Here is a 55181-nt window from a genome sequence, read left to right on the forward strand (position 1 = left end):
GGCGCTGCTGCGCGTTTCCGCGCAGCAGCACCCGCAGTCCGGACACGCTGCGCTCGACAGCACGTTCTTCGACCGGCGACGTGCCTCCTCGTACTTTCGCCAGCGGGCAGGACGGACGATACAGACGCTGAAAGTGACGACATTGACTGATGTGGAATCACTAGCTGTTCTCGACGTTCACATCACAGCGCGGTGGAAGCATGACACGAAGACGGGACCGCAGGTCGTCCGCCGAAACGCGGACGACCTGCAGTCCGTCGCCGCCGACAACGGCTTCCAAGACTGGCACACCGAGTACGAAATCGCCGCACACGACATCGATTACCTCGTTCATTATCGCGGCTCGTCAGCGAACGCAGCCGCGAAAAACGCTCTGAACCGGGCAAAGGGCTACTCTCAGCGGTGGATGGCCGAAACATCCTACTCGACAACCAAGCGCTCGCTCGGCGATGCCGTGCGAGCGCTTGGCTGGTATCGGCAGTTCCGTGAAATCGTCTTGATGTTCGCCATTACCAACATAGAACCACTGTGTGAGCCGCTGTAACCGTGACTCAGCATCTATTCAACACAGCACTGTATCTACCTCTGCTATATCGGAAACATCAAACCCATCAACTTTGCGTATCGTTCTGTCGTCATTGAGATATTCGTAGAGTTGGAAGGTATGGCCGTTCGTCAGAATTCCGTAATCTGCGCTCCCTACACCAACTAAATATCCCTCTAATTGGTCTCGATCGGCGAGTTCAAGCTCGTGAGACGGTCGTTTCGTCTCACAAACGATGACAGGGAACGGTGGTTCACTATCATCAAAGCAGAGTAAATCCTTCTGGTCATCTTCGAAATTGACGTGACCCTCTCCTACGGTTCTAGACCACCCAAGGGCGTCCGTGAAGAGATGGTCTACGAGACTATACCGAAAATCAAACTCACTTCCTTCCTGCCGGATTTCTTCGTATACTTTGATGAAGGCTTGGTGGAGGTCTCCAACTGAGGCTGGCATTAATCCACTGTTGATATCCAACTGGTTATAATTTGTTTGACTCCTATGAGGCTAGGGGTGCTTATTATCCGACTTCACGGACACAGAGGCACGGGGTTAGTATTAGACCACATTCAGACGATATCATGTGGTACTAATCATGAATTGCTGCGACGGGTACGGTGGAATTCGAACCAAAATCAGACGCACTCGCTCGCTTCGCTCCTCGCTGTACGGGCACAGTGGGATTCGAACCCACGACCGTCGGATTAGAAGTCCGACGCTCTATCCGGGCTGAGCTATGTGCCCTCATCAACTCCTGATCCCCCGAGTCTAAAAAACGCCCGCGGTTCGCGCCGCCCGCGGGCCAACAGCAGACCTAAGTCCGCGAGCGGAGTATCCGCCGGTAATGAACGTTATCGGAACCGTCGGCCTCCCCGGCAGCGGGAAGGGGGAGGCGGCGAACGTGGCCGAGGCGGCGGACATCCCCGTCGTCGTCATGGGCGACGTGATCCGCGCCGAGTGCCGCCGCCGCGACCTCGACCCCGCCGAGCATCACGGCCGGATCGCGCAGGCGCTCCGCGAGGAGGAGGGCGACGACGCCATCGCCGCCCGGACGCTCCCCCGGATTCGGGAGGCCGCGACCGAGAGCGACCGCGGCGACACCGTCCTCGTGGACGGCCTCCGCTCGACCGTCGAACTCGACCGCTTCCGCGAGGCGTTCGGCGACGACTTCACGCTCGTCGCGATCCGGGCGCCGTTCGAGCTCCGGGCCGAGCGACTGGGCGAGCGCGGCCGCGACGACTCCGACTCCGACCTGGAGGCGCTCCGCGAGCGCGACGAGCGCGAGATCGACCTCGGCCTCGGCGAGACCTTAGAGCGGGCCGACGTCGAGATCGACAACACCGACAGCCTCGCGGCGTTCCGCGAGCGCGTCCGCCAGGTGCTGGGCGTCGACGACGAGGGGGCGGAGCCGGACCGCTCCGACGACGAGGCCGCCGAGACGCCTGCCGCCGACGCCGAGGCGCCCGAGGCCGGAGGTGACGGCGCGTGATATACAGCGTCGACGTCCGGATCGAGACGCCGGTTCACGACACCGAGGTGACCGACCGAGTCACCGACGCGGTGGCGAACGTCTTCCCCGACGCCGAGCCGGTCCACGAGGACGGGCGACTCGTCTCCGAGACCCACAGCCTCGACGCCTTCTCCGACGTGCTCCACGAACAGGAGATACTCGACACCGCCCGGCGCGTCTTCCTGCAGAACCGCACCGACGAGGGGTTCGCCTTCTCGCTGAAGAAGCAGGCGGCGCTCGAGGGCGTCGTCAACTTCGCGGTCGGCGAGCCCGACGAGCTGGGCGAGATCGACGTCGAGGTGCGCGTCCGAGAGCCGGACGTCGAGTCGTTCATCGACTACGTCGCGCCCGAGACGGACGAGGGCCAGCCGGTCGACCCCGTTCGCGAGTACGGCGACCGGTTCGACCCCGAGGACGAGGCGCACTGAGGCGTCGAACGGCGCGCGAACGCGTCCGGTTTTCCGATTCAGTCACCCAACAGCGACGAGCCCGCACCGCCTATCGCGCCGAAGGCGGCCGGGTAGACGGCGCCGGCGAGGAGGACGGCGGTGACGACGTCGGGGGCCACGCTCCCGTCGCCGACCGCGTACCGGAACAGGAACGCGCCGACGAGCGCGAGCGGGAGGTAGCCGGCGGCGACGAGCGCGCCCGAGCGGACGCCGTCGAGCGGGGCGTCCGCGCCGGCGACCCGCCCCGCGACGAGGCCGGCGACGAGCAGCAGGAGCGGCGGGACTACGAGCAGGAACCCCGCGCCCTCGGCCTCCATGAGGATGTTCCGCGAGGACGTGCCCCCGAACAGCGCGGGGAACACGGTCTCGACGAAGTGAGCGTTGTAGAACATCCAGCCGGACACCTGCCACGCCGAGATGGGGTCGCCGCCGAACAGCTCGGCGAGGAAGTTGAGCCCGGACAGCCCCTCCTCGATCCGGCCGCTCTGCGTGACGTAGACGGACAGGTAGCCGAGGAGGTAGGCGGCGGCGCCGGCGACCGCGCCGCCGAGCGCCTCTCGCGCGATGTTCCGATTCGAACCCGTCGTCGCGGTCGTTCCACCTGTCGGTGACGAGGACATGCGCCCGGGATCGTTTCGGACGCGGTAAGTGTTTGTTGGGTCGCAGTCACGCCGGTAATTCAACTGAAACGGCCGGTGAAACCTCCGCAGACGGCGAAAATCCCGCGCCGATCACGCGGTCGCCGCTCGCCACTCGTCCTGCGAGATCGTGTACCGGACCTCGTCGTGGACGCTCCCGTCGGCGAAGGTCAACTGATTCCGGAGCCGCCCCTCGCGCCGGCCGCCGAACCGGTCGACGTACTTCTCGATCGCGCGCCGCGACTGCTCGTTGTCGGGGTGGTGGCTCACCGCGACGACGTCTAAGTCGAGGTCGTCGAACGCGACCTCGACGAGCGCGGCGGCGCGCTCGCCGGAGTAGCCGCGCCCCCAGAACCGCTTCCGGAGCCACGTGCCGAGGACCGCCGTGCGCCGCTCCCAGTCGACCTCGAAGCCGCCGAAACCGGCGATCTCTCCCGCGCCGTCTTCCCCCCCGCGGGGCCGGATCACGTAGCTCGCCGCCTCGCCGTCCTCGAAGCGCTCGCGGCCGCGTTCGAGGAACTCCAGCGTCTCCTGCTTCGTCTCGTGGGGGTCCCACGTGACGTACTCGGTCACCGCCTCGATCCCGGGGTCCGACGAGCAGATCCGGTAGCACGTGTCGAGGTCGACGTTCTCGGGTCCCCGCGCCTCCAGCCGGAGCCGGTCGGTCTCGATCGTCTCGGGGAACACACCGGTGCCGACGGCGGCGGACGGATAAACTCTACCGGCGGTCTGGGATCCGTTTCCACGGTCCGACCGGCGCGTTCAGCCGTCGAGCGCGTCGGCGAGGTCGGCGCCCACGTCCGCGATCGCGTCGCGGGCGCGGTCGACCTCTCGCATCGTCATGAACCCGTGGACCATCGCGGGGTAGTTCTCGTAGCGCGTCGCGACGCCGTCCGCGACCAGCCGCTCCGCGTATGCCGTCCCGCCGTCCCTGAGCGGATCGAAGCCGGCGGTGACGACCGTCGCGGGCGCGACGCCGGAGAGGTCGCCGGCGTTGATCGGGTCGGCGTACGGGTTCCGGCGGTGGATATCGTTCCGGTAGTAGCAGTCGGAGAACCACTCGATGTCCTCGCGCGAGAGGACGACCCCGGCGTGTTCGCGCACCGACTCCTGCTCGGGGTCGACGCCGATTCCCGGGTAGAGAAGCGCCTGGTGGGCGACGTCGGGGCCGTCGCGCTCGGCGGCCATGAGCGCCGCCACGGCGGCGAGGTTGCCGCCGGCGGAGTCGCCCGCGACCGCGACCTCCCCGGTGCCGCGGAGCCGCTCCGTCGACGCCGCCGCCCACTCGACGGCGGCGTACGCGTCCTCGACCGCGGCGGGGAACGGGTGCTCCGGCGCGAGGCGGTACTCGACGGAGAGCACCGCACAGCCGCTCTCGCGCGTCAGGTGCCGGCAGAGCCAGTCGTGCGTCTCGACGCTCCCGAGGACGAACCCGCCGCCGTGGAAGAAGACGACGGTCGGATAGGGCGGGTCGCCGTCCGGGAGGTACAGGCGCGCGTCCAACTCGCCCGCGGGCCCCGGAACCGTCACCGACTCGATCGCCCCGATGCTCGGCGGATTCCGGTTCTGAAGCCGCGACAGGGGACCGGTCAGGAGCCGGAGCAGTTTCAGCTTGTAGCGGCCGTGCGGCAGCGGGATCCGCGACTGGCGGGCGGCTGCGCGCTTCGCCTGCGGATCGATCTGGTCGGCGCTCACGTCGTGGGAGTCGTCGGGCCGCCGACAAGACGGTTGCGGCGGGACGCCGGCGGGCGGCGATCGGTCGCAGCCGCGACGCTCACCGCACCAGCTCGGCCGCTCGCAGTTCTTCCCGGATCGCGTCGCGTTTCACCAGGGCGAAGCCGACGCAGATGATCAGGAAGCCGGCGACCGTCGTGGGGGTGATCCCCTCATCGAGGACGAGCCAGCCGACGACGGCCGCGAACACCGGCGCGACGTAGGAGACGAGGTTGATCTCTATCGGGCCGAGCCGGTCGAGCAGGTCGAAGTAGATGAGGAACCCGATCCCGCTCGCGACGATCGAGAGGTAGCCCAAGGCGAGCAGCGACTCGGCGTTCCAGGCCGCGTCGGCGACCGACTCGCCGAGCGCGAGCGAGATCAGGTGCGTGAGTCCGGCGCCGAGCAGCATCGCCCACGCCTCCATCGTCTCGATGGCGATATCGGCCTCGGAGGCCCGAGAGAGCACGGACCCGAGCGCGAACGACGCCGCCGCGAGCAACACGAGGAGCTTCGAGACGGTGCCGCCGCCGGCGAGGTTCGCGGGGTCCGGGTTCGCGAGGACGACCGCGCCGACGAGTCCGATACCGAGACCGAGCGCGCCGACGGCGGTCAGGCGCTCCGCGGGGAGGAAGGCCCGCGCGAAGACGGTGGTCAAAAGCGGCGAGAGGCTGACGATGACGGCCGCGACCGCGCTGGTCACCGCGGGGTCGGTCTCACCGATGAACAGGAACGAGTGGTAGGCGGCGATGATGAACACGGCCCCGGAAGCGACCTCCAGCCACTGGTCGCGCCCGCGGGGGATCGGGTCGTCGACGGCGTACGCCGCGTACGCGAGCATTACCAGACCGGCCACGTCGTACCGGAACGCCGCGAACAGCACCGGCGGGAAGTACGCCAGCCCCGCCTTGATCGCGACGAACGCGGAGCCCCACGCGGCGGCGAGGACGAGAAACAGCGAGAGGTTTCTGAGACGGCTCACGTCCGCCCTCGTCCGGCGCCGAGCCAAAAGCTTCCGGAAACGGCCGCGGTCGCTGGATCGGCTCGGCGCCGGGCGCGCAGTGCGACGGACGCCCGGGGAGCGTGACAGTCCGGGGAGCGTGACAGCCCGGGCAGCGTGACAGCCCGGGCAGCGTGACGGGCCGTTAGCGGACCTGATACCCGTCGGCGTCGCGGGCGACGACGCCCACGTCGGAGAGCCGACGGAGCGCGCCCTCGACCGTCGACTCCCGTGCGCCGACCTCGTCGGCGACCGCGGCGGGCGTGCCGTCGGTCTCGACCACCGCGGCGATGACGGCCGCGAAAAAGCGGCTGTCTGCCTGCCCGCCGAGTCGATCGTCGATCTCGGCGAGGGTGTCCTCGACGCGACCCTGAACCCACCGCTGGGCGAGCGAGAGCTCGCGGTCGAGGTCCTGGAGGCGCGTGAACTCCTCCGCGAGTTCCGCGAGGCCGCCGGTCGCGCCCGATCCGTCCGGTGCCTCGATCGAGAGGTGGGGACACCGTCCGGACATGTCGAGGCTGTTCTTCGCCGGGTACGCGCTCTTCGCGCCGAAGCCGTACGGCGAGACGCTGACCTCCAGCCGGAGGCTGCGCGCGATCCGGAAGTACTTCCGCCGCTGGTCGTCCGTCGTCGACTCGACGAGACCGGCCTCCTCCAGCTTCCGCAGGTGGTCGATCACCGCCTTCGGGCTCACGTCGAGGTACTCCGAGATCTCCGTGACGTAGCACGGCTTGGTAGCGAGAAGCCGGAGGATGCGTCGCCGGTTCTCGTTGCCGAGGAGATCGAGCAGTACCGCGGAGTCCATTAACGTGTGGTTAGCGTTCAGCGGATAAAAGGTTGGCTTCCGGCGACGACGGTCGGCCGAGCGAGTGGGGCCGCCGGGAGAGCGGCGAGACGGCACCCACCGAAGGGTAGTTACCCCCCGGGCGGCACGCTGGGGTATGGAGACGGCACTCGTGATCCTCGACGGCTGGGGGCTCGGCGACCACGACCGGCGGGACGCCGTGAAGGCGGCCGACACGCCGACGTTCGACGCGGCGACGGAGCGCGGCGCCGACGGGCGCCTCGTCGTCCACGGGCGGCGCGTGGGGCTCCCCGAGGGACAGATGGGCAACTCCGAGGTCGGCCACCTCAACATCGGCGCGGGACGGGTGGTGAAGCAGGCGTACACGCGGATCACGGACGCGCTCGCGGAGGGGTCGCTCTCGGACAACGACGCTATCGCAGACGCGCTCGACCACGCGAGATCGACCGGCGGCCGGGTCCACTTCACCGGCCTCGTCTCCGACGGCGGCGTCCACTCGGACGTGGAACACCTGCTCGCGCTGATCGACGCCGCGGCCGACGCTGGCGTGCCCGCGACGAGCCACGCGTTCACCGACGGGCGGGACACGGCCCCCGAGATCGCCGACGAGTTCCTCGCGGACGTGACCGCCAAAGCCGACGAGCGCGGGACGGGCCACGTCGCGACCGTTACCGGGCGGTACCACGCGATGGACCGCGACGAGAACTGGGAGCGCACGCGGAAGGCGTACGACGCGATCGTCGCCCGCGAGGCCCCGCACGAGGCCGAGAGCGCGGTCGCGGCCGCCCGCGAGGCGCACGCCCGCGGCGAGACCGACGAGTTCGTCGAACCGACGCTCGTCGCCGGCGAGCCCGCCCTCGACGACGGGGACGCGGTGATATTCTTCAACTTCCGCGCGGACCGCGCCCGGCAGCTGGTCCGGATGCTCACCGACACCCGGCCCGAGTGGGGCTTCGACCTCGACCAGCCCGAGATCCGCCTGACGACGATGACCGAGTACGACGAGACGTTCGAGTTCCCGGTCGCGTTCCCGCCGGAGATCCCCGCGAACACGATCGGCGAGGTCGTCGCGGACGCAGACGGTACCCAGCTCCGGATCGCGGAGTCGGAGAAGTACCCCCACGTCACCTACTTCCTCAACGGCGGCCGCGAGGTCGAGTTCCCCGGCGAGATCCGCACCATCGTCGAGAGCCCGGACGTCCCCACCTACGACCTCCAGCCCGAGATGTCCGCGTCCGAGGTGACCGACGAGGCCGTCGAGACGATCGCCTCGGACGACCCCGACCTGCTCGTGTTGAACTACGCGAACCCCGACATGGTGGGCCACACCGGCGACTTCGACGCCGCCGTCGAGGCCGTCGAGGCCGTCGACGGACAGCTCGACCGGCTGCTCGACGCGATCGCCGACGCCGGCGCCCACGCCGTCGTCACCGCCGACCACGGCAACGCCGACGACATGGGCACCCCCGACGACCCCCACACCGCTCACACGTACAACCCGGTGCCGTTCGTCTACCTGACGCCCGACGGCGACGACGGCGGGCACGCGGTCCGCGAGGGGGGCTCGCTGTGCGACATCGCTCCGACCCTGCTCGACCTGATGGAGCGCGACCGGCCCGCGGAGATGACGGGCGAGAGCTTGCTCACGGAGTGACCCGGCGGCGCCCGCGACCGCAGCCGAATAAACGATAAACTCGGGATAGATTCCCGCCCGTTCCACGGCGTTTTAATACGCGGTCCCGTCTGTGATCGTTCATGACAGACGAGACCACGCCGGTGATCGCGGCCGCCTACCGAACGCCGCAGGGGAAAGACGGCGGCGTCTACGCGGACGTTCGCAGCGAGGACCTCTCGACGACGCTCATCGACCACGCGCTCGACGAGACGGGGCTGTCGAGCGACGACGTCGACGACCTGATGTGGGGCGTCGCGCAGCAGCGCACCGAGCAGGACAACAACGTCGCGCGCGTTATCGCCCTCCTGTCGGAGCTGGGCGAGTCGGTGCCCGCCACCACGATCAACCGCTGGTGCGCCTCCTCGATGCAGGCGGTCATCTCGGCGTCGGACGCGATCGCCGCGGGGAACCGCGACTGTATCATCGCGGGCGGCGTCGAGAACATGAGCCGCGTCCCGATGGACGGCGACTCCTACCAGCACCTCCACCCCGAGCTCTCGGAGACGTACAACGTCTTCCAGCTGCAGATGGGGATGACCGCCGAGAAGGTGGCCGAGGAGTACGACGTGAGCCGCGAGGCGCAAGACGAGTACGCCGCCCGGAGCCACCGGCGCGCGGCCGAGGCGACCGAGTCGGGCCGGTTCGACGACGAGATCGTCCCCGTCGAGACCGACGACGGCCTGGTCGAGGAAGACGAGGGGATCCGCCCGGACACGACCGCCGAGAAGCTCGCCGGCCTCTCGCCCGCGTTCACCGGCGACGGCACTGTCACCGCCGGGAACTCCTCGCAGATCTCCGACGGCGCGTCGCTGACGGTCGTGACGAGCAAGGCGTTCGCCGACGAACACGGGCTCGACGTGCTCGCGGAGGTCGGCACGAACGCGGTCGCCGGCGTCGACCCCACGGTGATGGGGATCGGCCCGGTGCCCGCCACCCGCGGCCTCCTCGACCGCGCCGGCACCGAGATCGACGACTACGACCTCGTCGAGCTGAACGAGGCGTTCGCCTCCCAGTGCGAGTACGCGCGGCGCGAACTCGGCGTCGACGAGGAGATCTACAACGTCAACGGCGGCGCCATCGCGCTCGGTCACCCGCTCGGCGCCTCCGGCGCGCGCCTCCCCGTCACGCTCCTCCACGAGATGCAGAAGCGCGACGCCGAGCGCGGCCTCGCGACGCTCTGCGTCGGCTTCGGCCAGGGCGCCGCGATCGAGTTCCTGCGATAGACAGCCGCGAGACGGATTTTCGCCGCGGCGCGCCTGCGAGCGGCCGCCCCCGGCGGCCGCGAGCCAGCCCGCGAGGGAGTCAGTCGCCGGAGCGAAGCGACGGCGACTGACGAGGCTGGGGAGGCGTGAGGTGCGTGGCTGTGCGGGGCGGGGCGGGACTCGAAGGGGCGGCCGGGAGGCGGGCGCAGGCGACGCAAGGACCGCAAGGAACGAGCGGAGCGAGTGACTGAGGACCGCAGCGAGCGTGCGCCCGCCTCCCGGCCGGGGCTTCGGCGGTGTTCGTGTCCATCGCGTTGCCGTCGTCGATCGCTTACTCGTCGCCGTGCGTGAAGCCGCGGTCGGGGAGCGGGTCGCCGTCGGCGACGACGCGCGACGACTCCTCCTCGGGCGCTTCGGTTACCGTCCCGATCTGGGTCAAGCCGGCCGGACACGCCGCTTCGACCTCATCAACCTCGTCTTCCGGCACCGCACAGACCAACTCGAAGTCCTCGCCGAAGTGCGCCGCGAGCTCGAACCGCTCCGCCGACCCCTCCGCGACCTCCTCGACTGCGGGATGGGCCGGAACCGCGTCCCGCTCCAGCTCGATCCCGACCGCGCTCGCCTCGGCGAGCTGGTGACACGACCGCGCCAGCCCGTCCGAGGAGTCCATCATTGCGGTCGCCGTCCCCGCCAGCGCCAGCCCGTCGGCCACGCGCGGCGTGAACCGGAACAGCTCGTTGGCGCGCTCGACCGCCTCGTCGTCGCCGCGCTCGAACAGCCGCAGCGCCGCCGCCGACCGCCCCCACTCGCCGGTCACGCAGAGCGCGTCGCCCGGCCGCGCCCCGTCGCGGGTGACGCTCCCGGCCTCAGTCACGTCCCCGACGGCGGTGGTCGCGGTCGTGAACTCCACGTGTTCGTCGAGGTCGCCGCCGACGTACTCGGCGCCGACCGCCTCGCAGACGTCGACCGCGCCCGCGACGAACGCGTCGAGCTCGTCCGGGTCGAACGCCTCGTCGGCGTAGACGGCGACCGCCGCGCGCGCCGTCGCACCCATGGCGGCCACGTCCGACAGCGAGGCGCCGACCGCGCGCCAGCCGGCGGTGTACCGCGTCGTCCCGGGCGGGAAGTCGGTCCGCTCGTGGAGCATGTCCGTCGTGATGACCGTCCCGTCGACGACGGCGGCGTCGTCGCCCGCGTGCGGGAGGTCGGCCGCGATGGCCCGGAGCGCGTCGCGTTCGTTCACTACCCCACGCTCCGCGCGGCGAGGCCAATAAGCGATCGGTCCGGGCGGGCGAGGCCGGGTCGCCTCGGAGTTAGCGGGGTCACCTCGGAGTTGCGCCCGGGTCGCGTCCTCCGATTCGTCCGTTCCGTGTCGCGTGTTGTCATGGAACATTTAAACGGGTAAAACAACATAACGAATATTATCATTATCAATCATTATGTTTATTACTACCCGCCGAATCGTCCCAGTCGCAATGGCAGTATCCGTACACGGACACGCAGCGACCCGACGCACGGACTCGATCACCAGACGACCGCCGCAACCGCCCACACGACCCGATGACGACACCTAACGACACGAGCGAAGACACGACCCGACGCACCGACAGCACGACCGACCGACGCACGGAGTCGGACACGACGACTTCTCCCGAACGGATCCCCGGCCGCATCCCGCCCACCGAGGAGGCGGGCGCGCCGCTGGTTCCGCCGATCGCCACCCGCCGAGCCGCGGGGACGCGGTCGCCCGGCTCGTCACCGCGGACCGAGACCCGCTCCCGAACGCGCCCGCCGACGGACGGCGAGCGCGACGCGCCGCTCGTCCCCGACATGCGTCCCGCCTCGCGGACGCGGACGGACGGGGGGTCGCGATGAGTTCGTTCCGCCGCGCCGTCCCGCTGGCGCCGGCCGGCGACGGCCCGCGACCGGACGCCACGGCGTTCGCGCCGACGAGGCGCACCACCGCGTCGAACCGGACCGCGCCGGAACAGACTGCGCCGAACCGGACCGCGCCCAACCAGACCGCAGACGACGCCGCCACGCAGTAACCCGATGAATCCCAACGAACTCGACGACGACGTCTTCGACAGAGACATCGACAACCCGGCCGGCCGGCGGCTCCGCGAGCTGTTCGACGAGCAGGAGTACACGTTCGCGCCGGGGATCTACCACGCGCTCGACGCCCGCCTCGCGGAGATGGCCGGCCTCGACGCGGCCTACATGAGCGGCTACTCGACCGTCCTCGGCCAGTTCGGCTTCCCCGACCTGGAGATGGTGACGATGAGCGAGATGGTCGAGAACGCGAAGCGCATGGTCGAGGCGACGAACCTCCCCGTCATCGCGGACTGCGACACCGGCTACGGCGGCGTCCACAACGTCCGCCGCGCGGTCCGCGAGTACGAGAAGGCCGGCGTCGCCGCCGTCCACATCGAGGACCAGACCTCGCCGAAGCGCTGCGGCCACATCGCGGGCAAACAGATCGTCTCCCGCGAGCAGGCGCGGTCGCGCTTCGAGGCCGCGGTCGACGCCAAGCAGAGCGAGGACACGGTGATCATCGCCCGCACCGACGCGTACGGCTCCGCCAACGGCGACTGGGAGGAGCACCTCGAACGCGGCCGGATCTACGCCGACGCCGGGGTCGACCTCGTCTGGCCGGAGATGCCCGACCCGTCTCGCGAGGACGCGGTCGAGTACGCCGAGACGATCCACGAGACGCACCCCGACCTCGACTTAGCCTTCAACTACTCCTCCTCGTTCGAGTGGGGCGCCCAGGAGGACCCGCTCACCTTCGAGGAGCTGGGCGACCTGGGCTACCAGTACATCTTCATCACGCTGTACGGGCTCCACTCGGGCGCGCACGCCGTCTACGAGGACCTCTCGAACATCGCCGAGAACGACGAACAGGCGCAGTTCGACCTCGAGGAGCGGTACATCGGCCACGAGACCGAGAGCCACCACGAGCTCTCCTTCGTCCCGCGCTACCAGGAGGTCGAGGCAGAGTTCGACCCCGAGGCGCGCAAGCGGCAGGAGGAGTCGGCCGGCTTCACCGAGGAGGAGAACGACCCGATCACGGCCTCGGAGGGCGACGACTGATGGGCGGACCGGACGACGTCACGCTCCGACGGAGCCAGCTCGCGACGCCGGGATCCGACCCGGAGATGATCGAACGAGCGCCCGACTCCGGGGCCGACGAGGCGTTCCTCGACCTGGAGGACTCCGTCGCGCCCGCGGCGAAGGTCGACGCCCGCGAGAACGTCATCGAGGGGCTGATCGAGTACGACTGGTCCGACACCCGGCCGTGCTACCGGATGAACGGCGTCGACACCCGGTGGTTCTACGACGACGTGATCGAGGTCGTCGGGCGCGCCGGCGAGCACCTCGACACGATCATGGTGCCGATGGCGAACAATCCGGAGACGGTCGCGACCGTCGACAACCTCCTGACGCAGGTCGAGGCGAACAACGACCTCCCGATCGGAGGCATCGGCCTCCAGGCGCAGATCGAGTCGCCCGAGGCGATGACGAAGGTCGCCGACATCGCCCGCGCGAGCGACCGCCTGGAGTCGCTCGTGTTCGGTCCCGGCGACTACACCGCGAACGTCGGCGCCGCGGGGCTCACCATCGGCTCCGGCGGCGGCTACCCCGGCCACTACTGGCACTACCAGCTCGCGCGCATCGCGCACGCGGCGAAGGCGCAGGGGCTACAGGTGATCGACGGCCCGTACGCCGAGATCGAGGACGCGGCGGGGTTCCGCGACTCCTGTCGGTGGGCGAGCCAGCTGGGCTGTGACGGCAAGTGGGCGATCCACCCGAGCCAGATCGAGCCCGCCAACGAGACGTTCGCGCCCTCGCCCGAGGAGGCCGAGAAGGCCCGTCGGATCGTCGACGCCTACGCGGAGGCGAAAGAGCAGGGCAAGGGCGCCGTCTCGGTCGACGGCGAGATGGTCGACGAGGCGACAGACAAGATGGCCCGCGGCATCGTCGCGCGCGCCGAGCAGGCGGGGATCCTGTAAGGTCACCTCGCGCCGCCCCGCGCTCGATTCCCTGTGGGCATCTCCTTTTATTTCGTGCCCGGTTCTACTCCGAGATCGCGCCGCGTTCACGGAGTTCGTCGATGTCGTCGTCGCCGTAGCCGTACTCGCGGAGGACCGACTCCGTGTGTTCGCCGAGCGCGGGCGGGTGACGGCGGACCGTCGTCGGCGTCCGCGAGAGGTGCATCGGGGAGCCGGGGAACCGTACCGTGCCGGCGGTCGGGTGCTCGGCCGCTTCGAGCATCCCGCGCGCCTCGATCTGGGGGTCGGCGAACACCTCGCTCACGTCGCGGACGCGGCTCGCGGGGACGTCATGGTCCGCCAGCCGCTCGACCGCCTCGTCGGTCGTCATCGCGGCGAAGGTCTCCTCGAGCTCGCGGTCCAGCTCCTCCCGGTTCCGGACGCGCCCCTCGTTCTCCTCGAACCGTTCGTCCGCGAGCAGGTCCGGACGGTCGAGCGCCTCGCACAGCGGGGGCCAGAACCGGTCGGACGAGCAGGCGACGACGACGTAGTCGTCCGCCGTCTCGAACGCGCGGTAGGGGACGATGTTCGGGTGCTTGCTCCCCATCCGCCCCGGCGGCTCGCCGCTGGCGAAGTAGTTCGTCGCCATGTAGCTGGTCCAGGCGGCCTGGCCGTCGAGCAGGCTCACGTCGACCTTCTGGCCGCGGCCGTCGCCGAGCTCGCGTTCGAGCAGCGCCGCGAGGATCGCCTGCGTCGCGTACATCCCGGCGCCGATGTCGGCGAGCGCGACGCCGATCCGGACCGGCGGGCCGCCTTCGACCCCCGTGAACGACATGAACCCGCCCCGGGCCTGCATCGTGATGTCGTAGGCCGGCTCGTCGCGGTCGGGTCCCCACTCGCCGTAGCCGGAGATGGCGCAGTAAACGAGCCCCGGGTTCTCGTCCGCGAGGTCGCCGTAGCCGAGGCCCCACTCCTCCGTCTTGCCGACCCGGAAGTTCTCGACGAGCACGTCGGCCTCGCGGGCGAGGTCGCGGGCGACCGCGCGGCCCGCCTCGGTCGTCAGGTCCAGCTGGATCGAGCGCTTGTTGCGGTTGACGCTCACGTAGTAGGCGCTCTCCGCGCCGTCGTCGCTCTCCGCGCCCTCGTCGTCGCTCCCGCCGCCCTCGCCGCCGTCACCCCTGCTGAACGCCGGCGGGACCCACGTCCGGGTCTGGTCGCCCGGACCGGGCCGTTCGACCTTGATCACCGCCGCGCCGAGGTCGCCCAGCTGCATCGTACAGAACGGCCCGACGAGCACCCGAGAGAGGTCCAGCACCGTGAGCCCGTCCAGCGGCCCCACGTCGCCCTCGGGATCGCGCGCTTCACCGACCACGCGAGATCGCCTCCGCGGACCGTCGCCGTGTCCGGTTCATGCGATCCGGCTCAGCCGCCGGGCTACTGAGTGTTGCGGCGCCGTGGCCGCCGAGAGAGAAGGAGCGTCGGCTCAGGCCGAGAGGGTGTCGATACCGTTGATTTCGACGTAGCCGTAGCCGCAGTCGGGGCAGCGCCACTTCGTCTTCTCGCCGAGGTGGAGGGTCATCGCCGCGGTCCGGTAGAACGAGCGGGTCTCGCCGCACGCGGGACAGTCCACGTCCTTTTCGAGCGCCATGTGCCCCGGTCGGTCCGGGGCGGTGTTGAACCTACTGATTCGGGTACGGGAAACTCACCACACCGGTGCGAGCAGCAGCGCGACCGTCGCGGAGATGAAGGCGAGCTTCAGCGCGGTGTTGACGACGATCACCTTCGTGCCGAACGACGCGCCCCAGATCCCGTACTGGAAGGGGATCGAGCGCCGGAACGTCGAGACGGCGAACGAGAGGATGCTCCCGATGAGCAGCGACGCGACCGCGGTGCGGGCGGTGAAGGTGCCGGCTTCGGTCCCGGCCAGCGTCGCCGCGCCCGCGGTCGTGTCGAGCGTGAACACCGCGATGACGGGTACCGCTTCGCCGGGGAGCCCGAGCACGCTCGTGATCGGCTCCGCGACGTCCGTCAGCGCCGCCACGTCGTAGGTCGTGACGAGCCAGATGACGAGCGTGTACACGACCGCGAGCCGCGGGACGATCCGGCGGAGCGTCCCCCACGACTTCTCGGCTGCGTCGCGGACGCGCTCCCGGTCGGTGCGGTCGTCGTCTTCGGGCCCGGTCGCGTCGACGTCGTCGAGCGCGGACCGGTCGACGTTCGACTCGGAGAGGAGCAGTCCGCCGGCGACGACGCCCGTGACCGTGATCAGCAGCGCGATGCCGGCGCGCGCGCCGACGTAGACGGCGCCGGTGGTGACCCCGAGGATCGGGATCAACACCGGGACGTAGTAGGTGAACACGTGCTGGACGAAGCCGAAGAACGTGTTCATCACCACCGCGACGAGCGTCGCGCGGTCGTCGAGCAGCCCGGCCTCGCGGTACTCCGCGAGCGTCGCGTAGCCCGCGGTCGTCGACGCCGCGGTCGTGAGGATCGCCGTGCCGACCTCGTCCGGGAGGTTCGCCGGCCGCGTGAGCCATCCCGCGACTCCGGCGACGTACCGGACCAATCCGAACGCGACGGCGACGTTGGCGACGAAGACGCCGCCCGCGATGAACGCCGTGATCCGAGCCAGCCGGGGGACCACGTCCGCGAGCAGCGCCGCGAGGTCGGCGGCGACCGATTGCACGAACCGACGTACGCGAGGGGCGCTCAAATGGCCGTCGGAACGCGCGCCCGTTCCAGGCGCCCGGGGCTTATGTCGCCCCGCGGAGAACGCCCGCTCGATGGCTCCCGCCGAGGACGACATCTCGATAGACGAAAAGCGCGTGTACGCGGGCAGCGCCGGCCGCACCGACGCCTACGTCGCGACGGGGGCCGGAGTCGTCCGCGTCTCGCTGTCGGCCGACAAGGTCGGCGCGTTCGACATGGTCGCCCGCGACCCCGCCCGCGACGTCGCGGTCCTCTCGCGCGGCGACGGGGCCGCCGACCTCGTCGCCGCGGCCACGCCCGACGGACTCGCCGTCGCCGCGGTCGGGGACGACCCGGAGTTCGCGCTCGTCGACGACTGTCCGGCGGTCGCGGTGGGCGCGACGGGGACGCGTGACGGGTCGCTCCTCGTCGCCCGCGAAGACGGCGCGGTCGGGCGCGTCGAGTTACAGGGGGGCGAGGAGGGCGGCCCGTCGGCAGCGCCGTCGACGACGCGCCTCGGATCCGTCGCGGAGCCCCGCGCGGTCGACGGCGCGCTCGTCGCGGGCGCGGAGGGGGTGTACCGGGTGGGCGAGGACGGACTCACGGACGTCGGCCTCGACGACGCGCGCGACGCGGCCGGGTCCGGGACGCCCCTCGCGGCGACCGGTGCGGGGCTCTACTGGCTCGGCAACGGCTGGATGACGGCTCGCGAGGGCGCCGCGGACGCGGTCGCGGCCGACGGCGACGGTCACGCGATGGCGGTCGTCGACGGCGATCTGTTGGTTCACTCGGGTGCGGGCGAGTGGGACGACGAGACGTGGGCGGTCGCGGACCTGCCCGTGGACGAGACGGTCGTCGCGCTCGGGTACGGCCCCGGCGTGTCCGTGGTGGTTACGGGGGTCGGGACGCTCTGCGTGGATGCGGGAGACGGCTGGCGCCACCAGGTGGTCGGCGTCCGCGAGGTGGCAGGCGTGGCGCTCGCGGACGTGGAAGAAGACGAGTGAGACGCGGGATCGCTCGGCGTCTCTCCGTTGCTGCCGGCGCGGCGAACACCGCCGAAGCCCCGGCCGCGAGGCGGGCGCACGCTCGCTGCGGTCCTCGGTCGCTCGCACTGCTCGCTCCCTGCGGTCCTTACGTCGCCTGCGCCCGCCTCGCGGCCGCCCCTTCGAGTCCCACCCCGCACCGCTCCGCACAGCTCCTCACGCCTCCCCACCCTCGTCGCTCGCTTCGCTCGCGACTCCCTCGCGCGTGCTGACTCGCGGCCTCCGCTTCGCTCCGGCCGCTCGCCGGCACGCGCCACCGCCTCGTTCATTTGTAAATAAAAAGGTCGATATCCGCTCTAGCCGTTCCTACGCGCTCGGTAGGTCGACCGGCTCGCCGTCGGCGTAGACGGTCGGGTTCCGGACGATGCCGTCGAGGTGGAGCGGCGCGTCGGTCTCGCCGCCGATCCCGGCGTTGTCGCCGATCGCGATGTGAACGGTGCCGCCGGCCTTCTCGTCTAAGAGGACCGAGCCGACCAGTTCCTCGACGCCGCCGTTGGTGCCGATGCCGAGCTCCGCGAGGTTGTAGGCGGCGTCGCCGACCGCCTCGGCGGCGGCCTCCACGTCGGCGCGGATCTCCTCGTCGCCGATCTCGGTCACGAACCCGTCCTCGACCTCGAACGCGAGCGTCTGCCCCTCGTCGAGCAGGCCGTGAGGCATCATCGTCCCGTCGACGACGAACGTCCCGGTCGCGGTCTCGGGCGCGACGAACACCTCGCCCGCGGGGAGGTTCGAGAAGTCGCCCGGCTCCCGGACCATCCCCGTGTCGGCGAGCCACTCGCGGTCGCCGATCCCGAACGTGATGTCGGTGCCGGCGGGCGCGGTGACCCGGACCTCCTCCGCCTCCCCGACCTGCGCGAGCACGCCGTCGCAGGCGGCGTCGATGGCGGCGTAGTCGGCGTCGAGCCCGGTCGTGAACACGTCCTCGGTGATCCCCGGGAGGGTCGCGCCGCGCGCGCCGGCGTCGCAGGCGGCGCCGCGAGCGCGGGTGTGACTCAGGCTCTTCGTCGTCGGCGCGAGGAAGACGTCGGCCTCTCGCATCGCGGCCGCGACCGGCTCCGGGGGTTCCGTCCCGTGCTGGTCCGCCGGCGGATATCGCAGGACCGTCGCGTCGTCGGTGACGTCACTCGCGGCCGCGTAGAGCGCCTCGCCGATCGGCTCGCGCTCGTCGTCGGTAACCACGACGACCGACTCGTCGGGCGCGACGTTCAGACACTGTTCGACCGCGGTCGACGCGGCGTCGGAGAGGTCGGTTGCCATACCCGCGTCTCCGTCCGGCCGGGCGTTAGGCCTTGCCATCGACGACTTCACTCTATTCCGTAACCGAATTATTTACGTCCGGTGCCGATCGCCGTCGAATTAACCGACCGCTTACTCGTGGGGTAGTTAATTTCATTTTGCTGTTCTCGAAAACATTATGTCGGTCCCCGAGCGACGGACAGGCATGATACGCGTGGGCGTCAACGGGTACGGCACGATCGGGAAGCGGGTCGCGGACGCCGTCGCGGCTCAGCCCGACATGGAGCTCGCCGGCGTGACGAAGGCGTCGCCCGACTACGGGGTCGAGGCCGCTGCTCGCCGCGACTACGCCCTGTACGCGGCCGTCGAGGACCGCGCCGACGAGTTCGCGGCCGCCGGCGTCGACCTGGCCGGAACCCTCGGCGACCTGCTCGACGCCGTCGATGTCGTCGTCGACTGCGCGCCCTCCGGCGTCGGGGAGCGCAACGCGCCCGTCTACGAGGCCCACGACACCCCGGCGATCTTTCAGGGCGGCGAGGACGTCGCCGTCGCAGACGCCTCGTTCAACGCCCGCGGCCGGTTCGAGGCGGCGCGGGGCGCCGACTCCGTCCGGGTCGTCTCCTGTAACACCACCGCGCTCTCGCGGCTGCTCGCGCCCCTCGACGAGACGTACGGCGTCGAGAAGGCGCGCGTCACCCTCGTGCGCCGCGGCGGCGACCCGAGCGAGACCGACCGCGGTCCGATAAACGACATCGTCCCCGACCCGGCGACGGTCCCCTCTCACCACGGCCCGGACGTGAACGAGATACTTCCCGACCTCGCGGTCGACACCGCGGCGCTGCGGGCGCCGGTCACGGCGATGCACACACACAGCGTCAACGTCACCCTCGAGACCGACCCCGACTCGCAGGCCGTCCGCGACCTGCTCGCCGGCGAGAGCCGCATCTTCCTCGTCCCCGAGGCGGCCGACGTCGACGGCGCCGGCGCCCTGAAGGAGTACGCGGCCGACGCGGGCCGCCCCCGCGGTGACCTCTGGGAGAACTGCGTCTGGGAGGAGTCGATAAGCGTCGCGGGACGGGACCTCTACCTCTTCCAGAACGTCCACCAGGAGGCGGACGTCGTCCCGGAGAACGTCGACGCGATCCGCGCGATGGCGACCGACGTCGACGCGGCCGAGTCGATCGCGCGCACGAACGAGACGCTCGGCGTGGGCCTCGACAGCCGACTCGGGGGCGGCGACGCGGCGCACACGGAGCTGACGGCCGACGACTGACGGCCGCTACCAGTTCTCTCCCCTCGTCGCTGCCCGGCGGCAGCGGTCACTCGCTCGGTCGCGTGACGAGGAACGTCCGCCCGCCGCGGCGTTCGAGGTGGACCTCGCTGCCGTCGACGCGGTTCGCCCGGACCCGTTCCGGGAGGCGGTCGGTTCGACACTCGGTGACGTCCACGCGCGTCGGCGTCGCGTACCGCGGTCGGTCGGCGGTGACTGCGCTCATACGTCTCGGTCGAGCCGGAACGCACCTATAACCGAGCCGTCCGCGGAGTGAAAGTGAAAGTGGAGGGTTCCGGCTCGCCGGCGGCCGGCTCGAGACCTCGACCGGGCGGAGACTCCCGCTTCGGTTCCCGCTTAACGACGGAGGTCGGTCGCCTCGTCGTCCTCGACGAACCGCACCGTGAAGTAGTCGTAGCCGCCGTAGGCGGCGTCGAGCGCGCCCATCCACCAGTTCCACCGTTCGACCAGCGAGGAGCCGTCCGGCGCGTCCTCCAGGTGGCCGATCACTCCCGCCACGGTCAGTCCGTGGCCGCGGTCCTCGGAGGGTCGTTCGGAGTCGACGAGGTCGCGGGCCGCCCGCGAGACGGCGCGCCGTTCGGCCTCGCTCCCGCCGAACTCGTCTTCGAGCGCACTCTCCAGGCGCTGTCTGTCCATACCCGTGTTTAGGGGTTGCGGGTATATGAGTCGCGTGGTAGGGGGTGGCACGTCCGGTGTGCCGGCGGGCCGGGGTCCGACCGCGTCCCCGGCTCACAGCCGTGCCGCGAGCGCGAGAAACAGCAGCGAGAACGGCGCCGTGAGCAGCGCCAGCGCCAGTCCGCCCGCCCCCTCGCCGGCCGCGACGGCCATGAGGAGGCCGACGACGAGCGAGAACGACCCCAACACGGCGAGCGTGAGCCGTTCCGGGACGCTCGCGCGGTCCGGGCCGTCGCTCGCGGAGAGCACCGCGTCGAGCGCCGACTCGACCGCGTCGGCGCGGTCGGTCGGAACGAACAGCCACGGCGTCGACCGGAACCACGCGTTCCCGCGGTACGCGAGCAGGAACAGCGTCGTCCACCGGAGGTCGATCCGCCGCGTCCGCACGACCGACCCGAGGTCGTCGCTCCGGGTTCGGTCGTAGCTCGGGTCGGTCCGCTCGACCGTCGCTTCGGCCGGATCGAGCCGGACGACCTTCCCCGACGACTGGGCGACGGCCGGCACGAACCAGACGAGCCAGAACAGCGGCCAGAAGGCGGGGAGAAAATCCGTCGGGAGCGCCATCGCCGCGGCGACGACCGCGCCGAGCCCGGCGAGCGTCCACCCGGGACTGAGCGCGCCCGCGGCCTCGCGCAGCCGGGAGACCGTCAGCTCGCTGACGGGGGTCTCGCGGTACCAGACGTACAGCGAGGGGAGGGTGGCGACCGCGAGCGCGAACAGGAACCCGACGGCGACGGCGGCCTCGGCGAGGCCGACGGCCGGCGGCTCGAACCCGCCGGCCCCACTGAGCGCGGCGACGGCGACGGCGCCGATTCCGACGAGGACCGCGCCGACGATCCCGCCCGTCGCGCCGGCGGCGAGCGAGCGGAGCCGGTCGTGGCGGACCGGTCCCCACTCGATCGCCCCGGGTCCGGGACCGCGACCCCCGTCGACGCCGGCGGCGGTCCCCGAGTCGTCGCGCTCGCTCGGCTCCTCGCGCTCGGCGTCCTCGACCGATTCGGGGGGGTCGACGGCGTCGACCGCGTCGGCCGCGGCCGCGGGTCCGCGCTCGGAGGGCATACGCGCGAATTACCGCGGGCCAGATAAAAATCGTGAGGGCGGTTCCGCCGGCTTCCGCCGAAAGACGGCGCGCTCCGCTACGCGCCGGACTCGTCGGGGTCCGCGTCCGCCGCCGGCGGCTCGGCGGGCTCGACGTTGCCGAGGCGGAGCGCGTTGCCGGTGACGCCGAGGCTCATCCCCATGTCGCCGACGACGACGGCCATCGCGACGCTCACGTAGCCGAGCGGTGCGCCCGCGGCGAGCAGCGCCTTGACGGCGAGCGAGGCCCCGATGTTCGTCCGGATCGTCGAACTCGCGCGCGAGGAGAGGTCGATCACGTACGGGAGCCGCGTCAGGTCGTCGGCCATCAGCGCCACGTCCGCGGTCTCGATGGCGGTGTCGGTGCCGGCGGCGCCCATCGCGATACCCACGTCTGCGGCCGCCAGCGCGGGCGCGTCGTTGATCCCGTCCCCGATCATCGCGACGCCGCCGTCGGTCTCGGCCGCGAGTTCCCGCACGGCCGCGACCTTCTCGTCCGGGAGCAGCTCCGCGCGCACCTCGTCGACGCCGACGCGCTCGCCGATCGCCCGGGCGGTCCGCTCGTTGTCGCCGGTGAGCATCGCGACGCGGTCGACCCCGAGGCCGTGGAGCCGGTCGACGACCCACGCCGCCTCCGGGCGGACGGTGTCCGCGACCGCGATGACGCCCTCCAGCTCCGCCTCGGTCCCCACGAGGACGACCGTCTTCCCCTCGGCCTGGAGCCGGGGGATCGTCTCGCTCGCCAGGTCGAGGTACCGGCCGTGGTCGCAGGGCTCGGGTTCGGTGACGCTTGCGCTCGCGTCGTCGTGGGCGTCGCCGTCCGCGTCGCGCTCCCGAATCACGCCGCCGTCCGAGCGGACGTGCGCGTGGCTCAGGTCGAAGCCCAGCTCCTCGAACAGCGAGGGCTTGCCGGCGTAGTGGGTCTCGCCGTCGAGGTCGGCGCGGACGCCCTCGCCGGTCAGCGCCTCGAAGTCGGTGACGTCGGTCTCGGCCGTCGATCCGTCGACGGCGGCCGCCTCGCCACCCGTCTCGGCGCCGTGCGCGACGATCGCCGCCGCGACCGGGTGCTCGCTCCGACGCTCGATGGCGGTCGCGCACGCGAGGACGTCGTCGGCGTCGCGGTCGCCCAGCGGGACGATGTCGGTCACCGACAGTTCGCCGCGCGTGAGCGTCCCGGTCTTGTCGAGCGCGACGGCGTCGACGTCGCCGGCGGCCTCCAGGTGCTCGCCGCCCTTGATGAGGACTCCGTTGCGAGCGGCCGCCGTGACGCCGGAGACGACGCTGACGGGGGTCGAGATGACGAACGCGCACGGACACGCGACCACGAGCAGCGTGAGCCCGCGGACGAACCACGTCTCCGCGCCGCCGCCGACGAGGACCGGGCCGAGCGTCGCGGTGGCGATCGCGCCGACCACGACGATCGGGGTGTAGACGCTCGCGAACCGGTCGACGAACCGCTCGGCGCGGGTCTCCTCGCCGTTGGCGGCCTCGACGAGCTCGACGACCTTCGCGATCGTCGACTCCTCCGCGGGCGCGGTCGCCTCGATCTCGAGGTAGCCGGCCTCGTTGATCGAGCCGGCGTACACCTCGTCTCCGAGCGCCTTCTCCGCGGGGACCGACTCGCCGGTGATCGGCGACTCGTCGACGGCGCCGGAGCCCTCGCGGACGACCCCGTCGAGGGGGACGCGCTCGCCGGGGCGCACCGCCAGCCGCTCGCCCGTGGCGACGCTCTCGGCGGGCACCGTCACCTCCTCGCCGTCGCGGATCACGACCGCCTCGTCGGGCGACAGCTCCATCAGCTCGCGGAGGGAGGTGCGCGCCCGGTCGATCGAGTAGCGTTCGAGCAGCTCGGCGACCGAGAACAGCACCGCGAGCGTCGCCGCCTCGAACGGGAGGTCCACGAGCAGCGCGGCGACGACGCCCACGCTCATCAGGAGGTCGATGTCGAGGCTCAGGCCGCGAAGCGAGTAGAAGCCGTTCCGGAAGATCGGCGGGCCGGCGACGGCGACGGCCAGCAGGTACGCGACCGACGCGCCGGTGACGGCCCACGGTCCGAGGAAGCCGACGCCGCCGATAGTGGCGAACGTCGGGTCGAGGCCCGGGAGCAGCCACTCCAGGACGAGCCCGACCGCGAGGAAGGCGCCGCCGACCGCGGTCGCGACCGCACGGGGGCTCGTGAACAGGTCGTCGGCGACGCCGTCGGACTCGGCGTCCGCGACCGCGTAGCCGGCGCGCTCGACGGCGGCCGTCAGCGCCTCGGCGTCGGTCCGGTCGGGGTCGTACGCGAGGACGACGACGCCCGTCGTCGGGCGGGTGTCGACCGAGAGGACGCCCTCGCGGTCCAGCGCCCCCTCGACTTTCCCGGCGCACGACGCGCAGTCCATGTCTGGCACCGCGAGCCGGAGTTGCGCCCCGTCGGGGCGATCGGTCGCCTCGCCGGGCCGTCGATCGGTCGACCCCGCGTCGGGGCCGTTCGATTCGCGTGTGTCACTCATTGGGTCCCCCTATCCGCCGCAGCGTTATTAATTCGGCTGCCATTCCTGCGGGTTATTTTATGAAATATTATTAAAATAGTACTTAGAGATAGTAAAACGTCCGCGAGTGTTTATCGGTCTATGGGCTACTCGCGGGGTCGGTGAGTGGGATCGTCGTCACCTTCGCGCTCGCCGCGTTCGGGAGCCTCGTCGGGCTGGTCGGCGGGCCGCTCGGGAGCCTGCTCGCCGTCGCCGGCGTCCTCGCGGTCGGGCTGTTCCTCACGTTCCTGTTCGCGGTCGACTCGGCGCTCGCGGGCGCCATCGGCGGCGGCGTCGGAGAATAGCCGCTGTTTTCGCGAGAGTACCATTTTTAAGCGAGTCAGAAGGGGCAGCCTTCCACACTGGCGCGCGCCTCCGAGCGGGCCTGTGGCCCGCGAGGAGCGCGTGCGAGGGAGTCGGTCGCCGAGCGAAGCGACGGCGACCGACGAGGATGGGGAGGCGTGAGGTGCGGTTGCTGTGCGGGGCGGGACTCAAAGGGGCAGCCGTGAGGCGGGCGCAGGCGACGTAAGCACCGTAGGAACGAGCGAAGCGAGTGACGAGGAGCGCAACGAGCGTGCGCCCGCCTCACGGCTGGGGCTTTGGAGGTTTTCACCGCGGATCCGCCAGCATCCATTTATAAATGATCGGCTGGGGCTCCGGAAGGATTCGCCACTACGGGCACCGCGATACCTTATAAAAAGATGATCGGAACAGCAACGGAACCGACTACTCCACGATCAGCTACTTATTACGCGCTCTCGACGGCGTCGAGGACCGCGTCGTAGTCGGGTTCGTTCGTCGGGTCGTCGGCGACCCAGTCGTAGACGACCTGGCCGTCGTCGTCGATCACGAACACGGCGCGGTTCGCGATCCCGTGGAGCCCGAGCTCGGCGATGTCGATCTCGAGGTCGTACGCCCTGATCGCGTCGCCGGCCATGTCGCTCACGAGGTCGAACTCGATGCCGTGTTCCTCGCGGAACGCGCCCTGCGAGAACGGCGAGTCGGCGCTGATCCCGAGCAGGGTGGCGCCGGCCCCCTCGAACGCGTCGGCGCGTTCCTGGAACGCGATCATCTCGTTCGTACACGGCGGCGTGAACGCGCCGGGGAAGAACGCGAGCACGACCGGCCCGTCGCCGACGTGGTCGTCGAGGTCGAACGGCTCGTGGTCGCTCGTCCCGATCGTCGCGGTGAACGTGGGTGCGGCGTCGCCTGTGGATACCATCGTCACGTCGTACGGTCGATTCACGCAAAAGGCTTGTCGCGACCCCGTTCGGTGCCGGTATCGGCGCGGGAGGGGTCGGACCGCGTCGGGGCTACTCGCGGTCGAGGTACTCCTGCTGGACCGCGACGATCTCCGACGAGTCCTCGCAGTCGGCGTACCGCCGGAGCGGCTCCGCGTTGAGTTCGAGGAACGTCTCGCCCCACGTGAACTTCGCGAGGACGCGCTCCGCGTGGTCGCGCTCGCCGAGGATTATCAGCGCGGCCGCGAACGCCTCGACGGTGGTGAGCCGCATCGGCCGCCCGAAGTTCACGGGGTTCGCGGCGACGAGGTACGGCAGCGCGCGGTGTTCGCCCGGGAGCGTGAACTGCTTCTCGCCGGCCGACTCCCACGAGCAGTCGAGCGCGACGAGCGCGTTCTCGCGAGCCATCTCGGCGTCCGCGGGCGAGAGCGCCCGCTCCGCGTGGGGGTTAAGGACGACTCCGTACGGCGTGGCCCGGTCCGAGCGGTGAAGCTCCGCGAGGTCGAAGCGCGAGAGCTTCCGGGCCGTACACTTCTCGGGGTCGTCGTCGCCCTCGTACCGGACGTGGAGGTCCACACCTCGGGTTCGGCGGAGCGGATTATAAGCCGTGCGGACCGGGGAAGCGCAAAAATAGGCGGAGCCGTCGCCCGCCGCCGGTCACGGGGCGCGGGTCGTCGTCGCGATCGGGTCGTCGTCGTTCTCTGGCGGGACGCGCGTCCGCGTCCCGACGGGCGCCGATTCGTTTTCCGTTGCTGGTTCGCACATCGCGGGCGACGGTCGCCCGTCGTCGCACAAAACTATTCGGCTGAATGACTCGTTATCTCTGCTATCTCCTAATACGCGTTTAATCGACACCGCTATTCGACACATATCACGCATATGAATCGAGTGTCGGTCGACGATCGCAGACGGTGGCCGGTGGCCCTCGTCCCACGCAACGCCCGGGATACCGTCAAACCGGCCCGGTACCGGCGGGGTTTTTCCTCGTCGCCGCGCAGGTACATGTATGGAGCTGTTCGCGGTCCCGGACCTCCCGGAGATCCGGGCGGGAGACGACCTCGCGGCCATGATCGACGAGCGCGTCGACCTCCGCGAGGACGACGTCGTCGTCGTCGCCAGCACGGTCGTCTCGAAGGCCGAGGGGCGCGTCTTCGACCTCGCTGACTTCCCGGCGAGCCCGCGAGCGGAGGCGGTCGCCGACCGCCTCGCCGAAATCGCGGGCGAGGAGAAGGACCCGCGCTTCGCGCAGGCCGTCATCGAGGAGTCGACGGAGCTGATCACCGAAGCGCCGTTCCTCCTCACCGCGACCCGCTTCGGGCATATCGGCGTCAACGCGGGCATCGACCGCTCGAACGTCCCCGACGGCGACCTGCTGCTGCTCCCGGAACGGCCCTCCGAGAGCGCCGAGCGGATCCGCGAGGGGATCGCGGCCGACCGCGTCGTCGTCAGCGACACCTGCGGCCGCCCCTTCAGACACGGCCAGCGCGGGGTCGCGATCGGGTGGGCGGGAATGCCCGCGAGCCGCGACTGGCGCGGCGAACGCGACCGCGACGGCCGCGAGATGGGCGTTACCGTCCAGAACGTGGTCGACGAGCTCGCCGCCGCCGCCAACCTCGTCGCCGGCGAGGGCGACGGGGGCACCCCGGTCGTCGTCGTCCGCGACTGGGCGTTCGGCGACCACGACGGCTCGGACGAACACTTCCGCGAGGTCGAGGGCGACTTCGTCCGGCAGGCGCTGCGCGACTGGAGCTACGAGGAGTAACTATGCTCGGCATCGAACTCACCCCCGAACACGAGTTGTCCCGCCTCGTCGACCTCGGCGTCCGCGCCGAGGACGCCGGCTACGACGCCGTCTACTCGACGTGTCACTACAACAACCGCGACCCGTGGGCGTTCCTCTCGCGGCTCGCGGCCGCCACCGACTCGGTCCGGCTCGGCCCGGGCGTCGCGAACCCCTCCGAGACCCACCCCGTGACGCTCGCCTCGAAGGTCGCCACCCTCGACGAGCTGTCGGAGGGGCGCGCCGTCCTCGGTATCGGCCCCGGCGACCCCTCGACGCTCAAAAACCTCGGACTCGAAGACGAGCGCGGACTCCGTCCCGTGCTGGAGGCGTTCAAGACCGCACAGAAGCTGTGGGCCGGCGAGCGCGTCGACCACGAGGGGACCTTCGACGCCGCGGACGCGGGGCTCAACTACGAGCCTCCGCAGGGCGCCGACGTCCCGGTTCACGTCGGCGGCGAGGGGCCGCACATGTGCCGGATGGCAGCGAAACACGCCGACGGACTGCTGTACAACGGCTCGCATCCGAAGGACCTCGCGTGGGCCCGCGAGCAGGTCGACGACGGCCTCGCGGATCGCCCCGACCGCCGGGGCGAGTTCGACCTGATCGCCTACGCCGCGGTGTCGGTCGCCGAGAGCGAGGCCGCCGCCCGCGAGGCCGCCCGCCCGCCGGTCGCGTTCATCGCCGCGGGTGCGGCCCCCCCCGTCCTGAAGCGCCACGGGATCGACTCGGACGCGGCGAGCGAGATCGGCGAGCGCGTCTCCGCCGGCGAGTTCTCGGCCGCGTTCGAGCGCGTGACGCCCGCGATGGTCGACGCGTTCTGCATGGCCGGCACCCCCGAGACCGTCCGCGAGCGCGCCGCCGCCGTCGCCGAACACGCCGACGGGCTCGTGGTCGGGTCGCCGCTCGGACCCGACTTGGAGAGCGCCGTCGATCTCGCGGCCGAGGCGGTCGACGGACTGTTCTGAGGCGCCGCGACGCCGTGACCGCCCGCCGCCCGTTCCCGGTCGCCCCCTCACGGGCGGCGGATTCTCACCCCCTGACAATCGGGAATCGGTCGTGATAACCTCGGCGGGAGGTTCATAACCCGCTCTCGTCGAGGTCCGAACATGTCCACGACACGACGGCGCCGCCCCGGGATACGCGGGCGGTACGAGGCCCTCCTGTGGCGGACGATGGACGCGCTCGGCGTCTCCGAGTCGATAGAGCGCAAGGTCGCCACGGCGGTCGGCATCCAGTTCCTCGTCACCGTCGGCATCTTCCTCACGCAGTTCGTCGTCTCCGGGACCGCCGCGTACGTCGCCTCCGGGGCGCTGTTCCTCGGGGCCGTCGTCGCAATCTACAACACGCTGCTCATCGTCCGGCGCGACTTCGCCGCCCCGATCCGCGCGCTCGAACGCGAGGCGGAGGCGATCGCCGCGGGGGAGCTCGACGGGAGAGACGGAGGGACCGCCGAGGCCCTCGATCCGACCCAGCCCGACGAGATCGGGAACCTCGTCGGCGCGTTCGACGAGGTCCACCGATACCTCACGACCGTCTCCGCGCAGGCGGAGGCGCTCGCGGCCCAGGAGTTCGACGACCCGGCGCTCGACGAGGCGGTCCCCGGCTCCTTCGGCGCGTCGCTCGACGAGATGGCCGGGAACCTCGCCGCGTACACCACCGAGATGGAGGCGCTCGTCGACGCCTTCGGCGACGCCGCGGAGCGCGCGCAGGACGGCGACCTGACGGCGACGATCGACGACGAGGCGCTGGCGACCGACGAGGACCGCTACGCCGAACTCGTCGACAACTACAACCGGCTCGTCGCGACGCTGGGCGAGACGCTCGGCGACGTCGGCGCGTTCACGGCGGACGTGGCCGGCACCGCGGACGAGGTGCGCGCGAGCATGGACGAGGTCGACGACGCGAGCGGCGAGGTGGCCGGCTCGGTCCAGGAGATCTCAGACGGCGCGGCCGAACAGACCGACGAGCTGGAGGCGATCGCCGCCGAGATGAACACGCTGTCAGCGACCGTCGAGGAGATCGCGGCGAGCGCGGACGACGCCGCAGAGACCGCCCGCGACGCGGCCGAGCGGGGTCGGTCCGGCCGCGAGGAGGCCGCCGAGGCGATCGCGGAGCTGGAGGCGCTCGAATCCCGGATCGGCGAGACGGCGGCCGCGGTCACCGACCTCGCAGATCGGGTCGGCGAGATCGACGAGATCGCGGCCGTGATCGACGAGATCGCGGAGGAGACCAACCTGCTCGCGCTGAACGCCTCCATCGAGGCGGCGCGCGCCGACGGCTCCGGCGACGGGTTCGCGGTCGTCGCGGACGAGGTAAAGTCGCTCGCGGAGGAGACGCGCGAGTCCGCGGCGGAGATATCCGGGCGCATCGAGGCGGTTCAGGAGGCGTCGGCGGAGACCGCGGCCGACGCCGAGGCGATGGAGGCGCAGGTCGCGGACGGCGTCGAGACGATCGAGTCGACGCTGCGGGAGTTCGAGGGGGTCGTCGAGGAGGTGACGACCGTCGACGAGACCGTCCAGGAGATCAGCGACGCGACCGACGACCAGGCGCGCACGACCCAGGAGGTCGTCGACATGGTCGACGGGGTCGCCTCCGTGAGCGGACAGACCGCGACCGAGGCGGAGACCGTCGCGGCCGCGGCCGAGCAGCAGACCGCGACCGTCTCCGAGGTGACCGAGCGTGTCCACGCCCTCTCGGACCAGTCCGACCGGCTGCTGGCGCGGCTGAACGAGTTCGAGGTCCCGGACGGAACGGGCGGAGCCGCGGGTTCGATCGGCGGTCCGGAGCGCCGCGTCGGGACCCCGCGGGCCGCCGGCGTCGACGACGACTGAGGAGACGGACGGGGGCCCGGACCGCGATCCCGGGGCGCTACTCCGAGCGCCCGCGCCCGCCGAGCGAGGGGAGGTCCACGCCGATTTCGCCGAGCAGCGCGCCGACCGCCGCGTACCCGAGCACGCCGACGGACGCGACGAGCAGGACCTGTCCGACGACGACGAGCAGCGCCGAGAGCGGGTCGCCCGCGCCGAGGATCAGGTCGTTGAGGAAGATGTCGACGAACCGCCCGATGTCGCCGACCAGCCGGGAGACGAAGTCGATGAGCGCCATCATGGGCCACGGTTGGAACGGGGGGTACTTGGGTGTTGAGTTCGCGGCCGCGCCGCGGGCGTCAGCCTCACGCCTCCGCCGCCGTCGACTCCGCCTCGTCGGCGCGCGCGTACCGCAGCGCCCAGCCGATCAGGACCGCCTGGAACGGGAGGCGGACCCACGCCGCGAGCCGCGCCGGGCCGGCGAGCCGGTCCGGGACGAGGTCCTCGATGACGTCGCCGCGAGCGAGGTGGACGTTGGCCGGGAACACCGCGACGAGGAGGGCGACGATCCCCCACGCCGACGGGCGCCGCGTCCGAGGCCACGCGACCCCGATCCCGAGGAGGATCTCGGCGATCCCGGAGAGGTACACCAGCCCGACCGGCCGCGGGAACGACGGCGGAACCGCCTCCGCGAAGCGCTCGGGGATCAGAAAGTGCGCGACCCCGGCAGTGACGTACGTCGCGCCCATCAGCGGCGCGAACGACCGCTCGGGGCCGTCGGGGTCGCCGGAATCGTCCGCGGGCTCCTCCGTACGGGTTCGGTCCGCGTCGGTCATACGTCGCCACACGAGCGGGAGGCGTATCAGTCCTCGCCGCCCGCGACGGCGACCCGCCGGGATTCCGGGAACCGAACGTCTTAGGGACGGCCGAACCTAACCCGCTCGTAATGAACACGCTGTTCTGGGTGCTGACGGGGATCCTCGCGTACTCCGCGGTCGCGATGTGGCTGCGGAACCGGGGGGTCCTCCCGGACGCGTTCAGGGTCTCCGGCCCCGTGTTGACCCTCCGGACGCTCCGCGGGCGCGCCTTCCTCGGCCGACTCGCGGCCCCGAAGCGGTTCTGGCGCGCGGTCGCCAACCTCGGGCTCGGGGGGGCCTTGGTGGCGATGGTGGCGTCGTTCGCGCTCATCCTCTCGTCGGCGCGGTCGGCGTTCACGAACGCGCAGCCCGCCGCGATCCAGCAGCCGCAGAACTTCCTCATCATCCCCGGCGTCAACGACTTCCTCCCGCTGTCGGTCGCCCCCGAGATCGTCGCCGGGCTCGCCGGCGCGATGGTGATCCACGAGGGGGCCCACGGCCTCCTCTGCCGGGTCGAGGACATCGACATCGACTCGATGGGACTCGTCTTCTTCGCGCTGCTCCCGGTGGGCGCGTTCGTCGAACCCGACGAGGAGGCGACCCAGGAGGCCTCCCGCGGCGCCCGCGCCCGGATGTTCGCGGCCGGCGTCACCGCGAACACGGTGCTGACGATCGTCGTCTTCGCGCTCCTCTTCGGCCCCGTCGTCGGCGCCATCTCGCCCGCGGCGGGCTACGCGGTCGGGGAGGTGAACCCCGGCTCCCCGGCGGCCGCTGCGGACCTCTCGCAGGGCGACCGGATCGTCGAGGTCGCGGGAACCCCGATCGAGACGAGCGCCGAGTTCGAGGCCGCGATCGCCGACGCCGGGGAGTCGGTCGCGCTCACCGTCGACGGCGGCGAGACCCGCGAGACGGTGACGGTCGACCGCGAGCTACAGGTTGTCGGCTCCGCCGGCGGCAACCCCCTCGGGGTCATGATCGCGGAATCGCCCGTGACCATCGCGGCCGTGAACGGCGAGCCCGTCGCCACCGAGTCGGCGTTCTTCGCCGCGGTCGGCGACGCCGAGCGCGTGTCGCTGACGGTGACCGGGAACTCGACCATCCTCGAACAGGTCCGCGACGCGCCCGGCGCCGAGAACGCGTCGGGGGTCGAAACGGCTGACGGCGAGGCCGCGGTCACCGTCTCTGACGTGCCGATCGGCGCGTACGTCCTCGGCGTTCAGGAGGGGGGCCCGATCCACGACGAGGGCGCTCCACTCGGCGAGCCGCTGACGATCGTCTCGGTCGACGGCGAGCGCGTCGTCGACAACGAGGCGCTCTCGGCCGTTCTCGTCGACCGCGATCCGGGCGAGACCGTCCCCGTCACGGTGTACGACGCCGACGGCGAGCGCGAGACGTACGACGTGGAACTCGCCGCGCACCCGAACCGCGGCGGCGGGTTCATCGGGGTCAGCGTCTTCCCCGGGACGAGCGGGCTCGCGCTCGACGACGTGGGCGTCTCCGAGTACCCCGCGGGCGCGTACCTCGAACTCCTCGGCGGCGACGGCGGCGCGGAGGCCGCGGACGGGATCCCGCTCGGCGGGGTCACCGAGTCGCCGCTCGGCCTCGTGTTCGTCGCGCTCATCCTCCCGCTCGGCAGCCTGTTCGGGCTCCCGTTCAACTTCGCGGGGTTCACGGGCGAGGTGACCAACTTCTTCGTGGTCGAGGGGCCGCTCGCGGCGCTCGGCGGCGGGACCTTCCTGCTCGCGAACCTCCTCTTCTGGTCGGGGTGGATCAACATCCAGCTGGCGCTTTTCAACTGCCTGCCGGCGTTCCCCCTCGACGGCGGCCGCATCCTCCGGATGGTCGCCGAGGCGGTGATCAGCCGGGTGCCGATCAGCGACCGACACGCCGCGGTACGGACGATCACGGTCTCGTCCGGGCTCGTGATGCTGGCCGGGCTGATCGCGATGATCTTCGGCAACCAGATCCTCACCGCGCTGGGGCTGATCTGAGGCGGCCGGCCGACTACCGCCGCGGTCGCCGGCGGCGGTCCCCTCTCGGCCGAGGGAAACCGGTTTCCCGGGCGGGCGCGACGCCTCCGTATGACCCACTCGCGGACCGTCGAACTCGAGGGCCACATCATCGACAGCGGCACGATGCAGCGCTGCTTCGGCGCGGTGATGGACCTCGGCGGCTCGTTCGACGTCGAGCGGTTCGACGTCGGGAAACACGAGACCGAGGAGTCGTACTGCCGGCTGACCGTCTCCGCGGACGACCCCGAGACGCTGCGGGACATCCTCCACGAGCTCCACCAGAACGGCGCGGTGCTCGAGGACCCCTCCGAGGTGGACCTCGTCGCGGCGCCCGCGGACAGGGTGGTCCCGCCGGACTTCTACTCGACGACGAACCACCCGACCGAGGTGCTGTACGACGGCGAGTGGATCGCGGTCGAGCGGATCGAGATGGACTGCGCGCTGGTGGTGGACCCCGACCCGGCAGCGGACGCCGGCGAGGGGAACCGAGCGGACGCCTCGCGAGGCGAGGACGGCTCTCCGCGAGCCTACACGAAGACCCTCAACGCGGTCGAGGAGGGCGACCTCGTCGCCACCGACCAGTCGGGGATCCGGGTGAACCCCCCCGAGCGCCCGCGGAGCGGCGGCGGCGCGTTCGGCTTCATGCAGGGCGGCGTCTCCGCCGAGCGCCCCTCGGAGTCGACTATCCGCGAGGTCGCCGAGGAGCTGCGCGCGGTGAAAGACGAGGGCGGCAACGTGATGGTCGTCGCCGGCCCCGCGGTGATCCACTCGGGGGCCGGCGACGCGCTCGCGGACCTGGTCGCCGCGGGCTACGTCGACGCGCTCTCCGCGGGCAACGGGTTCGCCACCCACGACCTGGAGCGCTCCATCTACGGCACGTCGCTCGGGATGAACGTCGAGACGCTCGAACACCCGCGGAAGGGTCACAAACACCACATCTGGACCATCTCGGAGATCATCCGCGCGGGCGGGATCGAGGCCGCCGTCGAGGACGGCGTCGTCACCGAGGGGGTGATGTACGAGTGCGTGCGAAACGACGTCGACACCGTGCTGGCGGGGTCGATCCGCGACGACGGCCCGCTGCCGGACACGATCACCGACGCGGTGGAGGCGCAGGACGCGATCCGCGAGCAGGCCCACGAGGCCGACATCGTGATCATGCTCGCGACGCTGCTCCACTCGGTCGCGGTCGGGAACTGCCTCCCGTCGACGACGAAGACCGTCTGCGTCGACATCAACCCCGCCACCGTCACCCAGCTGCTCGACCGCGGCTCGGCGCAGGCGATCGGGATGGTCACGGACATCGGGACCTTCGTGCCGACGCTCGCGGAGTTCGTGCTGGGTGACGACGCGTGAGCCCCGAAATCCGCCCCTACGACCGCGAGCGCGACGCGGACGGCCTCTACGAGCTGAAGCGCGCCTTCGAGCGCGGCCTCGGCGCGACCACCGGCGGCGACGAGAAGGCGGCCGCCTACGAGGGGAAGCTCACCGACGCGTACCGCGACCGCTGGCTCGACTGGGTCGACCGCTGCGTCGATGACGACGATCCGCGATGCGTGACCGTCGCGGTGGAGGAGACCGAGGACTCCGGGAGCGAGGTCGTCGGCTACGTCTTCGTCCTCCCCCAGCGCATGTCGATGATCTGGGACGCGGCGGTGCTGAACGAGATATTCGTCGCCTCCGAGTATCGGGAGACCGGCGTCGCCGACGACCTGATGGACGCCGCGCTCGCGCTCGCGGCCGATCAGGACCTCCCGCTCGACCGTATGGTTCTCGACGTCGACCCCGCGAACGAGCGCGCGAAGGGGTTCTACGACCGCCACGGCTTCGAGCCGTGGGGCGAGATGGTCGCGCGGCCGCTCGACGAGTCCTGAGGGGCGACCCAGTCCGCGACCGGTCCCGCGACGGTTCCGACTCCCGAAGCTACAAGCGCGCTCGCCCGTTCTCGACGGCCGTGATACAGATCGGGATCGTCGGCTGCGGCGTCATCGGGAACCGCCTCGCCGCCGCGATAGACGACCACGACCGGTACGAACTGGCCGCCGCCTGCGACCTCGACGCGGACCGCGCGGCGTCGCTCGCGACCGACCACGGCACCGACCGCACCGCGACGACGACCGACCACGCCTCGCTCGTCGAGCGCGACGGCCTCGACGCGGTGTACGTCGGCGTGCCGCCGCTCGCCCACCGCGAGGTGGTGGCCGACGCGCTCGCGGCCGACAAGCACGTCATCTGCGAGAAGCCGATCGCGGCGGACGCGGAGACGGGACGGGAACTCGTCGCGCTCGCGGAGGAGACCGACCGGATCACGGCCGTGAACCTCCCGTTCCGCTACACGCCGGGGTTCGTCCGCCTCCGCGAGGCGGTCGCCGCGGGCGAGATCGGCGCTCCGCGCCGGGTCGAGCTCCGGTTCCGGTTCCCGGAGTGGCCCCGCGAGTGGCAGGACGTGGCGTGGCTGGAGTCGCGCGAGCAGGGCGGCCCGCTCCGCGAGGTCGGGACGCACTTCCTGTTCGGCGTTCAGGAGCTGTTCGGGCCGATCGAGGCCGTTTCGGCGGACGTCGGCTACTCGGGACCGGACGCCTACGAGGCCGACGTGGTCGGGACGTTCCGGGCCGACGGGGTCCGGGGAACGATCGACCTGCTGTGCGACCACGCGGGCGAGGAGGAGAACTCGATCACGGTCGTCGGCGACGAGGCGTCGCTGTCGCTGACGGCGTGGTACCGGCTCGTCCGGAACCGCGGGCGCGACGACGAGGAACCACTCGTCGACGAGCGCGGCGACACCGTGAGCGCGCTCCTGACCGAGTTCGCGGCCGCCGTCGACGACGACGGCGGCGACCTCGTCTCCTTCGCGGAGGCGACGCGCGTTCAGGCGGTGCTCGACGCGATCCACGCCTCCGAGGGCGACCGCGTTCGTCCCGGGATCGACGCCGGCGGAGAGTGAATCGGCCGCGAACTCGCCGGCCGGGAACGCCCGACAGGAATTATGTGTCTCTCGGACCCATCTCCGCGTATGAGTTACCTCGTTGCGACCGACGGATCGGCGGAGAGCGACGAAGCCGTTCGGTACGCGGCGCGACAGGCGGTCGCGTTCTACGAGACGCTCGAGATCGCCCACGTGTTGACGCCTGACTCGGAGCTGGTCGACGGGACGATCGTCCTCCCGGGCGAGGAGGCCGCCGTCGAGGCCGGAGAGGGCGTCTTGGAGGGGGCTCGCAGCATCGCAGAGGCGGCGGTCGACGAGCCGATCACCGTGGAGACCCAACTGCTCACCGGACGTCCGGCCGACGCGATCGCCGAGTACGCGGCCGAGGAGGGCGTCGATGCCATCTACGTCGGCCACCGGGGGCTCTCGGAGGAGCGCGAGCAGGTCGTCGGCAGCGTCGCGAAGAGCGTCGTCGACAAGGCCGACGTCCCGGTGACGGTGATCCGCTAGGCGATGGCGGACGCCCGGAGAGGGGTCGGCGGACCCCGCGGCGAGGCCGGTCGCGAGCCGCGGCGGCGTCAGAGACGCTGGCAAGGACCTCCGTTATCCGGTCTTCAAAAGTAGTTGGGCACGTAAGATGAAGTGATGTCTGAAGACGTACTCGTCACGGCGGACTGGGTCGAAGAGCGACTCGACACGTTCCAAGACGACGACTCCGATCATCGGCTCGTCGAGATCAACAACCCGACCGTCACCGACGAGTCGGAGTACACGCCCTACGAGGAGGGCCACATCCCCGGCGCGCTGAACTTCGAGTGGGACGCCGTGTTCACCGACGAGACGGAGCGCGACATCGTCTCGAAGGAGGACTTCGCGGCCCGGAACGGCGAGGGCGGCATCGACGCCGACACGACGGTCGTCGTCTACGGCGGCGGGCGCGTCCCGAACTGGTTCGCGCTGTTCGGCTACTGGATCTACAAGTACTACGGTCACGACGACATCCGCGTGATCGACGGCGGGAAGGGGTACTGGGTCGAGAACGACTACCCGCTCTCGACCGAGGAGCCCGAGTTCACGCCCCGCGACTACGAGGCCCGCGGTCCCTTCGAGAGCGTCCGCGCGTACAAGGACGACATCGACAAGGCGATCGAGGAGGGGATTCCGATGGTCGACGTCCGCTCGCCCGAGGAGTTCTCCGGCGAGGTCATCGCGCCCGAGGGGCTCAACGAGACCGCCCAGCGCGGCGGTCACATCCCCGGCGCGAGCAACGTACCCATCGGCACCACGCTGAACGAGGACGGGACGTTCAAGAGCGCCGACGAGCTCCGCGAGCTGTACGGCGACGCCGGCGTCGACGGCGACGAGTCGACGATCACCTACTGCCGCGTCGGCGAGCGCTCGTCGATCGAGTGGTTCCTGCTCCACGAGCTGCTCGGCTACGACGACGTCCGTAACTACGACGGCTCGTGGACCGAGTGGGGGAACCTCGTCGGCGCGCCGATCGAGACGGGCGAGTAAGCGCCGCTCCGCCGCACCGTTCCGACCAGCAACGCAGCCGGTTTACAACTTCTTTCGCATCTCGACGACCCGTCCGGTCACGCCCGTCCCTTCTTGACTAGAGAACTCGTGGTCGCGTTCGGCGACCCGGTCGTACCCGTGCGCCTCGTAGAACGGAACCGCCGGCAGGGACGCCGTCAGGCCCACGGCCTCGACGCCGTGCTCGCGGGCGCGGCGCTCCAGCTCCTCGTAGAGGCGCGACCCGACGCCCTCGCGGGCGACCGCCGGAAGCACGTAGACGGCGGTCACCTCCGCGTCGGGGTCGGCCTCGTAGCCGTCGGGAGGGTCGGCGGTCAGCGTCCCGAACCCCACGACGACGCCGTCGCGCTCGGCGACGACGCACTCCGCGTCCTCGGCGTCGATCCCGTCGGCGTAGTCCGCGTCGCCGCACCCGGCGGCCCACGCTCGGACCTGCCGCTCGTCGTATCCCTCCGGGCCGAGCCCGACGATCGACGCGTAGTGGACGGTCCGGGCGGCCTCGGCGTCCCTCGGCGTCGCGTCGCGTACCTCCATTCCGAGTCGGGAGTCCCGCCGCGCGATCAGTCGTCCAGCGACGCGACCGCGGTCCGCTCCGCGCCGATCCGGCGGTCGAGGAAGTCGTCGAGCAGCTCCAGCGAGCGGATCTTCTGGTCGATGTCGCCGGAGCCGTGGCCCTCCTCGCCGAGCTCCTCGTACTCGTACTCGTCGCCCGCCTCGAAGCCGGCGTCGTCGAGCGCGTCGCGGAGGATCCGCGCCTGCGAGACGGGCACCCGCGGGTCGTTGACGCCGTGGACGATCAGGAGCGGCGCGTCGACGTTCTCGACGTAGTTCACGGGGCTGCGCTCGCGGTAGATCGCCTCGTTCTCCTCCGGCTCGCCGAGGTTCTTCACCATGAGCTCCGTCCGGAAGTGCGGCATGGTGTTCTCGTACATGTCGAACAGGTCGCTCACGCCGACCCACGTGATCCCGGCGGCGTACAGGTCCGGGTACTGGACCATCTGCCAGTTCGCGGAGTAGCCGCCGTAGGAGCCGCCGTACACGACGACGCGGTCCTCGTCCAGCCAGTCGTGCTCGTCGAGGACGTGCTCGGCGCCGGTCGCCACGTCGCCCTGCTCGGCGCCGCCCCAGTCGTCGTACAGCTCCTGGACGAACTCCCGGCCGCGTCCCGTGGAGCCGCGGTAGTTCACCTGGAGGACGGAGTACCCGCGCGAGAGCAGGAACTGGACGCGGTAGCTGAACCGTCGGGCGTCGTGGTGCCGCGGGCCGCCGTGGGGGTTGACGATCAGCGGCGAGGGCCGTCGCCCGGAGTCGAACAGCAGCCCCTCGATCTCGAACGCCTCGTAGGGGTCGTGGTCGACCGCCCGCGCCGGCGTCTCGGGGACGCCGTCGGAGACGAACGAGACCGTCTCGGGCTCGACGAAGTCGTCCGGATCGAACGGGCCGTACTCGGCCTCGAACACCGTCTCGGCCGCGTCGGCGTCGAGGTCGTACGCGACCAGCTCCGGCCGCCGGCTCGACGTGGTCCGGTACGCGAGCAGGCGGTCGTCGGCCAGCCGCCCCTCCGTCACGTTGGCGACGCCGGCCGGGAAGTCGAGCTCGCGACCCTCGCCGGTGTCTGCGTCGTAGACGACCGGGACCGTCACGGCGCCGCGCGTCCGGCTCGCGACGAACCGGTCGCCGCCGTCCAGGAAGTGGCTCGGCGACTCCTCGAACTCGTCGCCGCCGAACCAGGTCACGTCGACGTCGCCCTCCCCGCCGACCCCGCCCGAGAGGTCGACGATCCCGCTCCGACCGAGGTCGGTCGTGTTGTCGACGACGAGCAGGCGGTCGCCGTCGGGGCTCCAGTCGATCGGCGCGGCCTCCGCGCCCACGTCACCGATCTCGAGGTTCCGCGCGTTCGAGCCGTCCGCGTCTGCGACGTAGACGTCGCTGTTCTCGTAGGCGTCCGTCTCGTTGGTCGCGTACGCGATCCGGTCGCCGTCGGGCGACAGCTCGCCGGCGGCGACCGCTCGCTCGTAGTCGGTGAGCTTCGTCGTCTCGCCGCTCGGTACGTCGTGGCGGTAGAGGTTCATCTGCCCGTCGCGGCTGGAGCCGAGCAGGAGCGTCCCGCCGTCCTCGCCCACGTCGTGGAGGCGGGTCTGGCCGTCCATCTCGACGACGGGTTCGCTCTCGCCGTCGAGCGACATCGCCCACACGTCGTGCTGCTCGTTCCCGCCCTCGTCGCGGTGGTAGAAGAGGCGGTCGCCGCTCGGGTCCCACTCGAAGCCCGCCCGCACGGAGCGCGGGACGTCGCCGTCGCTCAGTCGGGTCAGCGACCCGTCGGACGGGTCGAGGAGGTGGAGTTCGTTGCGGCCGGTCACGTCGTAGTAGAGCGCGACCGTCTCGCCGTCGGGCGACACTCGGGGACTGGAAAACGTCGGGAGCTCCGCGAGTTCGCGGAGTACGTCGGATTCCTCGGTCTCAGACATCCGATTGTAACGGGCGTCGGAACCGCCTTGAACGTTTCCCGGGGACCCGGCCGAGCACGACTCGACGACCCCGACAGACCCTTGTCCGGACGCGCCGAACCTCACGACGAGATGGGTTCGTCCGACGACGCCCCGCTTCCGACCGCGCCGGAGCCCGCGAGGGTTCGGGCCGCGGTCGAATCGGAGCCGCCGGGCACCGTCGTCTGGCACCGCGCAGACCTGCGAATCTCGGACCATCCGGCGCTCGCGGCGGCCGCGGCGGAGTCGGAGCGGATCCTCCCGCTGTTCGTCTTCGACCCGGCCTTCTACGACGAGCGCGGCGCGGCCTGCGACGCCCGGATCGAGTTCCTCCACGACTGCCTTCGCGACCTCGACCGGCAGTACCGCGACGTCGACGGTGCGGGGCTGACGTACGCCCACGGCGATCCGCTGGACGTCCTCGGGCGGTTCGACGACGCCGGCTGGGACGTCGTCGCGGCCGCGACCCCGACGGGTCGGTACGGGCGACGCCGGGACGAGCGGGCCCGGGAGCGGCTCGGCGTCCGGTTCGTCGAGGGCGACGGCTTGGTCCGGGACGCGGACCGTCCCCGCGACGGCTGGAGCGATCACGTCGAATCGTGGCTCGCGGCCGACCCGTTCGACTGGGACCCCCGGTCGGTCGGGGTCGAAGGCGTCGAGACGGGCGTCGACCCGGACCGCGCGAGCGACGCCTACGGCGTCGATCCGACGAAGACGCGCGTTCCGACCGGCGGGCGGGGACCGGCGCGCGATCGGCTCCGCGCGTTCACGGAGCGGATTGCGGAGTACCCCGGCTCTATCTCCTCACCGGTCGACGCCCGCGACGGGACGAGCGGGCTCTCCCCGTACCTCCGATTCGGCTGTCTCTCCGTCCGCGAGGTCCACCGGCACGTCGACGAGCGCGCGCCGGACGGGCGCGGGAAGTCGATGTTCGTCTCCCGGCTCTTCTGGAACCGTCACTACGCCCAGAAGCTGCTCGACTGGCCCGGGTGGCTCGACCGGGCGGTGAACCCGGTGTACGAGGGGTTCAATCGCGACCGTCACGACCCCGACCTCGTCGCGGCGTGGAAGCGCGGCGAGACGGGGTTCCCCATGGTCGACGCGAGCATGCGCTGCCTGCGCGAGACCGGCTGGCTCAACTTCCGGATGCGGGCGCTGTGCGCCTCCGTCTACTTCCACGTCCTCCAGCAGCCGTGGCGGATCGGCGCCGACCACTTCCACGAACACCTGATCGACGGCGACCCCGCGATCAACTACACCCAGTGGCAGTCGCAGTGCGGGCTGGTCGGCCGCCCCGGGCTGCGATTGTACGATCCACGCAAGCAGGTTCGCGACCAGGATCCGGGCGGTGAGTTCGTCACGCGGTGGGTTCCCGAGCTCGCACCGCTGCCCGCCGCGCACCTCGACGCCCCCGAGAAGACGCCGCTCGCGGTCCAGCGCGACGTAGGCGTCGAAATCGGTGCGGACTACCCGTACCCCGTCGTCGACTACGAGGCGGCCCGCAGCGAGTTCCGCGAGCGCTACGGGGCCGTCCACGGTGCGGCGGCGGCGCGCCTCGGCGACGAGGCGATCGCCCGCCGCGCGTCGCTGTCGGGCGGGATAGCGGGCGCGCGGTCGATCGCGGCCGACCACGGCGAGCCGACGGGAACGGGAGCGGGCGACGGGCCCGCACAGACCGGTCTCGACGACTTCGGATGACCGAAGCGACCCGCTCGCGTGAGCGGGAGTGCGACCCGCCGCGGTAGAAAGCTTCATACGGTTGTGGTTAGTATTGTATTTTATGGACCAAAACGTCGGTGCGACGGACAAGCGCGTCAGGACCGCGGTCGGCGCCGTCGCCGGCCTCGCCTCGATAGCGACCCTCGCGAACGCCGCGCCGCTCCCGGCCCTCGCGGCACCGGTCTTGGGCGTCGTCGCGCTCGCGATGCTCGCGACCGCCGCGACCGGTACCTGCGGCCTGTACGCTCTGTTCGGCGTCGACACCTGTCCCGCGGACGCCGGTGGGTCGCGCTGAAAATCGCTCCGAAAGCGTCGAATTATAGCGTCAAGACGGGTTTAAACCATATTTTCGCTTCGGACCGACGGTGCCCTCAAGTGGCCCGAGTGCGTACCGATCACATGTTCGACTGCGACCCGAATCGACGGGGTATCGGGACGGACGGCGGCGCCGGCTCGCCCGGGGTGAGCGCCGCGTGAGCGACGACCCGACCGTCCTCGTGATCGGCGGCGGCGCGACGGGCACCGGGATCGCTCGGGACCTCGCCGCCCGCGGGGTCGACGCGACGCTCGTCGACCGCGGCGGGCTCGGGAGCGGGACCTCCGGCCGCTCCCACGGCCTCCTCCACAGCGGGGCCCGGTACGCGGAGGCCGACGCCGAGGGCGCCCGCGAGTGTATCGCGGAGAACCGGACGCTCAGGTCGATCGCCGGGGCCTGCGTGCGCGACACCGGCGGACTCTTCGTCCGCCTCGCCGGCGACGACCCGGAGTACCTCGAGGAGAAGGTCGCCGCCTGCGAGGCGATCGGCATCGAGACGGAGCGGCTCGACGCAGACGCCGCCCGGGAGGCGGTGCCGGGGCTCGCGGACGACGTGGCGGCGGCGTTTCGGGTCCCGGACGGCGTCATCTACCCGTCGCGGCTGGTCGCCGCAAACGCCGCTGACGCCGAGCGCCGCGGGGCGACCGTCCGCCCGCACGCGCCCGTCGAGGACGTGACCGTCCGCGACGGCGCGGTCGAGTCGGTCCGGGTGGGCGGCGACGTCGACGGGACGCTCTCGCCCGAGGTCGTCGTCAACGCCACCGGCGCGTGGGCGGACTCGATCGCCGAGATGGCGGGCGTCGAAGTCGGGATGGCGCCGAGCCGGGGCGTGATGGTCTCGGTGGAGTACGACGGGCTCGGCCCGGTGTTGAACCGGTGTCGCGACCCGGACGACGGCGACATCGTCGTCCCCCACGACGGCGAGGTCGTGCTCGGCACGACGAGCGTCCCGGTCTCCGACCCCGACGACTACGAGACGGCCGACTGGGAGGTCGAGCGCTCCGTCGAGGAGTGCGCCGCGATGCTCCCCGCGGTCGCCGACGCGCCGACGGTCCGGACGTGGTGGGGCGTCCGGCCCCTCTACGAGCCCGACGAGGCGGGGCAGGACCGCCGGGGCATCTCCCGCGGGTTCACGCTGCTCGACCACGAGCGCGACGGCGCCGCCGGCCTCTACAGCGTCGTGGGCGGGAAGCTGACTACCTACCGCCAGATGGCCGAGACGACCGTCGACCGCGTCTGCGACCGGCTGGGGGTCGACGCCGCCTGCGAGACCGCGGCCGAACCGCTCGCACACGCCGACGAGCCCGATCGGCTGGACGAACTCGTCGTCGAGTACGGCGGGGCGAACCCCACGGACGCCGACGTGGTCGGCGCGCGAGCGGGCGACTGACCCGGCCGGTCGGCGACTCCGCGGCGGGGAGCCCGCGCCGGCACGCACACTCAAATCCCTTCCGGGCGACGGCGTCGTATGGACACCGCGAACTTCCTCTTCGTCTCGGCCGACGCGGCGCTCATCACGGACCTGGCGTGGCAGGTCCGCCGCGAGGGCCACGACGTGAAGTACTACATCGAGGCCGAAAGCGATCAGGAGATCGGCGACGGGTTCGTCCCGAAGACGGACGACTGGCGCGCCGAGGTCGACTGGGCCGACGTGATAATCTTCGACGACATCTGGGTCACGGGACCCGACCAGCGGGAGGGTCCCGGAACGAACGAGCGGGGTGACACCCCGCGAGTCGGATCGGATGTCGGCACCGGTGAACTCGCACGGGAACTCCGCGAGGACGGGCACGCGGTCGTCGGCGGGACGCCGAACACCGACCGGCTCGAGGAGGACCGCGGCTACGCGATGGAGGTCCTCGAAGCGCACGGCGTCAACACGGTCGAACACCACGTCTTCCACGAGTTCGACGCCGGCATCCGGCACGTCCAGGAGAACCCCGCGCCGTACGTGATCAAGCCGCTCGGGGAGGTCCAGAACGTCAAGCGCCTGCTGTACGTCGGCAACGAGGACGACGGCAGCGACGTGGTCGACGTGCTTCGGGCGTACGAGAAGGCGTGGGGGCACCGGATGAAGGGCTTCCAGCTCCAGCGGAAAGTCGAGGGCGTCGAGGTCGCGGTCTGCGGCTTCTTCGACGGGAACGAGTTCGTCGATCGGGTGAACTTCAACTTCGAGCATAAGAAGCTGTTCCCGGGGAACATCGGCCCGTCGACCGGAGAGATGGGGACCTCGATGTTCTGGGCGGGAAAGAACAGGCTGTTCCAGGAGACGTTCGGCAAGATCGAGGGGTGGCTCGCCGACGAGGGGTACGTCGGGAGCATCGACATCAACTGTATCGTCAACGAGACCGGCATCTACCCGCTGGAGTTCACGCCGCGGTTCGGCTACCCGACCATCGCCCTCCAGGAGGAGTCGATCGAGTCGTCGACGGCCGAGTTCTTCTACGACCTCGCGCATGGGGACAAGCCCGAGCCGGACCTCCACGGCGGCTACCAGATCGCCGTGCGGGTCGTCCTGCCGCCGTTCCCGTTCGACGACGAGAAGACGTACGACGAGAACTCGCGGAACGCGGCGGTCGTCTTCCAGACCGACGACCGCGAGGGAATCCACCTGGAGGACACGAAGCAGGTCGACGGGCAGTGGCGCGTCGCCGGCGAGAGCGGGATGCCGATCGTCGTCACCGGGAAGGGGGAGACGATGGGCGCGGCGCGCGAGCAGGCGTACGACCGGATCGACGACGTGGTCATGCCGAACCTGTACTACCGCGACGACATCGGCGAGCGCTGGGTCGACGGCGACGGCGACCGCCTCCAGGCGTGGGGGTACCTCGGACCGTGACCGCCGGCCCGAGCGACGACTCCCGACCCGCGTCGCCGGCCCGTCGGTGACGGACCTCGCCCTCCACGACTTTTTAACGACCCGGCCCCACTACTCGTGGTATGCCGAAGTACTCGACGGGCGGCGGCGGCGGCGGCGACGACGGCGACGCGTGCGAGCTCTGTGGCCGCGAGACCACGGACCTCCGGAAGGCGACGGTCGCCGGCGCGAAGCTGCTCGTGTGTTCGAACTGCCGCCCCCACGACGACGCCGGCAACGCGCCGAGCGGCGGCGGCGGGTCGCGCGGCGGGAGCTCCGGTGGCAGCCCCGGCGGTGCCGGCGGCTCCGGCTCGGAGGCGACAGAGAGCCGGAACAAGGAGCTCGCCCGCAAGCAGGCGAAGATGTACGACTCCGCGACGGGGGACTCGAAGCGCTGGGAGGAGGAGGGAACGAGCTACGAGGCCGACCGGCTCCCGTACCTCGTCTCCGGCTACGGCGACGTCGTCACCGAGGCGCGACGGGACGCCGGGCTGACTATCGAGGAGGTCGCCGCCGAGCTGGAGGTCGACGAGGACGACCTGCTCGCGGTCGAGGACGGGCGCGCCGCGACCGCCAACGTGGGCGGGTCGGTCGTGCGAGCGCTCGAAGAGCGGTTCGGGATCGACGTCGTCGACGAGTGACCCGCGCCGTTTCCCCCGTCGCCGCGTCCAGTCCGCGGACCGAGCGGGACCTCCGGTGCCGGCGATGAAGGCGATCAAGGACAGCGTCCACGGCCACGTCCGGCTCGGCGACGTCGCCGCCGAGCTGGTCGACACGCCGGCGTTCCAGCGGCTGCGACACATCAAGCAGCTGTCGACGGTCCGGCTCGTCTACCCCTCCGCGAACCACACGCGGTTCGAGCACAGCCTCGGCGTCTACCACCTCGCGGGCCGCGCGGTCGAGGGCCTCGGCGTCGACGACGACACCGCGGCGCACGTGCGCGCCGCGGCGATGCTCCACGACGTCGGCCACGGCCCGTACGGCCACCAGACCGAGGGGATCATCCGGCGCGCGACCGGGCGCGACCACGACGACGTGGGGTGGCTCCTCACCGACGCGGACCGCGAGGCCTGTCAGGTCCTCGAACGCAACGGCCTCGACCCCGAGCGCGTCGCCGGCCTCATCGACGGCGAGGGCGCGTTCGGCCCCCTCGTCTCGGGCGAGCTCGACGTCGACCGCATGGACTACCTCGTGCGCGACGCCCACCACACCGGCGTCCCGTACGGCACGGTCGACACCGGCCGGCTCGTCACCGAACTCCGACTGGTCGGCGGCGACGAGACGGGAGCCCCCGCCGATCTCGTCTTAGACGAGGGGAACGTCGCCACCGCGGAGAGCCTGCTCGTCGCGCGGTCGCTGATGAACGCCGTCGTCTACCGTCACCACGTCTCCCGGGTCGCGGGCGCGATGCTGGAGCGTGCCTGCGAGCGGTACCTCGACCGCACGGAGACCGACGTGGCGACGTTCCGCCGGATGGCGGACCACGACCTCCTCGTCGAGCTCCGGGACCGCGTCCCGGCGCTCGGCGAGCGCATCGAGCGGCGCGACCTCTACAAGCGCGCCGTCTGGGCCGGGATCGACGAGGTGCCGGCCGGCACGGTCGACGCCGGACGCCCGGAGGAGCGGGCCGCCGAACGCGAGATCGCGGACGCGGCGGGGATCGACCGCGACGCGGTCCTCGTGGACATCCCCTCGCGTCCGGCGCTCAAGGAGTCCGGCTCCGCCGTCGTCGTCGACGGCGTCCCCCAGCGCCTGGAGGACGCCTCGGAGCTCGTGACCGGGCTCCGGGCCGCCGAGCGACGCCGCTGGACGCTCGGGGTCTACTGCCCGGCCGAACACGTCGACGCCGTCGCGGGCGCGGCGCGGGAGGTCTTGGGGCTGCGCGCGACGGGGCGACTCTCTGTCTGAGCACCGCGGTCGGTTTTTCACCAACCGTCGCACGTTGCGGTCGGCTTTTCACCGAGCGTCGCGCGTCGCCGCCTTACTCTCCGTCCGGCCCCGGAACCGCCAACACCGGGCGGTCCGCGTTCAACACGACCGTCTGCGTGGTGCTGCCGAAGACGGCCTTCCCCGCCGGGCTCCGCTTGCGACCCGAGACGCAGATGAGGTCGGCGTCGACCTCGTCCGCGGCCGCGATCAGCTCCTCGCCCGGATCGCCGCTGGCCTCGTAGTGAACGCAGTTCACGCCGGCCTCCTCCAGAATCTCGCGGGCGCGTCGGACGGTCCCGAGCTGGTGGACCGACGCCCCCTCCGGATTGTCCTGGAAGACGTGACAGAGGTGCGCAGTCACCTCGTTCGGCGCGTCCGGGAGGTCGGCGACGACCTCGGCCTGTGCGACCGCCCGCTTCTCGTCGTCGAGCCCGATACCGAGTAACACGTCGTACATACCCGGCGCTTCGGCGAGCCGGAACATAAATCACCCCGCGAATTCACGGTCGGCGGAACCGGGTCGCGGCGGAGTCGACCTGCCGCGGTCGACACTCCCAGCCTTTTATCGGTTGCCGCCGAAGGCGACGTATGATCACGGTCAAGGACACCGTCCACGACCACATCGAGATCGACGGTGTCGCCGCGGACCTCGTCGACACCCCCGCCGTCCAGCGGCTCCGCCACGTCAAACAGCTCGGCACGGTCCAGCTCGTCTACCCCTCCGCGAACCACACGCGGTTCGAGCACAGCCTCGGCGTCTACCACCTCGCGAGCCGCGCGCTCGATCACCTCGGAATCGAGGGGAAACGCGCCGACCGTATCGAGGCCGCGGCGATGCTCCACGACGTCGGTCACGGCCCGTTCAGCCACAACCTCGAGTCGCTCACCCACCGGCGAACCGGGAAGTACCACGACGACGTCGACGAGTTACTCGCGACCGGCGCGGTCGGGGAGGTGCTTCGCGATCACGACCTCGATCCGGACCGGATCGCCGGGGTAGTCGCCGGCGAGGGCCCCTACGCCGGGCTCGTCTCGGGCGAGCTCGACGTCGACCGCATGGACTACCTCGTGCGCGACGCCTACCACACCGGCGTCCCGTACGGCACCATCGACACCGAGCGGTTCGTCCGCGAGCTGACGTTCGTCGAGCGCGACGCGGTCGCGGACGGCGACGGGGTCGGTGCGGACCGCGACGCTGCCGACGACGACTGGACCGGCCGCCACGGCCCGGAGCTCGTCTTGGACGAGGGGAACGTCCAGACCGCCGAGAGCCTGCTGCTCGCGCGCGCGCTAATGAACCCGGTCGTCTACACCCACCACGTCGCGCGCATCTCGAAGGCGATGCTGCGTCGGGCCGCGAGCGAGCTGCTCGACGCGACCGCGACGACGGCCGCCGACCTCCGCCGGATGGACGACCACGACTTCCTGGCCGCGATCCGCGACTGCCGGGCGACCGCCGAGCTCTCCCGCCGCTACGACCAGCGCGACCTCTACAAGCTGGCGGTGTGGGCCGAGTACGACGACGTCCCCGAGCGCGTCCACGAGGCGGACCACGCGGCCGAGACGGCGCTCGAACGCGAGATAGCGGCGGAGGCGGGCGTCGCCCGCGACCACGTGATCCTCGACGTGCCGGCCGAACCGACGATGCGCGAGTCGACGGCACGCGTCACCGTCAACGGCGAGATACGGCGCCTGGAGCGACAGTCCCCGCTCGTCTCGGCGCTCCGGACCGCCCAGCGAGACCAGTGGCGCCTCGGCGTGTACGCCCCGGCGCCCGCGACCGAGCGAGTCGGGCGCGCCGCCGCCGACGTGCTCGGACTCGACCCCGACGGGCTCGTCAGCGAGGCCCGGAAGGCGATGCCGACGACGCTCGACGAGTTCGAGTAGCGAACTCCGCGGCGCTCCACCGGCCCCTTCCCGTGACGTTTTAACCCCGCGCTGGCGAGCCATCGGCATGCATCTCGAGGGGACGGTTCTGGTCGGTCCCGACTTCGAGCCGGTCGAGGGCCGGGTCGTCGTCGCGGACGGCGAGATCGTCCGGATCGAAGAGACGGGGGTCGAGAGCGACGCGGTGATCCTCCCGGCGTTCGTCAACGCGCACACCCACATCGGCGACTCGATCGCCAAGGAGGCGGGCGAGGGGCTCTCGCTCGACGAGCTCGTCGCGCCGCCGGACGGGCTGAAACACCGCCTCCTCCGGGACGCGGACCGCGAGGAGAAGGTGGCCGCGATGGCGCGCACGCTGCGGTTCATGGAGGCGACGGGGACGGGCACCTTCTTGGAGTTCCGCGAGGGCGGCGTCGAGGGCGTCGCCGCGCTCCGCGACGCGCTCGCGGGCGAGGGGGTCGCGTTCGGCGAACGCGCGATCGAGTCGGTCGTCTTCGGCCGCGACGACCCCGACGTGCTCTCGGTCGCCGACGGGTACGGCGCCTCCGGCGCGCGCGACGCCGACTTCGGCGCGGTCCGGGCGGCGGCGCGCGCCGCCGACAAGCCCTTCGGGATCCACGCGGGCGAGCGCGACGCCGCCGACATCAATCCCGCGATGGACTTAGAGCCGGACTTCCTCGTCCACATGGTCCACGCGGAGGGGATCCACCTCGAACGGCTCGAAGACCGCGGCACGCCCGTCGTCGTCTGCCCGCGTTCGAACCTCGTGACGAACGTCGGCGTGCCTCCGGTCCGCCGGCTGACCGAGCGGACGACCGTCGCGCTCGGCACCGACAACGTGATGACCGACTCGCCGTCGATGTTCCGCGAGATGGAGTTCGCGGCGAAGCTCTCCGACCTCCCGGCCCGAGAGATCCTGCGGATGGCGACGGTCAACGGGGCCGAGATCGCCGGGCTGAACCGCGGCGTGGTGCGGAAGGGGGCCGACGCCGACCTGCTCGTCCTCGACGGCGACTCCGATAACCTCGCCGGCGCGCGCGACCTCGTCCGCGCGGTCGTCAGGCGCGCCGGCCACGCCGACGTCTCGCGGGTCGTGATCGGCGGCGAGCCCGTCGTCCCCCGCGACGGCTGACGCCCGGCCGGTCCGGCGTCTCCGGGCGGGGGCTCCCCCGCCGACGGAGTGAAACGGCTCCCGCCCGTGTCCCTCCCTATGACGACGCTCTCGCTGCTCGCCGGCCTCGCGTTGGGGCCGGTCGTCGGACTCGTCGCGACGCTCGCGATGGACGTGGTGATGGCCCGGCTCCCGGAGGGAACGACCGCGCCGAAGGTGGCCGCCGGCGTGCTCACCGACACGCCCGTCGACGACGCGCCCGAGCGGCTGGCGACGTGGGTCCACTACGTCGCCGGCGGCGGCTCGGGGCTGCTGTTCGTCGGCCTCGTCGCAGCGACCGGGCGGGTCCTCGGGGCCGGGACCGCCGTCACGGTCGCCGTCGCCGGCGTCGCGCTGTTCGCGCTGATGGTCGGCTTCTTCGCGCTCGTCCCGCTGCCGCGCGCGTCCGGACTCCCGCGCCAGCGGCTCGGCCCGATACGGCGCGACTGGGCCGCGTCCGCGGCGGCGTACGTCGTCGTCGCCGCGGTCGTCGTCGCGGTCGCGACCGGGATCTGACGCGGCGCCGGCGGGCTCGACATCGCGCCCGTCGCGCCCCGGGAGAGAAACGGTTTAGTCGCTGGCTCCGGCCCGATACGGTATGCATGCCATCACTCGATCCGGGTGGATCGAGGTCATTTCCGGGTCGATGTTCTCGGGCAAGACGGAGGAGCTCCTCCGCCGGCTCCGGCGCTCGGAGATCGCCGGCCAGTCGGTCGCCGTCTACACGCCCGCGATCGACGACCGCTACGGCGAGGCGACCATCGGGAGCCACGCCGGGCGGCAGTGGGAGGCGACCGTCGTCGACAACGAGGGCGACGGCCCCCTCGAGATCCTCGACGACGACCCGGCCGAGGTCGTCGCCATCGACGAGGCGAACTTCTTCTCGGACGCCCTCATCGAGGTCTGTAACGCCCTCGCGGACCGCGGCAGCCGCGTGATCGTCTCTGGCACCGACCAGACGTTCCGCGGCGATCCGTTCGAGCCGCTCCCACAGCTCATGGCGACCGCCGAGTACGTCGACAAGCTCCAGGCCATCTGTTCGGTCTGCGGCGAGCCCGCCTCGCGGAACCAGCGGCTCATCGAGGGCGAGCCGGCTCACGTCGACGACCCGACGATCCTCGTCGGCGCCGAGGAGTCCTACGAGGCTCGCTGTCGCGACTGCCACGTCCTCCTGACCGGCGACCGCCCCGAGGGGGAGCGACCCTTCGAGAGCGCCGAGGCCGACTCCGCGAACGACTGAGCCGACCCCCGGGGGCGGCCGACCCGTCGGGAGTCGGCGGCGCCGTCGCGGGCCCCCGGCTCAGTCGGTCGAACGCGCCCGCCGGTAGGCCCACAGGTGACCCTCTCCGTCCGGCAGGTCGATCGGTCGGTACGTCAGGATAAGCGTTCCTCCGTTCGCGAGCGCGATCCGCTCGCCGTCGACCGGGCGTCGCCCCTCGACTACCGCTTCGATCCGCTCGACGAACGCCTCGGGATCAGCGAACGACGCGCTCAGTTCGGCGGCGAGCGCCTCGCAGTCGCGGCCGGCGGCGGTCTCCGGGTCCCCCTCGACGTCGAACAGCTCGTACAGCCGCTCGTTCACCTGGAGGACCCGTCGGTCCGCGTCCTCGACGAGCATCCCCACCGGCAGCGCGTCGAGCGCGGTGGACAACACGGCGTTCGTCCGCTCGATCTCGCGTTTGCGCGCCGTCGCCTCAGTGACGTCTTCGAACTGCGAGAACACGCCGATCACCGCCCCGTCGGCGTCGGTCACGACCTGGTTGTGCCACGCGCAGCGGATCCGCTCGCCGTCGCTCCGGACGTTCTCGTTGACGCTCTGGAACCCGCCCCTGTTCGAGAGCAGGTCGCGTTCGAGCGCAGCGACGTGACGGCGCTCCGGCTCGGGGACGAACGGGAGCCACGTCCCGCTGAGCAGCTCCGACTCGGCGTACCCGAGGATCTCCTCGGCGGCCGGGTTCACCCGGACGATCCGGAACGCGTCGTCGTACTCGATCGTCCCCAGCGGCGACTGGTCGATGAACCGCGAGAGCCGCTCCTCGCTCTCGGCCAGCGCGACCCGCGACCGGTGCCGATCGACGGCGTTTCGCACTCGGTTCGCCAGCACCTCGTACTGGTCGTTACGGCCGCGCTTCTGGATGTAATCCGTCGCGCCCGCCGAGATGGCCTCGCTCGCGATCTCTTCGCTCCCCTTTCCGGTGAACAGCACGAAGGGGACCTCGATCCCCCGGTCGCGGACCCGCTGGAGGAGCGTCAGCCCGTCGGTCTCGCGCATCTCGTAGTCCGAGACGACGCAGTCGATCGGCCCCGTCTCCAGCGCGTCGAGCGCGGCGTCGACGTCCGTCTCGGACGTCACCTCGAACGCCTCGTCGATCCGTTCGAGGTAGGTCGCGGTCAGATCGAGGTAGGCGGGGTCGTCGTCGACGTGGAGGACGCGAACCGTCGACGCGCCCTCCGACCTGTGGTCTGCGGGAGGCCCCGGCATGCGAACTCGTACCGGGACCCGTCGGATATACGTTCGGATCAGTCGGCTCGGCGGCGCGGGCGGGCTATCGGTTCACTCCGCGGCCGACGCGGCGTCGTCGTCCGCGGTCGCGAGCCGGAACAGGCCCACGAGCGCGCCGGCCGCCACCAGCGCTCCCTCGGCCTTCGCGGCCGCGTACGTCCACTCGCGCGGCTCCGCCTCGCCGGCGTTCCGGTAGAGCGCGCGCGTCCAGAGCGCGACGGCGCGCCGCGGCGCGACGGCTTCGAGCAGTCCCCCGATTCCGGCCACCAACAGCAGGAGCGCCTTCATACGCCTCCTTCGCCGGCGACCCTCAAAAGGGAACGGGGGATCGTCGCGTCCGACCGAATTCGGGTCCGCTCAGGCGCCGGTCACCCGTTCGGCGGCGTCGAGGTAGCGCCGACAGGTCGCGGCCGCCCACTCGCGGACCGACGGGTCGTCCGTCCACAGGAGGGCGGCCACCCCGTCTCCGTCCGTCAGCCCGACGACCGCGCGGTCGTCGACGAGGGCTACCGTCACCGGCGACTCCCCCTCGTGACGGTACGCGTCGACGCCGCGGTCGACGAGCGCACGCCGGACGATCGACCCCGCCGCCCCGGAGAGGCGGTCGGCCGCGGACCCGGTGAACGCGACGCGGACCGCCCGCGGCGCGCTCGCCCGGAACTCCTGGTCGCTCTCCCCGTCCGTCTCGTCGCCTCCGGCCGCCGGCGACGCGTTCAGCCGTCGGGCGAGGTCGGCGTCGAACCGCGGGACGACGGCGACGACGCTGTCGGCCTCGCCGACGAGTTCGGCCAGTCGTCCGGCCGGAGTCGCGGCGGCGTCCCCGGCCGCGTCGACGGCCTCCGACCCGCTCCCGCGCTCGACGACCTCGATTCGACCGGCGAGGTCCGCGGGGTCGGCGTCGACCGCGCGCGACACGAACGACCGGAGGACCGCCGCGGGCGACCCGGAGTCGTCGTCGCTCACGCGTCCCGCCCGTCCGCGTCGGTCGAGTCGTGTCCCTCACTCGGCCACCGGTCCGGCGCCTCCGGGCGCGTCGGGTACGACTGCCGGCCGCCCGTCGCCTTCCGTGCGAGCAGTCGAGCCGTCGCGCGGCGGCGGTCGCCCGGGCGCTCCGTGGTCGTCTCGTCGTAGTAACGCACGCTCAGCCCGAGCCCGGCGCGGAGCAGCTCGTTCGCCGCGAAGCGGTAGCGGTCGCCGCTCGGTCCCGACGGGGACGGCTCCGCCGACCGGAGGTGGCCCTCAACGAAGAGGTACCCGCCGGGCGCGAGCGACTCGACGAGGTCCGCGAACCGATCGAGCGTGTGGAAGTAGCTCATCGCGATCACGTCGTACGTCTCGGTCGGGAACTCGTACGTCGACACGTCGGCCCGAATCGTCTCGATCCGGCCGCCGATCCCGCGCTCCGCGGCGCGCTCGCGGACGATACCGAGTCCCTCCGCCGAGGCGTCGAGCGCGTCGACGTCGCGGCCGCGGTCCGCGAGGAACACCGCGTTGCGCCCGGTCCCGGCGGCCACGTCGAGCGCGCGGCCCTCGGGAAAAGACGGCTCGTACGCGCGGAGCACGGGGGACGGCTCGGGGGCGCGCGGGTACTCGCCCGACGCGAAGCGCTCGTCCCAGTCGGTGTCGGTCACGGTCGCCCTTCGGCGCGCCGGGGCGTAAACCTCAGGGGCGCCTCGCTCGGAACGGGGGTATGGAGGACGCGACGGATCCCGCCGAACGCCTGAACGCGATCCTCGGCGACCGCGACGAGACGCTGGCGACCGCGGAGTCGCTCACGGGCGGGCTGGTCGGGTCGCGGGTGACCGACGTGCCGGGCGCGAGCGACTACTTCGACCGCGGATTCGTGACCTACTCGTACGACGCCAAGCGCGAACTACTCGGGGTCTCCCGCGAGTCGCTCGACGCGAGCGGCGCCGTGAGCGACCCGGTCGTCAGCGAGATGGCGGCCGGCGCGCGCGACCGAGCGAACGCGGACTGGGCGGTCGCGACGACCGGTATCGCGGGGCCGACGGGCGGGACCGACGAGAAGCCGGTCGGACTCGTCTACGTCGGCGTCGCGTACGCCGCCCCGTGGGGCACCGAGGCGTCGTTCGTTCGCACCGAGCGGGCGGTCCTCGACGGCGACCGCGACGCGGTGAAGCGATCCGCGGCCGAGCGCGCGCTCGACGCGCTCGTCCGGGCGATCGAAGATGTCGACGGCTGAGACGCGACCCTCGACCGACACGCGTCCGCGAGGCGTCCGACACCGACATCAGCAGGCAGTCACGCGGCGGGGAGTCACGCGGGGCGCCGCGCTCGTCGTCACTCGATGTAGGCGTTACCGACGACCGCGACGAGCAGCGCGGCGATCACGATCCAGGTGAGCGGTTCGACGGCGAGGAGGCGGAGCGGCCGTGTGACCGACCCGTCGAAGCCGAAGAGCGCGCCGGCGGCGAACGCGATCGCCGCCACGAGTGCGCCGACGATTCCGGCCACGCCGAGCAGCGCGCGGTCCGACGGGTCCATACCCGACGTGCGCGTCGCGGGTACTTAAGAAATTTCCGCGGAAGGAGTCGTGGAGCGGGGCGACCACGCCGTTCGAAGCCAGGGCAGGGATTTGAACCCCGGAAGTCTCGATTACAAGTCGAGTGCATGACCCACCCATGCTCCCCTGGCGCGTGCGGCCGTACTCGGTCCTCCTATGAGTGCGTGTCGCTTTCCGCGAACCCGGCCGGCGTCAGTCGCTTTCGACCGCGGATTCGGCGTCCTCGTCGCGGCCGTCGCCGCCCTCGGCGTCGTCGCTCTCGTCGCCCGAGTCGTCGGCGTCACCGCCCTCGTCTCCCAGCGACTTCGCCAGTTCGACGCGGTGGGGGTCGTAGCCGCGGTCCGCGTAGAACGCTCGGGCGCGGTCGTTGTCGGCGAGCGCCTCCAGCGCCACTCGCTCGGCGCCCATCTCGTCGAGCGCGCGCTCGGCCGCGTCGAGCAGCGCCGCGCCGACCCCCTCGCCGCGTCGCTCCGGCACCACGAAGAGGTTGCTGACGGTGCCGCGGACGGCGTCGCGCTCGTAGTCCCCGCGTTCGAGCGAGAAGCCGACGAAGCCGACGACGGCGGACCCGTCCGGTTTCGAGTCCCGAGCGACGAG

59 protein-coding genes, 2 tRNA genes and 1 pseudogene (1 of these 62 running past the window's edge) are annotated in these 55181 nt (G+C 71.3%); 32 read left to right on the forward strand and 30 right to left on the reverse strand.

Features of this window, described 5'->3' with window-relative positions:
• Positions 1-544, forward strand: a 544-nt coding sequence (locus tag BM286_RS14140; protein ID WP_092923882.1) for an IS5-like element ISHla3 family transposase, incomplete at its 5' end; no start/stop codon positions are given.
• 18 nt (positions 545-562) lie between these two features.
• On the opposite strand, the gene BM286_RS14145 is transcribed toward BM286_RS14140, so the two are convergent.
• Together BM286_RS14145 and BM286_RS14150 are read right to left on the reverse strand one after the other, a co-directional pair.
• Positions 563-1000 (reverse strand): type I restriction enzyme HsdR N-terminal domain-containing protein, encoded by a 438-nt coding sequence (locus tag BM286_RS14145; protein ID WP_092923885.1) that lies wholly within the window; start codon positions 998-1000, stop codon positions 563-565.
• A gap of 213 nt (positions 1001-1213) precedes the next feature.
• Positions 1214-1288, reverse strand: a tRNA-Arg gene (locus tag BM286_RS14150).
• A 100-nt stretch (positions 1289-1388) separates the two neighbouring features.
• Between BM286_RS14150 and BM286_RS14155 the strand changes: the two genes are divergently transcribed.
• A complete protein-coding gene (locus BM286_RS14155) occupies positions 1389-2033 on the forward strand; it encodes an AAA family ATPase (protein ID WP_092923888.1) in 645 nt (214 codons plus the stop codon).
• Positions 2030-2482 (forward strand): RNA-binding domain-containing protein, encoded by a 453-nt coding sequence (locus BM286_RS14160; protein ID WP_092923891.1) that lies wholly within the window; start codon positions 2030-2032, stop codon positions 2480-2482. Before BM286_RS14155 ends, BM286_RS14160 begins: the two co-directional genes overlap by 4 nt.
• A gap of 38 nt (positions 2483-2520) precedes the next feature.
• On the opposite strand, the gene BM286_RS14165 is transcribed toward BM286_RS14160, so the two are convergent.
• From BM286_RS14165 to BM286_RS14185, 5 genes are all read right to left on the reverse strand, one after another.
• Positions 2521-3123 (reverse strand): transporter, encoded by a 603-nt coding sequence (locus BM286_RS14165; RefSeq protein WP_092923894.1) that lies wholly within the window; start codon positions 3121-3123, stop codon positions 2521-2523.
• A 111-nt stretch (positions 3124-3234) separates the two neighbouring features.
• On the reverse strand, positions 3235-3828 hold the full coding sequence (locus BM286_RS14170) for a GNAT family N-acetyltransferase (protein ID WP_092923897.1): 594 nt from the start codon (positions 3826-3828) through the stop codon (positions 3235-3237).
• 75 nt (positions 3829-3903) lie between these two features.
• Positions 3904-4836: an alpha/beta hydrolase gene (locus BM286_RS14175; RefSeq protein WP_092923900.1), complete on the reverse strand. Its 933-nt coding sequence runs from the start codon at positions 4834-4836 to the stop codon at positions 3904-3906.
• 79 nt (positions 4837-4915) lie between these two features.
• A complete protein-coding gene (locus tag BM286_RS14180; protein ID WP_092923903.1) occupies positions 4916-5836 on the reverse strand; it encodes a DMT family transporter in 921 nt (306 codons plus the stop codon).
• A 163-nt stretch (positions 5837-5999) separates the two neighbouring features.
• A complete protein-coding gene (locus BM286_RS14185; RefSeq protein ID WP_092923906.1) occupies positions 6000-6659 on the reverse strand; it encodes an ArsR/SmtB family transcription factor in 660 nt (219 codons plus the stop codon).
• Between the two features lie 136 nt (positions 6660-6795).
• Here BM286_RS14185 and gpmI point away from each other — a divergent pair, with 136 nt between their 5' ends.
• On the forward strand, positions 6796-8313 hold the full coding sequence (gene gpmI / locus BM286_RS14190; protein ID WP_092923909.1) for a 2,3-bisphosphoglycerate-independent phosphoglycerate mutase: 1518 nt from the start codon (positions 6796-6798) through the stop codon (positions 8311-8313).
• 101 nt (positions 8314-8414) lie between these two features.
• A complete protein-coding gene (locus BM286_RS14195; protein ID WP_092923912.1) occupies positions 8415-9557 on the forward strand; it encodes a thiolase family protein in 1143 nt (380 codons plus the stop codon).
• 310 nt (positions 9558-9867) lie between these two features.
• On the opposite strand, the gene thiL is transcribed toward BM286_RS14195, so the two are convergent.
• Positions 9868-10779 carry a thiamine-phosphate kinase gene (thiL, locus tag BM286_RS14200; protein ID WP_092923915.1) on the reverse strand — a complete coding sequence of 304 codons (912 nt, stop codon included), beginning with the start codon at positions 10777-10779 and terminating at the stop codon, positions 9868-9870.
• A gap of 317 nt (positions 10780-11096) precedes the next feature.
• Between thiL and BM286_RS14205 the strand changes: the two genes are divergently transcribed.
• The 4 genes from BM286_RS14205 to BM286_RS14215 are packed head-to-tail and all read left to right on the forward strand — an operon-like array spanning position 11097 to position 13549.
• A complete protein-coding gene (locus BM286_RS14205; protein WP_092923919.1) occupies positions 11097-11411 on the forward strand; it encodes a hypothetical protein in 315 nt (104 codons plus the stop codon).
• Complete coding sequence (locus BM286_RS15700; protein ID WP_158293698.1) at positions 11408-11584, forward strand: hypothetical protein; 177 nt, start codon at positions 11408-11410, stop codon at positions 11582-11584. The genes BM286_RS14205 and BM286_RS15700 overlap by 4 nt, the downstream gene beginning before the upstream one ends.
• 4 nt (positions 11585-11588) lie before the next feature.
• Entirely contained in the window at positions 11589-12629 is a 1041-nt protein-coding gene (gene aceA / locus BM286_RS14210) for an isocitrate lyase (RefSeq protein ID WP_092923922.1), read from the forward strand.
• Complete coding sequence (locus tag BM286_RS14215) at positions 12629-13549, forward strand: HpcH/HpaI aldolase/citrate lyase family protein (RefSeq protein ID WP_092923925.1); 921 nt, start codon at positions 12629-12631, stop codon at positions 13547-13549. The genes aceA and BM286_RS14215 overlap by 1 nt, the downstream gene beginning before the upstream one ends.
• 64 nt (positions 13550-13613) lie before the next feature.
• Here BM286_RS14215 and BM286_RS14220 read toward each other — a convergent pair whose 3' ends face one another.
• From BM286_RS14220 to BM286_RS14225, 3 genes are all read right to left on the reverse strand, one after another.
• Complete coding sequence (locus BM286_RS14220) at positions 13614-14900, reverse strand: CaiB/BaiF CoA transferase family protein (protein ID WP_092923929.1); 1287 nt, start codon at positions 14898-14900, stop codon at positions 13614-13616.
• 111 nt (positions 14901-15011) lie between these two features.
• Positions 15012-15176, reverse strand: coding sequence for a DUF7838 family putative zinc beta-ribbon protein (locus tag BM286_RS15705; RefSeq protein ID WP_167603425.1), 165 nt, complete (start codon positions 15174-15176; stop codon positions 15012-15014).
• 54 nt (positions 15177-15230) lie between these two features.
• Positions 15231-16214: a nucleoside recognition protein gene (locus BM286_RS14225; RefSeq protein ID WP_092923932.1), complete on the reverse strand. Its 984-nt coding sequence runs from the start codon at positions 16212-16214 to the stop codon at positions 15231-15233.
• A 97-nt stretch (positions 16215-16311) separates the two neighbouring features.
• Here BM286_RS14225 and BM286_RS14230 point away from each other — a divergent pair, with 97 nt between their 5' ends.
• Entirely contained in the window at positions 16312-17220 is a 909-nt protein-coding gene (locus tag BM286_RS14230; protein WP_092923935.1) for an HVO_0234 family beta-propeller protein, read from the forward strand.
• A 345-nt stretch (positions 17221-17565) separates the two neighbouring features.
• Here the strand turns inward: BM286_RS14230 and BM286_RS14235 are convergent, their stop codons facing one another.
• Entirely contained in the window at positions 17566-18516 is a 951-nt protein-coding gene (locus BM286_RS14235; protein ID WP_092923938.1) for an aminopeptidase, read from the reverse strand.
• A 184-nt stretch (positions 18517-18700) separates the two neighbouring features.
• Between BM286_RS14235 and BM286_RS14240 the strand changes: the two genes are divergently transcribed.
• On the forward strand, positions 18701-19768 hold the full coding sequence (locus BM286_RS14240; RefSeq protein ID WP_092923941.1) for a type II glyceraldehyde-3-phosphate dehydrogenase: 1068 nt from the start codon (positions 18701-18703) through the stop codon (positions 19766-19768).
• Positions 19769-19814: 46 nt separating this feature from the next.
• Here the strand turns inward: BM286_RS14240 and BM286_RS15710 are convergent, their stop codons facing one another.
• From BM286_RS15710 to BM286_RS14255, 4 genes are all read right to left on the reverse strand, one after another.
• Positions 19815-19991: a hypothetical protein gene (locus BM286_RS15710; RefSeq protein WP_167603427.1), complete on the reverse strand. Its 177-nt coding sequence runs from the start codon at positions 19989-19991 to the stop codon at positions 19815-19817.
• Positions 19992-20122: 131 nt separating this feature from the next.
• Positions 20123-20422 (reverse strand): hypothetical protein, encoded by a 300-nt coding sequence (locus tag BM286_RS14245; RefSeq protein ID WP_092923944.1) that lies wholly within the window; start codon positions 20420-20422, stop codon positions 20123-20125.
• A 93-nt stretch (positions 20423-20515) separates the two neighbouring features.
• Entirely contained in the window at positions 20516-21520 is a 1005-nt protein-coding gene (locus BM286_RS14250; protein ID WP_092923947.1) for a hypothetical protein, read from the reverse strand.
• Positions 21521-21597: 77 nt separating this feature from the next.
• Entirely contained in the window at positions 21598-24033 is a 2436-nt protein-coding gene (locus BM286_RS14255; RefSeq protein WP_092923950.1) for a heavy metal translocating P-type ATPase, read from the reverse strand.
• A 119-nt stretch (positions 24034-24152) separates the two neighbouring features.
• Between BM286_RS14255 and BM286_RS14260 the strand changes: the two are divergent.
• Positions 24153-24356, forward strand: a pseudogene (locus tag BM286_RS14260) (DUF5518 domain-containing protein); the annotation flags it as partial.
• A 443-nt stretch (positions 24357-24799) separates the two neighbouring features.
• Here the strand turns inward: BM286_RS14260 and BM286_RS14265 are convergent.
• Together BM286_RS14265 and BM286_RS14270 are read right to left on the reverse strand one after the other, a co-directional pair.
• Complete coding sequence (locus BM286_RS14265) at positions 24800-25273, reverse strand: redoxin domain-containing protein (RefSeq protein ID WP_092923953.1); 474 nt, start codon at positions 25271-25273, stop codon at positions 24800-24802.
• A gap of 91 nt (positions 25274-25364) precedes the next feature.
• Positions 25365-25868 (reverse strand): DUF367 family protein, encoded by a 504-nt coding sequence (locus BM286_RS14270; protein ID WP_092923956.1) that lies wholly within the window; start codon positions 25866-25868, stop codon positions 25365-25367.
• A gap of 430 nt (positions 25869-26298) precedes the next feature.
• On the opposite strand from BM286_RS14270, the gene BM286_RS14275 reads away from it, so the two are divergent.
• The 3 genes from BM286_RS14275 (at position 26299) to BM286_RS14285 (ending at position 29906) form a co-directional block, all read left to right on the forward strand.
• Positions 26299-27054 (forward strand): coenzyme F420-0:L-glutamate ligase, encoded by a 756-nt coding sequence (locus BM286_RS14275; RefSeq protein WP_092923959.1) that lies wholly within the window; start codon positions 26299-26301, stop codon positions 27052-27054.
• 2 nt (positions 27055-27056) lie between these two features.
• On the forward strand, positions 27057-28040 hold the full coding sequence (locus BM286_RS14280) for a 5,10-methylenetetrahydromethanopterin reductase (protein ID WP_092923962.1): 984 nt from the start codon (positions 27057-27059) through the stop codon (positions 28038-28040).
• A gap of 207 nt (positions 28041-28247) precedes the next feature.
• A complete protein-coding gene (locus BM286_RS14285) occupies positions 28248-29906 on the forward strand; it encodes a methyl-accepting chemotaxis protein (RefSeq protein WP_092924326.1) in 1659 nt (552 codons plus the stop codon).
• Positions 29907-29943: 37 nt separating this feature from the next.
• On the opposite strand, the gene BM286_RS14290 is transcribed toward BM286_RS14285, so the two are convergent.
• Positions 29944-30183 carry a hypothetical protein gene (locus tag BM286_RS14290; RefSeq protein ID WP_092923965.1) on the reverse strand — a complete coding sequence of 80 codons (240 nt, stop codon included), beginning with the start codon at positions 30181-30183 and terminating at the stop codon, positions 29944-29946.
• A 64-nt stretch (positions 30184-30247) separates the two neighbouring features.
• Positions 30248-30718, reverse strand: a complete 471-nt coding sequence (locus BM286_RS14295; protein ID WP_092923968.1) for a DoxX family protein — start codon at positions 30716-30718, stop codon at positions 30248-30250.
• Positions 30719-30828: 110 nt separating this feature from the next.
• On the opposite strand from BM286_RS14295, the gene BM286_RS14300 reads away from it, so the two are divergent.
• From BM286_RS14300 to BM286_RS14325, 6 genes are all read left to right on the forward strand, one after another.
• Complete coding sequence (locus BM286_RS14300; RefSeq protein WP_092923971.1) at positions 30829-32730, forward strand: site-2 protease family protein; 1902 nt, start codon at positions 30829-30831, stop codon at positions 32728-32730.
• Between the two features lie 90 nt (positions 32731-32820).
• Positions 32821-34107 carry an ornithine cyclodeaminase gene (locus tag BM286_RS14305; RefSeq protein WP_092923974.1) on the forward strand — a complete coding sequence of 429 codons (1287 nt, stop codon included), beginning with the start codon at positions 32821-32823 and terminating at the stop codon, positions 34105-34107.
• Positions 34104-34625 (forward strand): GNAT family N-acetyltransferase, encoded by a 522-nt coding sequence (locus BM286_RS14310; protein WP_092923977.1) that lies wholly within the window; start codon positions 34104-34106, stop codon positions 34623-34625. Before BM286_RS14305 ends, BM286_RS14310 begins: the two co-directional genes overlap by 4 nt.
• Positions 34626-34705: 80 nt before the next feature.
• Positions 34706-35695 carry a Gfo/Idh/MocA family protein gene (locus BM286_RS14315; protein WP_092923980.1) on the forward strand — a complete coding sequence of 330 codons (990 nt, stop codon included), beginning with the start codon at positions 34706-34708 and terminating at the stop codon, positions 35693-35695.
• Positions 35696-35764: 69 nt separating this feature from the next.
• The gene (locus BM286_RS14320; RefSeq protein WP_092923983.1) at positions 35765-36187 is read left to right on the forward strand and encodes a universal stress protein; all 423 of its coding nucleotides are present in this window, start codon (positions 35765-35767) and stop codon (positions 36185-36187) included.
• Positions 36188-36322: 135 nt separating this feature from the next.
• Complete coding sequence (locus tag BM286_RS14325; protein WP_092923985.1) at positions 36323-37195, forward strand: sulfurtransferase; 873 nt, start codon at positions 36323-36325, stop codon at positions 37193-37195.
• A 42-nt stretch (positions 37196-37237) separates the two neighbouring features.
• Here BM286_RS14325 and BM286_RS14330 read toward each other — a convergent pair whose 3' ends face one another.
• On the reverse strand, positions 37238-37747 hold the full coding sequence (locus tag BM286_RS14330; RefSeq protein WP_092923988.1) for a GNAT family N-acetyltransferase: 510 nt from the start codon (positions 37745-37747) through the stop codon (positions 37238-37240).
• A gap of 26 nt (positions 37748-37773) precedes the next feature.
• Complete coding sequence (locus BM286_RS14335; RefSeq protein WP_092923991.1) at positions 37774-39681, reverse strand: S9 family peptidase; 1908 nt, start codon at positions 39679-39681, stop codon at positions 37774-37776.
• Between the two features lie 111 nt (positions 39682-39792).
• Here BM286_RS14335 and BM286_RS14340 point away from each other — a divergent pair, with 111 nt between their 5' ends.
• The 6 genes from BM286_RS14340 (at position 39793) to BM286_RS14365 (ending at position 46499) form a co-directional block, all read left to right on the forward strand.
• A complete protein-coding gene (locus BM286_RS14340) occupies positions 39793-41397 on the forward strand; it encodes an FAD-binding domain-containing protein (protein WP_092923994.1) in 1605 nt (534 codons plus the stop codon).
• Between the two features lie 82 nt (positions 41398-41479).
• Positions 41480-41713 (forward strand): YgaP family membrane protein, encoded by a 234-nt coding sequence (locus tag BM286_RS14345; protein WP_092923997.1) that lies wholly within the window; start codon positions 41480-41482, stop codon positions 41711-41713.
• Between the two features lie 178 nt (positions 41714-41891).
• On the forward strand, positions 41892-43124 hold the full coding sequence (locus tag BM286_RS14350; protein ID WP_092924000.1) for an FAD-dependent oxidoreductase: 1233 nt from the start codon (positions 41892-41894) through the stop codon (positions 43122-43124).
• A gap of 78 nt (positions 43125-43202) precedes the next feature.
• Positions 43203-44573 carry a phosphoribosylamine--glycine ligase gene (locus tag BM286_RS14355; protein ID WP_092924003.1) on the forward strand — a complete coding sequence of 457 codons (1371 nt, stop codon included), beginning with the start codon at positions 43203-43205 and terminating at the stop codon, positions 44571-44573.
• Positions 44574-44674: 101 nt separating this feature from the next.
• The gene (locus tag BM286_RS14360; RefSeq protein WP_092924006.1) at positions 44675-45232 is read left to right on the forward strand and encodes a helix-turn-helix domain-containing protein; all 558 of its coding nucleotides are present in this window, start codon (positions 44675-44677) and stop codon (positions 45230-45232) included.
• Positions 45233-45296: 64 nt separating this feature from the next.
• A complete protein-coding gene (locus BM286_RS14365) occupies positions 45297-46499 on the forward strand; it encodes an HD domain-containing protein (protein ID WP_092924329.1) in 1203 nt (400 codons plus the stop codon).
• 73 nt (positions 46500-46572) lie between these two features.
• Here the strand turns inward: BM286_RS14365 and BM286_RS14370 are convergent, their stop codons facing one another.
• Positions 46573-46977 carry a universal stress protein gene (locus tag BM286_RS14370; protein WP_092924009.1) on the reverse strand — a complete coding sequence of 135 codons (405 nt, stop codon included), beginning with the start codon at positions 46975-46977 and terminating at the stop codon, positions 46573-46575.
• 131 nt (positions 46978-47108) lie between these two features.
• Here BM286_RS14370 and BM286_RS14375 point away from each other — a divergent pair, with 131 nt between their 5' ends.
• The 4 genes from BM286_RS14375 to BM286_RS14390 all read left to right on the forward strand — a co-directional run bounded on the left by BM286_RS14375 (position 47109) and on the right by BM286_RS14390 (position 50797).
• Positions 47109-48407, forward strand: a complete 1299-nt coding sequence (locus tag BM286_RS14375) for an HD domain-containing protein (protein WP_092924012.1) — start codon at positions 47109-47111, stop codon at positions 48405-48407.
• Between the two features lie 67 nt (positions 48408-48474).
• Positions 48475-49539, forward strand: coding sequence for an amidohydrolase family protein (locus BM286_RS14380; protein ID WP_092924015.1), 1065 nt, complete (start codon positions 48475-48477; stop codon positions 49537-49539).
• Positions 49540-49617: 78 nt separating this feature from the next.
• The gene (locus tag BM286_RS14385) at positions 49618-50073 is read left to right on the forward strand and encodes a hypothetical protein (RefSeq protein WP_092924018.1); all 456 of its coding nucleotides are present in this window, start codon (positions 49618-49620) and stop codon (positions 50071-50073) included.
• Positions 50074-50155: 82 nt separating this feature from the next.
• The gene (locus tag BM286_RS14390) at positions 50156-50797 is read left to right on the forward strand and encodes a thymidine kinase (protein WP_092924021.1); all 642 of its coding nucleotides are present in this window, start codon (positions 50156-50158) and stop codon (positions 50795-50797) included.
• A gap of 60 nt (positions 50798-50857) precedes the next feature.
• Here the strand turns inward: BM286_RS14390 and BM286_RS14395 are convergent, their stop codons facing one another.
• The 4 genes from BM286_RS14395 to BM286_RS14410 form a co-directional block, all read right to left on the reverse strand.
• Positions 50858-52039 carry a PAS domain-containing response regulator gene (locus tag BM286_RS14395; protein WP_092924024.1) on the reverse strand — a complete coding sequence of 394 codons (1182 nt, stop codon included), beginning with the start codon at positions 52037-52039 and terminating at the stop codon, positions 50858-50860.
• A gap of 72 nt (positions 52040-52111) precedes the next feature.
• Positions 52112-52348 (reverse strand): hypothetical protein, encoded by a 237-nt coding sequence (locus BM286_RS14400; RefSeq protein ID WP_092924027.1) that lies wholly within the window; start codon positions 52346-52348, stop codon positions 52112-52114.
• A 69-nt stretch (positions 52349-52417) separates the two neighbouring features.
• The gene (locus BM286_RS14405) at positions 52418-53023 is read right to left on the reverse strand and encodes a transcriptional regulator FilR1 domain-containing protein (RefSeq protein ID WP_092924030.1); all 606 of its coding nucleotides are present in this window, start codon (positions 53021-53023) and stop codon (positions 52418-52420) included.
• Positions 53020-53691, reverse strand: coding sequence for a class I SAM-dependent methyltransferase (locus BM286_RS14410; protein ID WP_092924033.1), 672 nt, complete (start codon positions 53689-53691; stop codon positions 53020-53022). Before BM286_RS14410 ends, BM286_RS14405 begins: the two co-directional genes overlap by 4 nt.
• Before the next feature lie 59 nt (positions 53692-53750).
• Between BM286_RS14410 and BM286_RS14415 the strand changes: the two genes are divergently transcribed.
• A complete protein-coding gene (locus tag BM286_RS14415; protein WP_092924037.1) occupies positions 53751-54263 on the forward strand; it encodes a CinA family protein in 513 nt (170 codons plus the stop codon).
• A 98-nt stretch (positions 54264-54361) separates the two neighbouring features.
• Here the strand turns inward: BM286_RS14415 and BM286_RS14420 are convergent, their stop codons facing one another.
• The 3 genes from BM286_RS14420 to BM286_RS14430 all read right to left on the reverse strand — a co-directional run.
• Entirely contained in the window at positions 54362-54565 is a 204-nt protein-coding gene (locus BM286_RS14420) for a hypothetical protein (RefSeq protein WP_092924040.1), read from the reverse strand.
• A gap of 76 nt (positions 54566-54641) precedes the next feature.
• Positions 54642-54715 (reverse strand) — tRNA-Thr (locus BM286_RS14425).
• Between the two features lie 61 nt (positions 54716-54776).
• Positions 54777-55181 carry the 3' portion of a GNAT family N-acetyltransferase gene (locus BM286_RS14430; RefSeq protein ID WP_092924043.1) on the reverse strand. It continues 177 nt past the right edge of the window, so only the last 405 of its 582 coding nucleotides appear in the window; the start codon falls outside the window, past its right edge; the stop codon is at positions 54777-54779.

This window comes from Halorubrum sodomense (genome assembly GCF_900111935.1).
In the GTDB taxonomy this organism is placed as follows: domain Archaea; phylum Halobacteriota; class Halobacteria; order Halobacteriales; family Haloferacaceae; genus Halorubrum; species Halorubrum sodomense.

Coding starts and splice junctions, on each gene's coding strand:
- gpmI (WP_092923909.1), top strand. CDS start 6,796: ATGGAGACGGCACTCGTGATCCTCGACGGCTGGGGGCTCGGCGACCAC.
- BM286_RS14275 (WP_092923959.1), top strand. CDS start 26,299: ATGGAGCTGTTCGCGGTCCCGGACCTCCCGGAGATCCGGGCGGGAGAC.
- BM286_RS14400 (WP_092924027.1), bottom strand. CDS start 52,348: ATGAAGGCGCTCCTGCTGTTGGTGGCCGGAATCGGGGGACTGCTCGAA.
- BM286_RS14245 (WP_092923944.1), bottom strand. CDS start 20,422: ATGGACAGACAGCGCCTGGAGAGTGCGCTCGAAGACGAGTTCGGCGGG.
- BM286_RS14345 (WP_092923997.1), top strand. CDS start 41,480: ATGGACCAAAACGTCGGTGCGACGGACAAGCGCGTCAGGACCGCGGTC.
- BM286_RS14355 (WP_092924003.1), top strand. CDS start 43,203: ATGGACACCGCGAACTTCCTCTTCGTCTCGGCCGACGCGGCGCTCATC.
- BM286_RS15710 (WP_167603427.1), bottom strand. CDS start 19,991: ATGAGCGCAGTCACCGCCGACCGACCGCGGTACGCGACGCCGACGCGC.
- BM286_RS14215 (WP_092923925.1), top strand. CDS start 12,629: ATGGGCGGACCGGACGACGTCACGCTCCGACGGAGCCAGCTCGCGACG.
- BM286_RS14295 (WP_092923968.1), bottom strand. CDS start 30,718: ATGACCGACGCGGACCGAACCCGTACGGAGGAGCCCGCGGACGATTCC.
- BM286_RS14165 (WP_092923894.1), bottom strand. CDS start 3,123: ATGTCCTCGTCACCGACAGGTGGAACGACCGCGACGACGGGTTCGAAT.
- BM286_RS14255 (WP_092923950.1), bottom strand. CDS start 24,033: ATGAGTGACACACGCGAATCGAACGGCCCCGACGCGGGGTCGACCGAT.
- BM286_RS14305 (WP_092923974.1), top strand. CDS start 32,821: ATGACCCACTCGCGGACCGTCGAACTCGAGGGCCACATCATCGACAGC.
- BM286_RS14380 (WP_092924015.1), top strand. CDS start 48,475: ATGCATCTCGAGGGGACGGTTCTGGTCGGTCCCGACTTCGAGCCGGTC.
- BM286_RS14280 (WP_092923962.1), top strand. CDS start 27,057: ATGCTCGGCATCGAACTCACCCCCGAACACGAGTTGTCCCGCCTCGTC.
- BM286_RS14415 (WP_092924037.1), top strand. CDS start 53,751: ATGGAGGACGCGACGGATCCCGCCGAACGCCTGAACGCGATCCTCGGC.
- BM286_RS14320 (WP_092923983.1), top strand. CDS start 35,765: ATGAGTTACCTCGTTGCGACCGACGGATCGGCGGAGAGCGACGAAGCC.
- BM286_RS14285 (WP_092924326.1), top strand. CDS start 28,248: ATGGACGCGCTCGGCGTCTCCGAGTCGATAGAGCGCAAGGTCGCCACG.
- BM286_RS14145 (WP_092923885.1), bottom strand. CDS start 1,000: ATGCCAGCCTCAGTTGGAGACCTCCACCAAGCCTTCATCAAAGTATAC.
- BM286_RS14330 (WP_092923988.1), bottom strand. CDS start 37,747: ATGGAGGTACGCGACGCGACGCCGAGGGACGCCGAGGCCGCCCGGACC.
- BM286_RS14240 (WP_092923941.1), top strand. CDS start 18,701: ATGATACGCGTGGGCGTCAACGGGTACGGCACGATCGGGAAGCGGGTC.
- BM286_RS14360 (WP_092924006.1), top strand. CDS start 44,675: ATGCCGAAGTACTCGACGGGCGGCGGCGGCGGCGGCGACGACGGCGAC.
- BM286_RS14265 (WP_092923953.1), bottom strand. CDS start 25,273: ATGGTATCCACAGGCGACGCCGCACCCACGTTCACCGCGACGATCGGG.
- BM286_RS14340 (WP_092923994.1), top strand. CDS start 39,793: ATGGGTTCGTCCGACGACGCCCCGCTTCCGACCGCGCCGGAGCCCGCG.
- BM286_RS14390 (WP_092924021.1), top strand. CDS start 50,156: ATGCATGCCATCACTCGATCCGGGTGGATCGAGGTCATTTCCGGGTCG.
- BM286_RS14185 (WP_092923906.1), bottom strand. CDS start 6,659: ATGGACTCCGCGGTACTGCTCGATCTCCTCGGCAACGAGAACCGGCGA.
- BM286_RS14365 (WP_092924329.1), top strand. CDS start 45,297: ATGAAGGCGATCAAGGACAGCGTCCACGGCCACGTCCGGCTCGGCGAC.
- BM286_RS14375 (WP_092924012.1), top strand. CDS start 47,109: ATGATCACGGTCAAGGACACCGTCCACGACCACATCGAGATCGACGGT.
- BM286_RS14235 (WP_092923938.1), bottom strand. CDS start 18,516: ATGGCAACCGACCTCTCCGACGCCGCGTCGACCGCGGTCGAACAGTGT.
- aceA (WP_092923922.1), top strand. CDS start 11,589: ATGAATCCCAACGAACTCGACGACGACGTCTTCGACAGAGACATCGAC.
- BM286_RS14205 (WP_092923919.1), top strand. CDS start 11,097: ATGACGACACCTAACGACACGAGCGAAGACACGACCCGACGCACCGAC.
- BM286_RS14335 (WP_092923991.1), bottom strand. CDS start 39,681: ATGTCTGAGACCGAGGAATCCGACGTACTCCGCGAACTCGCGGAGCTC.
- BM286_RS14230 (WP_092923935.1), top strand. CDS start 16,312: ATGGCTCCCGCCGAGGACGACATCTCGATAGACGAAAAGCGCGTGTAC.
- BM286_RS15700 (WP_158293698.1), top strand. CDS start 11,408: ATGAGTTCGTTCCGCCGCGCCGTCCCGCTGGCGCCGGCCGGCGACGGC.
- BM286_RS14325 (WP_092923985.1), top strand. CDS start 36,323: ATGTCTGAAGACGTACTCGTCACGGCGGACTGGGTCGAAGAGCGACTC.
- BM286_RS14300 (WP_092923971.1), top strand. CDS start 30,829: ATGAACACGCTGTTCTGGGTGCTGACGGGGATCCTCGCGTACTCCGCG.
- BM286_RS14420 (WP_092924040.1), bottom strand. CDS start 54,565: ATGGACCCGTCGGACCGCGCGCTGCTCGGCGTGGCCGGAATCGTCGGC.
- BM286_RS14155 (WP_092923888.1), top strand. CDS start 1,389: ATGAACGTTATCGGAACCGTCGGCCTCCCCGGCAGCGGGAAGGGGGAG.
- BM286_RS14250 (WP_092923947.1), bottom strand. CDS start 21,520: ATGCCCTCCGAGCGCGGACCCGCGGCCGCGGCCGACGCGGTCGACGCC.
- BM286_RS14385 (WP_092924018.1), top strand. CDS start 49,618: ATGACGACGCTCTCGCTGCTCGCCGGCCTCGCGTTGGGGCCGGTCGTC.
- BM286_RS14370 (WP_092924009.1), bottom strand. CDS start 46,977: ATGTACGACGTGTTACTCGGTATCGGGCTCGACGACGAGAAGCGGGCG.
- BM286_RS14290 (WP_092923965.1), bottom strand. CDS start 30,183: ATGATGGCGCTCATCGACTTCGTCTCCCGGCTGGTCGGCGACATCGGG.
- BM286_RS14395 (WP_092924024.1), bottom strand. CDS start 52,039: ATGCCGGGGCCTCCCGCAGACCACAGGTCGGAGGGCGCGTCGACGGTT.
- BM286_RS14195 (WP_092923912.1), top strand. CDS start 8,415: ATGACAGACGAGACCACGCCGGTGATCGCGGCCGCCTACCGAACGCCG.
- BM286_RS15705 (WP_167603425.1), bottom strand. CDS start 15,176: ATGGCGCTCGAAAAGGACGTGGACTGTCCCGCGTGCGGCGAGACCCGC.